Source organism: Nonomuraea sp. LP-02 (genome assembly GCF_036289125.1).
GTDB classification, from domain to species: Bacteria; Actinomycetota; Actinomycetes; order Streptosporangiales; family Streptosporangiaceae; genus Nonomuraea; species Nonomuraea bangladeshensis.
In genome coordinates this window covers 2,703,060-2,758,210 of record NZ_JAXCLK010000001.1, presented here as the reverse complement: position 1 = coordinate 2,758,210, position 55,151 = coordinate 2,703,060, and the positions used below count along the sequence as shown (strand labels likewise).

Sequence of the window (55,151 nt, the reverse complement as noted above, 5' to 3'; positions counted from 1 at the left end):
CGAGGTGAGCGCGCCCCACACCAGCGTGCCCGCCTGGATCCCCAGGACCACGCCCCACGCGCCCCGGCGGCGTCCGAGTGCCGCGGTCCGCAGGATCAGGGCGGTGTCGAGCCCCGGAGTGAGGGTGAGCAACCCGACGACGAGCGCGAATGACCACAAAGAGCTGCTGATCGTCACATGCGCGACTTTACCCGGACGACCAGTACGAGGCATGACATTGCCCGATGACTCCGGGTGCAGTTGAATGATGCGATGCAAGCTGGGCGGATGGTCTCCCCGATACTCGTGGGGCGGGAGAAGGAGCTCGCCCGGCTCGTCGAGCTGATCTCCGTCACCTCTCCGGTCCCCGCCGTGGCCGTGGTCGAGGGCGAGGCCGGGATCGGGAAGTCCAGGCTCGTCGCCGAGCTGCTGGACGGCCCCGCCGTGACCGGCCTGCGGGTGCTGCGCGGCGCCTGCCTGCAGATCAGGGAGCCGTTCCCGCTGGGAGCGCTGGTGGAGGCGCTGCGCGGCCGGGCCGCCGACCTCGGCGAGTCCGCCCTGTCGCCGGTCGCCGGAGCCCTGCGCGAGCTGCTGCCCGAGCTGGCCGCGGCGCTGCCGCCCGCGCCGCCCCCGCTGGACGACCGCGCGGCCGAACGGCACCGGGTCTTCCGCGGGCTCGAAGAGGTCCTGACCGCGCTCGGCCCCGCCGTCCTGGTCGTGGAGGACCTGCACTGGGCGGACGGGCAGACGGTCGAGTTCCTGACCTACCTGATGTCCGTGCTGCCGGGAACGCCGCCCGGCACGCTCCGGGTGGTTCTGACCTACCGGGAGGAGGAGGCGCCGGCCGCGGTCCGGGGGATCACCGCCCGCCTCCCTGACGCGATCCGGCGCGAGCACCTGGTGCTGCCGCCGCTCGACGCCGCCCAGACCCGGGTCATGGCCTCGGCCATCCTCGGGGCGGAGGAGGTGACGGCCGAGTTCGCCGAGCACCTGTGCGCGCGGGCGTCCGGGCTGCCGCTCGCCGTCCAGGAGCTGCTGGCGCTGCTGCGCACCCGCGGCACGCTCATCAGGTGGGAGGGCGGCTGGGCGCGCCGCGCCCTGGAGGAGCTGGACGTGCCGAGCGGCGTACGCGCCTCGGTGCAGGAGCGCGTCGCCCGGCTGTCCGCCGGGGCCAAGGAGGTGGCCGAGCGGGTCGCCGTGCTGCAGACGGCGGTGCCCATCGGCCTGCTGGCCGCCGGCGAGGCCGGGGCGATCGACGAGGTGCTCGGCTCCGGGCTGCTCACGGACGCGGGCGGCCTGGTCGGGTTCCGGCACGTGCTGGCGGCGCAGGCGGTGTACGAGGCGATCCCGGCCGGCCGCCGCCGGGCGCTGCACGCCGAGGCCGCCGACGCCGTACGCGGGCTGCGGCCGGTGCCGCTGGGACGGCTGGCGCACCACCTGCGGCACGCCGGACGTACGGAGCAGTGGGCCGAGACCGCCGTCGAGGCGGCCGAGCAGGCGTCCAGGCTGGGCGACGACGCCGAGGCCGCGCGGCTGCTGGCGGACGTGCTGCGCGAGACCGACCCGCCGGCGGCGCGCCGGGCGGAGCTGACGGTCAGGCTCGGCTGGGCCGCACTGGAGCTGCTGCGCCCCCCGCCCGTCGCCGATCTCATCGCCGCCGCGCTGGAGCAGGACGTGCCCCGTCCGCTCCGCGGCACGCTCCGCCTGCTGCTCGCGCTGCACCTGGAGCGTACGCGGACCGACGAGGCCCGCATCGGAGAGGCGTTCGCCGCCGCCGCCGAGGACCTGACCGGCCGCCCGGGGGAGCCAGGCAGGCCCGGCCTCGCCGCCTGGGCCATGGCCGGCGTGGGCCGCCCGCCGAGCCCCGTGCCGCAGGACGAGGCCATGGCCTGGCTGGAGCGGGCGCTCGCGACGCTGCCCACTGTGGACGACCCCGCCATGCGGATGCTGGTGCTCGGCAAGATCGCGATGATCTTCGTGGTGATCGGCGATCCCCGCTGGGCCGGGCTGGCCGAGGACCTGCTGCGCGAGACCGGCGGGCGCAGGCTGCTGCGCCGCGAGGTGAACGCCTACCGCTCCATCGGCGGGGCCGGCCTGTTCGCCGGCCACCACCGCGCGGGCCGCCGCCTGGTGACGGCCGCGATCGAGGACGGCGCGGAACCCGACCTGCGGGGACGGCTCGAACTGCGGTCCCTGGTGGTCATCGCCGTGGCCGACTACGTCGAGGGCTCGTGGGACGGGCTCGCGGCCCGGCTGGAGGAGCTGCGTGAGCACTTCGGCGACGAGCCGCACGAGCGGATCATCATGGACGGGGTGGGCGCCTGCCTGGCCGCGGTCCAGGGGCGGCCGGAGGCGGCGCCGCCGTTCCTGTTCGACGCGGTCGCCATGGCCCGGACGCGGGGGCAGTTCGACGATCTCGTCCTGCCCCTGGCCGTGCTGCTGCGCCTGGCCGCGCTCCGGGGCGAGCCGGAGGCGGCGCTCGCCGTGGCGGCCGAGGTGGCCGTCCGCTGGGAGGCGGCGCGCCTGTGGCCCGTGGCCGTCCGTACGCTACCCGCGCTCACCCAGGCGCTGCTCGCGGCGGGCCGGGCCGGGGACGCCGCGGACGCGGTCGCCCGGTGGGCCGCCCACCTCGACGGGCTCGACGCCCCGCTGGCCGGGCCGTCACTCGCGTACGCCCGCGGCCTGCTCGCCGCCACCGGCGAGCGGCAGGCGGAGGCCGCCGCCGAGTTCGCCGCGGCGGCGGACGCCTTCGAGGAGGTCCCGGCCAGGTACGAGGCCGCGCAGGCGCACGAGCAGGCCGCCGCCTGCCTGTTCACCCTGGACGACCCCGCCGCCGCCACCCGGCTCGGCCGGGCCGTCACCCTGTACGGGGAGCTCGGCGCCCGCTGGGACCTGGACCGCGCGGCCGGGCTGGGCCGCCGATGGGGGCTCCGCCCGTCGCCGGTCGCGCCCGCGCGCGGCGGGGACGACCACGTGCTGTCGGCCCGTCAGGAGCAGGTGGCCCGGCTGGCGGCGGAGGGGCTGACCAACCAGGAGATCGCCCGAGAGCTGTTCCTGTCGCCGAAGACGGTGGACAAGCATGTGAGCGCGGCGATGCGCAAGGTCGGCGCCCGGTCACGGACGGAGCTCGCCCGCCTCCTCCCCGCCGACTGACGTACCCGGGATCGTCCCTGCCCGGCCCTGACCTGCGAAGTTCCCGGCGTCGTCCCCGGGGGTGGTTTCCCCCGTCGTCCCTCGCGTGGTCTCCCTGATCCCCATGGGGTTCCCCATGTCGTCCCCCGAATGGGGATTTTTCCCCATAGGGCGCTCCATTCCCCATTCCATGCCGCCGCCGTGACACTTTCCCCGTGTCCGAAACCCCACCAGCGCCGCGGCAGGGCCGGCAGGACCCCGGCGGCGAGCCCGCCCCCGACGACCCACCCCCAACGGACCCGGCCTCCGCGGACCTGACGTCCGCGCCCCCGGCCCCCGCGGACCTGCCTCCCACGGACTCGACCTCCGTGGCCCGCGCGGGCCTGACCGTCGCGGACCCCGTGCCGCCATCGGGACTGCCCGAAGGCTTCGAGCCCGTCTGAACCGCCACCCGGCGGGCCCCGCCCGCCGATTGCCCGTCCGCCGATTGCCCGTGCAAAGCCCCCCTCAGAAAGGCCGCCCATGGCGCTGCCCCGCCCCCCGTTAGCGCGCCGCGCAGGCGCGTTGCTGACCGCCGTCACCGTGCTGACGGTCCTGTCGCCCGCGACCCCCGCCCCCGCCGCCGCGACGACCCCGGCCCCCACCCCCACCGCCGCCCAGGGCGAGCGGAACGAGGCGCAAACCGTCCCCCTGACCGGCGTACGCGCCCGTCGCCTGGTCGTCACGCTCATCACCGGTGACAAGGTCCAGCTCACCCAGACCGTCCCCGGCAAGTACCGCGTGGAGCCCGCCCCCGGCACCCGCCAGGGCGGCGGCCGGATCAACCTGTTCACCCAGTTCACCCCGGACGGCGTCTACGTGCTGCCGGACGACGCCGTCCCCGCCATCCAGGCGGGTCTGCTGGACAAGCGGCTGTTCGACGTCAAGTACCTGGCCGAGAACGGCTACGCCGACGACGTGACCGAGCACCTGCCGGTCATCGTCCAGTACCCCGGCGGGCAGCCCGAGGCCGAGGTCAAGCGCTCCGCCGCGGCCATCCCCGCCGGTGAGCCCACCCGTACGCTGGAGAGCATCCACGCGGCCGCCCTCGACGTCACCAAGGGCGAGGCGGGCACGTTCTGGGAGGCCGTACGCGCCCAGCAGAGCACCGCGAAGAGCCTGCGCGGCGGCATCGCCAAGATCTGGCTGGACGCCAAGGTCAAGGCCGACCTCGAGAAGAGCGTCCCGCAGATCGGCGCGCCCCAGGCATGGGAACGCGGCCATGACGGCACCGGCGTGACCATCGCCGTCCTGGACACGGGCGCGGACCCCGCCCACCCCGACCTGGCCGGCAAGATCTCCGACAGCAGGTCGTTCGTCCCCGGTGAGGAAGTGCAGGACGGTCAGGGTCACGGCACCCACGTCGCCTCGACCATCGCCGGCACCGGCGCGGCCTCCGGCGGCAGGAACAAGGGCGTCGCACCCGGCGCGAAGCTGGTCGTCGGCAAGGTGCTCGACAACAGCGGCTCCGGCCTGGAGTCGTGGATCATCGAGGGCATGGAGTGGGCCGCGCGCAGCGGCGCCAAGGCCGTCAGCATGAGCCTCGGCGGCCCGCCCACCGACGGCACCGACCCGCTCAGCCAGGCCGTGAACGACCTGACCGCCGAGACCGGCACCCTGTTCGTGATCGCCGCGGGCAACGCCTACGAGAAGGAGACGGTGGGCACCCCGGGCGCGGCCGACGCGGCGCTGACCGTGGCCGCCGTGGACAAGAGCGACCAGCTCGCCGGCTTCTCCAGCCGCGGGCCGCGGGTCGGCGACGGCGCGCTCAAGCCGGACATCGCCGCGCCGGGCGTGGACATCGTGGCCGCGCGGGCCGCCGGCACCTCCATGGGCAACCCGGTGGACGACCACTACACCGCCGCCTCCGGCACCTCCATGGCCACGCCGCACGTGGCCGGCGCCGTGGCGATCATGGCCCAGCAGCACCCCGGCTGGACGGCCCAGCAGCTCAAGACCGCGCTGATGTCCACCTCGAAGGACGACGGCTTCACCGTCTACGAGCAGGGCGCGGGCCGCGTGGACCTGGAGCGGGCCACCCGCCAGCAGGTCTTCGCGACCGGCGGCGGCGTCGACTTCGGCCTGCTGGTGGGGGAGGGTGAGCCGCGTACCGGCGAAATCACCTACACCAACCTCGGCAAGGAGCCTGTCACGCTCGCGCTGAAGGCGGCGATGAGCGGCGGCGCGAAGGTGAGCCTCGCCGCGTCCACGCTGACCGTCCCGGCGGGCGGCACCGCCGGCACCACCGTCACCTTGGACCCGTCCGGGCTCGACCTCGGCACCTACAGCGGCGCCGTGACCGCCGAGGCCGACGGCGACGTACGGCTCACCACGCCGCTCGGCGCCGTGCGCGACGTCCCCAAGGTGAACCTCACCATCCGCACCCTCGACCGGGACGGCAAGCCGCGCACCCCGACCGCCATGAGCGTCGTCGACGTGGACGGCACGAAGGGCGAGCTCGGCCCGTACGGCATCCACGACACCGGCCTGGTCGTCACCCGGGTGCCCGTCGGCACCGTCAGCGTGGTCCAGGTGCTCGACTGGGTGGACGGCGACGACCGCGCGAACCGGGCCTGGCTGTTCGAGCCGGAGCTCACCGTCACCGGCGACACCGAGATCACCCTCGACGCCCGTAAGGCGACCGAGATCGCGTTCGACGCGCCGAAGACCGCGCAGCCGCTCAACAACAGCTACGACCTGTTCTTCCAGCGGACCCTGCCGAACGGTGACGTCTACGGCGGCGCCCTGCCGGTCAACCGGCCGATCGGCGCGTGGGAGAAGGCCTGGGCGCTGCCGACCAAGCGGGTCACCAAGGGCGGCTTCCGCCTCACCGGCCAGTGGGAGCTCGGCGTGCCCGAGGTCAGCATGACGATGCGCACGCCGAAGCCGGTCGCCCTGCACCCGGTCTCCCGGATCCACATCCTCGACCGGGGGGAGCTCCACGCCGGCTGGATGCCGTTCCCGAGCAAGAGCCTGCGGGTCGTGGACGCGGGCAAGGGCCGTCCCGAGGACCTCGCGGGCAAGGACGTGCGCGGCGCGCTCGTCCTGATCGACGCCGAGCTGGCCGAGGGCGTGTTCGGCCCCGAGTGCGGCCTGCAGGTCGAGCGCACGTCCGCGGTCAGGGACGCGGGCGCGGCCGGCGTCCTGGCCTTCAACGAGGAGGGCGGCAGGTGCCCGATCCCGCTGGGCATCTCCCAGAAGCCGAACACCGGGCCGGGGAAGCCGGTCAACATCCCCGTCGCCTACGTCTCGAACGCCGAGGGCACGAAGATCCGTGAGGCGGTCCGGCGCGGCCAGGTCACGATCGACGTGGTGGGCACGCCGAACACGCCGTACTCGTACGTGTTCAAGCCGTACGCCGACGGCCGCGTCCCCGACTCGATGCGCTACAAGGTCACCGAGCGCCAGATGCACCGCGTCGACCTCGACGTGCACGCCGGGCCGTACCAGAACTACATGAACTGGCGCAGCGCGTGGCGGCCCGACGACGTCTCCTACACCTCGACCGCCTCGAACACGCTGCACTGGTCCTATCCGGCGCCCGACCGCAGGCCGCAGTGGATCTGGCCGCTCGACCCCAAGGTCGTGAACCAGGCGGGCCTGTCCGCGCTCATCACCCCCGACCCGGTCCAGGACATCGAGGAGAGCCGCTTCCGTACCCAGGTCTTCGACAAGGCCGGGAGCACGACCCAGCAGTGGTTCGCCACGCCGAGCGTGCCGGGCGCCGCGACCTCGGGAGAGAACCTGTACCGGCTCGGCGACCGTGACGCCCCGCCGATGACGAGCCTCATCGGGATGCCGTGCGCGATCTGCGTGCACGACGGCAACCTGTGGGTGACGCCGTCCATGGTCAACGGGGTCGGGGAGAGCCGTGACGACGGCGTCGTCTTCGGCGACATCCAGCCGCGCTACGACCTGCACCTCTACCGCGACGGGAAGGAGATCCCGAACACGCCCGTCGACCCGTTCATGAAGCTGCCCCGCTACCCGCTGCCCGAGGGCAAGGGCGCCTACCGGCTGACGGCGAAGAACGACCTCCAGGACATCGAGTGGACGTTCACCGCCCCGCCCGGCAAGGACCAGACGCAGCCGGGGCTCAACTGCTACGCCTGGTGGATCGACGGGGCGGTGGAGCAGTGCCGCACCGTGCCGGCGGTCTACGTCAGCTACGACCTCGGCGGCACCCTGTCGGAGCGGAACACGGTGGCGGCCGGTCGGCGGCACACGTTCGAGCTGGAGGCCTACCACGGGCCGTCGGGCGGCAGGACGCCCGACATCGCGGGCGTGCGCCTGTGGACCAGCACCGACGACGGCGCCACGTGGCGGCCCGCCGACCTCAGGAAGGGACGGGACGGCCGTTACACCGCCTCGGCCACGTACCCGGCGTTCCGGGCGACGAAGGGCGCGGTCAGCCTGAAGGTGGAGGCGTGGGACGCGGCCGGCAACCGCGTCAAGCAGACCGCGCTGCGCGCCTTCAACCTGCGCTGAGCACGTCCCTGTAGAGCTCCCGCCGGCCGCCTGGCCGGCGGGAGCTCGGCCGTTCCGGGGCTCAGGACAGCGCGTCCCGGCCGGTGAACGGGGCCAGGGCGAAGCGGGTGAGGACCTTGCGGGTGGTCAGCCAGCGTACGTGCGCGCCGTTGCGGGCCCGCGCGACCGCCTGCTCGGCCAGCCACGGCGTCACCGTCTCCACCCGGTCGGCGAGCAGCCGGAAGGCCCGGCCCGGCGCCGGCCCGGCGTCGCGCATGAGCAGGTCGGTGACCACCATGCCGGGGCTCAGCAGTCCGGCGGAGACCCCTGGGGGGACCTCCTTGGCCAGCGCCTTGGTGAGGTAGGTCAGCGCCCGCTTGCTCGCGCCGTAGACGGCCAGCCCCGGCACGACCCGGCCGTCGCTGCCGAGGCCCTCCATGTTCCACACGTGGCCGTGCCCCTGGGCGGCCATGCCCCGTACGGCCACCGCGCAGCCGTTGACGACGCCGTTGAGGTTGACGTCGAGCACGTGCCTTGCCTCGCCGGCGGGCAGCTCCCAGAGCGGGAGGCGGGAATGGGTGACGCCGGCGTTGTTGATCCACATGTCGACGCGGCCGTGCCGGTCCACGGCGGTGTCCCAGACGCGGCGCACCTGGTCGCGGTCGGTCACGTCGGCGATCACGTCGCCGCCGGTGGTGCCGCAGGTGACGACCTGGTGGCCGCGGGCGGCGAACTGCTCGGCGAGGCCGCGGCCGATGCCGCGGGTGGCGCCGGTCACGACGATCACCATGCGGCCACGCTACCGGCACCATCCTAATTATGTAATTCCTACCGGCTTATGTGCATATGATGAGGATCATGACCAAGGAGCCAGACGACACCGAGCTGGGCAGGCTGCTGGCGGACCACCGGCGGGACCTCGCGGAGCTGGAGGCGCTGCGTGACCGGCTCGCCGAGGTCAGGGGGCGGGGCGAGGCCGCGGACGGCCGGGTCGTCGCCGAGACGACGCAGGACGGCGCGCTCACCGGGCTCGCCATCGACCCGCGCGCCATGCGCCTCGGCTCCGACCGGCTCGCCGAGGCGATCCTGCGGGCGTCCGCGCGGGCGGCCCGCGCGGCGGGGGAGCGGGCCGCGGACCTGGTGACGCCGTTCCTCGCCGGCACGCCCCTGGAGCACGCGCGGCCCGGGAGCGGTCCACCCGCCCGCGAAGAACGGAGGCGGGCCCGATGATCAGCCCCGGCCGCGCGGGCGTCTACGGCGCCGGCACCCTCGGCATCGCCGCCTTCGTCTTCCAGATGCTGGCGGTCGACTACCCCGAGGGCGACCCGGACAAGGCCCGCCAGGCCGCCGCCGTCTGGGCGCGGCTGGCCGAGCGCGTCGAGCGCAGCCCCGGCCACACGTCCGGCGCGGCCGCCTCGGTGTGGCGCAGGAACGAGGGCGGCGGCGTGCCCGAGTTCCGCAAGGCCGCCACCGCCGGCCTCTACCCGCCCGACCCCGGCGACGGCTACGCCGCCAGGCTCGCCCGCCGCTGCAGGGACAACAGCGAGGCCTGCGCCGAGTACGCCGACGCGATCGAGACGGCCAGGCACGCGTACTGGACGCTGGCATGGGCCAACTTCGCCAGCTTCGTCTTCATCAGCACCTTCCCCTGGCAGGCGGGGGCGGCGTACCAGATCACCCAGTTCCTCATGCGCCGCGCCCAGGCGGGCATGCTGGCGCGGCTGCTGGAGCACTCCGTCGCGCGGATCGTGGCGGCCAAGCTGACCGAGTACACGATCGGCAGCGCCTTCTTCGCCGTCGGCGACGTGGCCGTGGTCGCGGGCGTGAAGGCGGCGCGCGGCGACGACCCCGGCTCGCTGGAGGACAACGCCAAGCAGGCGCTGAAGGAGTTCGCCGCGTCGGTCGCCTTCTACGGCGTGTTCGACGCCGCCGCGCCGCTGGCCAGGAAGGTGAGCTCCAACGCGGACGTGCAGTATTTCCTCAGCCGCCTCGCCGGCGGATCCATCGGCTACGGCCCCTCCTACGACGCCATGAACGGGCAGTCGGGGGAGGAGCTGGTGCCGACCTGGAAGGAGACCCTGGGCCGCATGCTGCTGTACTTCACCATGGCGCACAAACCGGCGGGAGGCTGAGCGCGGCGTGGAGATCCACAAGAAGCACCTCCGCTCCGCCGCCGACGCCTACGACCTGGAACGGGAGTCGCTGGGGGAGTTCGTCCGCGACGCGGCCGGCGAGCTGAACGCCATCGGCGCCTTCTGGGGCGACGACAAGCTCGGCACCACCTTCGCCAAGGGCCAGGGCGGCGCCGGCGGCTACGAGGCGGTCACCGGCCAGGTCATGGCGGGCGTGGTGGTGTGGCTCGACGCCCACCACGAGATCGCCGAGCGGCTGCGGCTCATGGCGGACGTCGTCCAGGTGGCCGACTGGGCGACCATCGCGCAGATCCTGGCCGAGCTGCCGCAGGCCGACCCCGGGCGGCCCATCTGGGGGACCGGCTAGGGAGCGGGCCGCGGGCCCCGGTAGGGCAGGGGCTGGCTGTAGACGACGCTGGTGGTCGTGCTGCCCAGCTCGGCGAGCTCGCCCACCAGCCGCTCCAGGTGCCGCATGGAGGACGCCGCGACCTTCAGCGTGTAGCAGTCGTCGCCGGTGGTGCGCAGGCACTCCAGGATCTCCGTACGTTCGGCGAGCAGCCGGTGCAGCGGCTCGTGCCGGTTGCCCGGATACTTCAGCCGCACCACGGCCAGCACCGCGAACCCGGTCTTCTCCAGGTCCACCTCGGCGCGGTAGCCGGTGATGACGCCCAGCGACTCCAGCCGGCGCACCCGTTCGGTGGTCGCCGAGGAGCTGAGCCTGACCCGCCGGCCCAGCTCGGTGAACGGCATCCGCCCGTCCCGCTGCAGCTCGGCCAGGATCGCCCAGTCGGTCGCGTCGATGTTCTCGGCCACCCAGCCAACTTACCGGGATAATCCCGGCCAACAGCCGTTCATGCCGGGAGAAATCCCTTACTCCGCGCCAGGCCGCCTGGATAGCCTGAACCGGTGCGAATAGGCGTCAACGTCCCCAATTTCGGCCCCGGCACCGACCCGGGTGTCCTGCGCGCGTGGGCGCAGACCGTGGAGGGCCTCGGCTTCGACCTGCTCATGGTCTCCGACCACGTCGTGGTGACGCCGGACGTCGCCGCGCAGTATCCCGCGCCGTTCTACGAGCCGTTCACCACCCTGTCCTGGCTGGCCGGCGTCACCGGCCGGATCAGGCTCGGGACGACCGTGCTCATCGCGCCCTACCGGCACCCGCTGCTGACCGCCCGCATGGCGGCCAACCTCAATCAGCTGAGCGGCGGCCGGCTGGTCCTCGGCGTGGCCTCCGGATGGGCGCGGCAGGAGTTCGCCGCGCTCGGGGTGCCGTTCGAGCGGCGCGGCGAGCTGACCGACGAGGTGCTGCGGGCCCTGCGGGCCGCCAGCGAGGACACCGAGGACCTCCGCGCGGGACCCCTGCCGCTGTGGATCGGCGGCAACAGCGACGCCGGCATCCGCCGGGCCGTCCGGCTCGGCGACGCCTGGCACCCGCTGCGCAACACCCTGCCCTGGCTGCGCGAGGCGGTGGAGCGGATGCGGACGATCGCCGGCGACCAGCCGGTGCCCGCCTTCGCCCCGCGCATCCACCTGCGCATCACCACCACGCCCGTCACCGCGCCGGACCGGCGGGCCGGCGAGGGCACGATCGACCAGGTCGTCGCGGACCTCGCCGAGCTCGAACGGCTCGGCGCCGACACCGTCGTCCTCGACCCGTTCGACGGCGACCCGGCCGAGACCCTCCACCCGGCGGCCAAATGGCGGATGCTCGCCGACGTCGCCGCCCACACCGACCTGCGCCCCGCGAAGGAGCAATCATGACACCGGACGAGGAAACCCTGCTGCGCCGGGCGATCGAGCTGGCCGCCGAGGCCCGCGCGGCGGGCGACCCGCCGTTCGGCTCGCTGCTGGCCGACGCCCAGGGAAAGGTGCTCGCCGAGGAGCGCAACACCACCGTCACCGGCCGCGACATCAGCGCGCACCCGGAGCTGAAGCTGGCCGTCTGGGCGGCCCGCGAGCTCGACGCCGCGACCGCCGCCGCCACCACGATGTACACGAGCTGCCAGCCGTGCGGCATGTGCACGGGGGCGATCCAGCGCAGCGGCCTCGGGCGCGTCGTCTACGCCCTGTCGGAGGGGCAGCTCGGCGAGCTCAAGCCGGGCGGCGCCGGCTGGCCGGACGTGCCGCAGGAGGGCCCGGCGCTCCACGACGAGGCCCGCGTCCCGGTCGAGGGCTACTACCGCTGAGGGCCCAGCCCACTTAGAGCCAGCCCGGTTCGAGCCATTCCGCCCGGCCGGGCAGGCCCGGCCTGATCCGCGCCCGCGGCGCCCCGCCCAGCCGGTTCTCAGAGTCGCGTACGCGGCCCGTCTCACGCAGCCGGCCCAGCGCGTCGGCGTCGAGGTCGTCGCTGGCCAGCGGATGGTTGGTGTGGATGAGGCGGCCCTCGCGCAGCGGCACGGGCACCGCGCCGGCCGCCGAGCACTCCAGGCTCTCGATGCCCGAGGCGTCGCCCACGGCGTAGTGCTGGCCGCTGGCGTGCTCGGCGCCGCGCAGGAAGGCCACCGCGGCGGCCCGGTCGCGGCGGGCCAGCACGCCGCGGATCACCGCGGCCACCGGCAGCCCGTACGGGTCGCCGCTCAGCATGCCGAGCGTGTTGACACAGACCGCGACCCCCGCCGCGTTGACGCCGGTGAGCGCGAGCAGCCCGGCCGAGGTCAGCACGAGCTGCTCGGGCCCGTCCTGCGGGCGCAGCCGCAGCACGAGCTGGGTGCCGTCCATGAACGCCGGCAGGTCCATGTTCTGCGCCAGGTAGGGGCCGCCGGCCGGCTGCCCGCCGACGACGCTGCAGCCGTGCTCGCGCAGGTGCCGGCGGCGCATCCACCAGCCCTCGTCCATCCAGTTGTACGCGGCGACGTCCTCGAACGGCACGTCCGCGCCCTCGGCGATCCCCCGCAGCTCGTCGGCGAGTTCCGGCATGAGCCGCCGGACGGTGCCGAGCAGCGGCGACCCGGTGAGCAGCCCGGCCACGCCCGACGGGGCGGTGACCTCACGCCACGCCTCCAGCGCCCGCCGCACGACGGGCCGCGCCTGCTCGCCGTGCGCCCGTCCCATCTCCAGGGGGCTGCCCGCGTACTCGATCACCGTCAACCCGGCCATCCTGTGATGCTAGGCGGTCCTTGGGGAGATCTTGCCGATCAGCAGGGTCAGCTCGGCGAGCTCGGCGTCGGTCAGGTTCTGCAGCGGCGGCCGGACCGGGCCCGCGGGGCGGCCGACGGCGGCGAGGCCCGCCTTGACGATCGAGACGGCGTACCCCTTCGTCCGGTCCCGGATGTCCAGGTAGGGCACGATGAACTCCCGGATGCGCCGGTAGACCGCCGCGTGGTCCTGCGCCCGGACGTCGGCGTAGAAGGCGAGCGCGAACTCCGGCAGGAAGTTGAAGATCGCCGAGGAGTACGTGCTCACGCCGAGCTGCAGCAGCGGCAGCGCGAAGGTCTCGGCCGTGGGCAGGCCGCCGATGTAGGTCAGGCGCTCGCCGACGGCGGCGTAGACGCGGGTGAGGTTCTCGATGTCGCCGATGCCGTCCTTGAGGCCGACGAACGTCGGGTTGCGCGCGGCCAGCCGCTCGACGGCGCGATCGGTGAGCACCGCGTTGGCCCGGCTGTAGACGATCACGCCGAGCCCCGTGGCGGCGCAGACCGCCGACACGTGCTCGACCAGCCCGTCCTGGCCGGCCTCCGTGAGATAGGGCGGCATCAGCAGCAGCCCGTCCGCGCCCGCCGCCTCGGCGGCGCGCGCCTGGGCGACGGCGGTGGCGGTGCCGCCGGTGGCCGGCGCGATGACCGGCACCCGGCCGCCGACCTCGCCGACCGCCGCCCGGACGACCCGGTCGATCTCCTCACCGGTCAGCGAGAAACCCTCGCCGGTGCCGCCCGCCGCGAACAGCCCGGCCACCGGGTGCTCGCTCAGCCAGGACAGGTGGTCGCGGTATGCCGCCTCGTCGAAGCGCAGGTCAGGGGTGAAGTGCGTGACGGGGAACGACAACAGGCCGCTCCTGAGCCGGGCGGCGAGCTCCTGCGGGGAGTAACGGGACATGGTCATGCGGCCAGGCTAAGGACGAGCGATGATTCCCGTCCAAGTGCATTTCTGCATCCGGTGATACCCGTACGGCATCATGGCTGCCGGGCGCGGAGGGCCGCGCGGGCCTCGGCGAGCGTCGCGCGGGCGTGTGGCAGGCCGGGCAGGCGGGCGGCCAGTGCGCCCAGGGCGGCCGGCAGGGCGGGGGCGGGCACGCCGCGCGCCCCCAGCATCTGCGCCAGCCACCCGGCGAAGGAGGTGAACAGCCCGGGGTCGCCGACGTAGACGGCGGCCTTCAGGTAGCCGACGATCGAGGCGGCGTCCTCGGCCGTGTCGCCGCGCGGCCCCTCCTCGGTGGCGTGCCGGGCCAGCTCCTCCACGACGTCCCTGACCAGGAGGGGCGCGCGGTCGTCGAGCACCACGTACTCGGGGTCGGCATGGTGGGCGTCGCCGGGCGCGCCGCGCCGAGGAAGGCCGCGGTCGAGCAGGTCGGCGGCCCCGCGGGCGTCCGGCGCCCAGGCGTCCGCGCCGAACCGGCGGGCGTAACGGCCGTCCGGGCCGAACGCGGGGCCGCCGGCGAGCACCGGCGTGAACGCCGCCTGGCACGCCGTGATCGAGGCGTGCGCGGCCGGCAGGTGAATGGCGATCGAGCTGGACAGGGCGACCGCGCTCGGCCCGGTCCGGTGCAGGTGCACGACGAGGTGCGCGGTGGGCACGTGCGCGCCGAGGTAGTCGACCCGCCAGCCGCGCAGCCGCAGCACCTCGGCGAGCAGCCGGACGGGGAACGTGTGCCACTCGCCCTCCACGCACGCCACGCAGATCCGCCCCTTGACCGGCGCGGAACCGCGCTGCCGCGTGGCCGCGTGGTGGGCCGCCACGACGAGCACGCTCTCGTTGACCGCGGTCGCCGTGTGCTCCTGGGCGACCGTGATCCGGTTGTCCGCCCACGCCTGGCCGAGCCGCGCCTGCACGGCGGCGACCACGTCCAGGATCAGGGTCTCGGCGGGCACGCCGCCGTCGAGCGCGGACACGGCGGCGTCGATCGCGGCGTACTCGTCGCCGGCCATCGCCGCCTCCCACAGCGCTTCCTCGTACCGCTCGACACCGTCGTTCATGGGACCGGTCCGTTCCGTGGGGTCTCGCGCGGCACGCCGATGGCGACGACCGCGAGGTCGTCGCGCTCGCCGCCGCCCGCCCACTGCGAGGCGAGCATCTGCACCCGCTCCGCCAGGGCGTCGGCCGGCATGCCGGCGCAGCGCCGCAGCTCGGCCTCCAGCCGCTCGTCGCCGAACAGCTCGCCGCCGAGCGGCCCGCCCCTCGCCTCGATGACGCCGTCGCTGTAGAGCAGGCAGGTGTCGCCGGGCTCCAGCAGCACCTCCTCGGTGACGCTGGTGACGTGCTCCAGCAGCCCGATGAGCGTCCCCCTGGTACGGGCCACCTGCACCCGCCCGTCAAGGCGGACGATCATCGGCGGCGGATGGCCCGCGCTGGTCAGCCGGAGCACGACCCGGCCGCCGCGGCGCTCGACCCCGGCCAGCACGAGCGTGACGTAGCGGGAGCCTTCGGCGGCGAGCAGCACGTCGTTGAGCCGGTTCAGCACCCGCTGGTGGTCGTCGGCGAACGGCAGCAGGGCGCGCAGCGTGTTGCGGATCTTGCCGGTGAGCACCGCCGCCTCAAGCCCCTTGCCGGACACGTCGCCGAGCACCACCAGGGACCGGTGGCCGGCGCCCGAGACCGCGTGCACGTCGTAGAAGTCCCCGCCTACCAGCGCGCTGTCGCCCGCCGCCCGGTAGCGGCCGGCCACCTCCACGCCGTCCACGTGCGTAACCACGGGCGGAAGCAGGTCGGCCATCAGGGTCTCGGTGATCGAGGCCTGCTCGGCGTACAGGCGGGCGATCGAGATCGCGGTGCCCGCGCGGGCGGCGAACAGCGAGGCGAACAACTCCTCGGACGGGGTGAAGGCGTGACTCTCCGAGCGGCGCAGGAGGATCAGCGCGCCCGCCGGCAGCCCGTACCCGGGAAGCGCGAGCACGACCACCGAGCCGATCCCGGCGGGCGCGTCCCGCGTCACCCAGCCGGGCGCCTCGGCGGGGTCCAGCCAGCGGGGCGGCACCGGCGGGAAGGCCCGCAGCGCCTCGGCCAGGCCGGGCATGCTCCCCGCGTCGCCGGTCAGATCCCGGTGTACGGCGCCGCCCGCCTCACAGCAGGCGACCATGTGCCGGTGCCCGCGGCGCGGCAGGACGACCCGGGCGGCGTCGGCGAGGTGCCGTACCGCCAGCCGCGCCACCGTCTCCAGGCAGCGGTCCAGGTTGAGCGTGGACAGGAGCCGGCTGGACACCTCGATCACGGCCGCCAGCGAGTCCCGTTCGGCCCGCAGGGCCTCGCCGGCCCGGTGCTGTTCGGTGACGTCCACCAGCCACCACTCGACGCGGCCCGCGCCGTCGTCGTGTACGGGATGCGCCTCGAAGATCCGTTCACCCACCGGCCCGCGGACCGGTCCGCCGGAGTGCTCGCGGTGCGCGCGCAGCAGCCACGCGGGGATGTCCCGCGCGCCGCCGGGCAGCGCGCGGGCGGCCGTATTCGCCGCCTCGACGACGCCTGACGCGCCGAGGACCAGCATCGGGTACGGCGTGTCCTCCCGTGCCATGCCGAACCTGCCCCGTCCGCGGTCACCTGCCTGGTTTTCACCCTAGTGACGGGACATACATGGCTTTCCCGATGCTCGGCCGTCTTTGTGCCATTTTTGTGCCAGCCGCTGGGGCCGGGCCGGCGGTCAGAGCCCGTACGACTTGCCGATGATGTCGCGCTGGATCTCGCTCGTGCCCCCGTACACCGTGGACACCACCGTGGAGCGCAGCAGGCGTTCCATGCCGTACTCCGTGGCGTAGCCGTAGCCGCCCATCATCTGCATGCCGTCCAGGGCCAGCGCCTTGGCCAGCTCCGTCGCCTTCAGCTTGGCCATCGACGCCTCGCGCGGGAGCTGCCGCTCCGGGTCGGCCTCGATCCGCCGCGCCACGTCGTGCACCAGCAGCCGCGTGCACTCCAGCTCGGTGGCGTGGTCGGCGAGCCGGTGCCGCAACGCCTGGAAGCTGCCGACCGGGCGGCCGAACTGCCTGCGCTCACGCACGTACGCCACCGTGTCGTCGAACACCCGGCGCGCGGTGCCGAGCATCAGCCCGGCGAGGATCATGCGCTCCAGGTTGAGCCCGGACATGAGCTGCCGCCAGGCCGAGCCGACCTCGCCCACCACGGCGTTCTCGGGCAGCCGGCAGTCGGTGAAGTAGAGGTCGTTGACCTCGCGGCCGCCCATCGTCTCGATGCCGCGCACGGTCAGGCCCTCGACGCCGGCCGGGACGGAGAACATGGTGAGCCCGTCGTGCCTGCCGCCCTCGGTGGAGGTGCGGGCGACGAGCAGGATGTGCTCGGCGATGTGCGCGTTGGAGCACCACGTCTTCTGGCCGTTGATCACCCAGCCGCCGTCGCGGCGCTCGGCCCGGCAGGTCAGCGCCGCGACGTCCGACCCCGCGCCGGGCTCCGACATCGACACCGCCAGCACCTCGCCGCGCAGGAAGTCGCCGAGCACCCGGTGCTTCTGCTCCTCGCTGCCGAACTTCTCGTAGGAGGCGGCGGTGATCGCCGACGTGGCGAACCCGCCGATCGGCACCTGCCAGTAGGCGGTGGTCTCCAGGAACAGCAGCAGGTCCACCATGCTCTGGCCGGCGCCGCCGTACTCCTCCGGGACCGCGACGCCCAGCCAGCCGAGCTCGCCCATCCTGCGGTAGATGCCGTCGTGGTGCGGCTCGGCGCCCCCGTCGGTCAGCTTGAGCCACTGCTCGCGGGTGCCCGCCTCGCGGCGGCAGAAGTCCTCGATGGCGGCCACGAAGTCGCGCCGCTCGTCGGTCAAGGTCACGCCCCAGATCCTCCCCTGTAGAGCTCTTCGATCACCTCGGCGTAGCGCTGCTCGATGACCCGCCGCCGCAGCTTCAGCGACGGGGTGAGCTCCCCGCTCGCCGGGCTCCACGCGTGGTCGAGCACGCGGTACGCCTTCACCTGCTCGGGCCGCGACAGCGCCGCGTTCGCCCGTTCGACGCCCTCGGCCAGCTCCGCCAGCACCTGCGGGTCGGCGGCGAGCTCCTTCAGCTCGACCGCGGCGATGCCGCGCGCCCTGGCCCAGACGGGCGCGGCCTCCTCGTCCAGCATGAGCAGCGCCGTCAGGTACGGCCGCCGGTCGCCGACCACGACGGCGTACCCGATCAGCGGGTGCGCGCGCAGCAGCGACTCGACCGCGCTCGGCGCGATGTTCTTGCCGTGCGAGGTGATGATCATCTCCTTCTTGCGGTCGATGATCCGCAGCAGCCCGTTGTCGTCGTGGGCGCCGATGTCGCCGGTCGCGAGCCAGCCGTCGGCGTCCACCGCGGGCTTCACCTGCCCGTCGGGCTGGAGGTAGCCGAGGAACACCAGCGGCCCGCGGACCAGGATCTCGCCGTCGTCGGCGAGCTTGATCTCCATGCCCGGCATCGGGCGGCCGACCGTGCCGGCCCGGTAGTCGTCGCGGAAGGTGCTGGTGGCCGAGCCGGTGGTCTCGCTCAGCCCCCAGACCTCCATGATCGGCATGCCGAGGCTGCCGAAGAACTCCAGCACCTCGGCGGGGATGGGCGCCGCGCCGCTGCCCAGCCGGACCGCCTCGGCGAGCCCGATGCGCTCGCGCAGCGGCCGCAGCACCTCCTGGTCCGCGCGCTCCAGCTCGGCGGCCAGCTCGGCGTCCGGCTCGTGGCCGGCGCCGCGGATCCGGTACGCCTCGGCGGCGAGCTCGCGCGCCCGGCGGAGCGCGTCGCTGTCCAGGGCGGCGAGCATCTGCTGCAACCCGGCGGCGAACTTCTCCCACACGCGCGGCACGCCGAAGAACGCCTGCGGCCGTACCGCGATCAGCGTGGGCAGCAGCTTCGTGGAGTCGGCGCAGATCGTCACGTGGCCGGCGGCGTAGATCGGCAGGTAGATGCCGAGCACCCGCTCGGCGATGTGCGCGAGCGGCAGGTACGCGACCGTCCGCGGGTTCGCGGGCGTGGGCTGGACCAGCTCCTGGAGCGCGCACTGGTAGAGCACGTTGAGGTGCGAGAGCACCACGCCCTTCGGGTCGCCGGTCGTCCCCGAGGTGTAGATCATCGTCACCGGGTCGTCCTGGGAGGCGTTCGCGGGCGGCAGCTCGTCGCCCGGCGTGGCCAGCAGGTCGGCGAAGCGCGTGTGGCCGGAGTCTGCTGTGTCGCCGATGTCCTCGACGGTCACGACGCCCTTCAGCCCGGGCATCGCGGCCAGCGCGGGCGCCCACCGCTCCAGCTCGGCCGGGCCCTCCAGCACCACCACGGTGGCCGCGCTGTGCAGCGCGACCTGGCGGATCTGCTCCGGGCTCAACGTCGCGTACGTGGTGCACGGGATCGCGCCCAGCTCGACCGCGGCGAGGTCGGCGATCCAGTGCTCAGGACGGCTCGACATGCCGATGAGCAGCCGCTCGCCGTGCCGCAGGCCCAGCGCGTGGAGCCCGCGCGCCACGGACAGCACCCGCTCGCGCAGCTCGCGCCAGGTCAGCGTGTCGCCGTCGGTCCCGGTCAGGGCGGGCAGGTCGCCGTGCTCCTCGGCGTTGCGCCGCAGCAGCTCAGGAACCGTGTACGCACCCAGCGCGGCGCGCACGTCCGCCTCTGTGATCATCCTTTTTCTCCCTCCGCCGGACCCCGAGCGCCTCCATCGAATCCCGAACATCGTTCTGGTGTCAATACATCCGAATCACGACTTACTTACGGACTCATTGGAGCAGGTGAAACGCGTGCTCTCGAAAGAGGGAGGGGCGATTTCCGGCTCACCAAGCGATCGCTAGACTCGGGTCATGCCGACAAGTCAGCGCGCCCGTCCCAAGGACCGCAAGGAGGCGATCGCCCTCGTCGCCGCCGAGCTGTTCTGCGCCCGCGGCTACCACAACGTCGGCATCGAGGACATCGCCCAGGAGGTCGGCATCACCGGCCCGGCCATCTACCGGCATTTCCCCAACAAGCAGGCCGTGCTGGCCGCGGCCGTCGAGGAGCTGGTCACCCGCTTCGCTGGGTGCGTCGCCGCGGGCGCCGACGCCGCCACGCCCGGCGAGCGCCTGGACGCCGCGCTGCGGGCGCTGGTCCGCTACACCCTCGACCGGCGCGGCGTGGCCCGGCTCTACCAGTGGGAGGCCCGCCATCTCGACCCCGGGCTCCAGGTGGGGCCGGCCGCGTCGTTCGAGCGTTCGGTGCGCGCGCTGCGCGAGCTGCTGCTGGGGGTGCGGCCCGAGCTGGGGCGGCGTGACGCCGCGCTGCTCACCTCCGCCGCGCTGAGCGTCATCGCGAGCCCCGCCACCCACCGGGCGAGCCTGCCCAGGGCCAAGGCCGAGCAGACCGTCCTCGGCTGCGTCGCCACGGTCCTCACCGCCGATCTCCCCGCCCCGGAAGGCCCGCCCGTTCTCGACGAGCCGCCCGTCCCCGAAGGGCGGTTCGCGCTGCTGCCCCGCCGTGAACGGCTGCTCGCCGAGGCCGTCAGGCTCTTCGACGAGCGCGGCTACCACCAGGTCAGCATCGCCGACATCGGCCAGGCCGCCGGCATCAACGCCTCCAGCGTCTACACGCACTTCACCGGCAAGGCCGAGTTGCTCGCCGCCGCCTACTACCGCGCCACCAGCCGCCTGGAACACCTCACGGCCGCCGCGCTGGCCGGTGCGAGCACGCCCGCCGAGGCGCTGTCGAGGCTGATCGACACCTACGTTTCGTACACCTTCGACCAGGCCGACCTCACCGCGGTCTACCTCACCGAGGGCGAGAACCTGCCCCCGGCCGACCTGCGGCGGCTGCGCGCCGCCCAGCGGCGGCACGTCGACACCTGGACCGGCCTGCTCGCCGAGCTGCGCCCGGGGGAGGAGCCGGCCCGCGTCCGCTTCCGCGCGCACGCGGCGCTCAACATCGTGGCCGACCTCGCCCGCGCGGCCGGCCCGTCGGCGTCCGAGTCACGCACCGCCGCGCTGCTCAGACAGCTGCTCGTCACGGACTGAGGCGCCGGGGCACGCGAACGGCGCCCGCCGCGTACGCGCCGGGGCGCCGTTCAAGAAGCCCTGACTCAGGAGGCGTAGGTCGGGTAGCCGTAGCCGACGACCTGCGAGGTCGGCCGGGTCCGCTGCTCGACCTTGCCGTTGCCGGTGTTGCCCTCGATCGTGGAGATCGTGCCGTCGCCGTTGTCCTTGACGACGAAACCGACGTGGTTGATGGCGCTCAGGCTCTTGCTGCCGCTCCAGGAGAAGAACACCACGGCGCCGGGCTTGGCCTCGGTGCCGAAGCGGTGGTTGGCCTCGAACCACTTGGCGTGGGTCACGGTGTAGGCGTCCCAGCCGATCTGCGAGCGGGCGCCGGTGTGCTCGCCGACCCAGGACACGAACATCGAGCACCAGGGGGCGTTCTTGTACGAGGTGATGTTGCCGCCGTCGCGGGCGGCGGTCTCCGCCCCGCGCTGCGAGGTGGCGTACCAGTCCTGGAACTTGGTGCCGCCGCCGTCGGCGTTCTCGGTGGTGCCGATCTGCGCCCTGGCGGTGGCCAGGACCTGCGCGGCGGTCACCTTGACGGCCTGCGTACGCTCGCCGGCCTCGCCGTTGGCCCCGGCCTGGGCCACGTGGGCGGCCTGGGCGGGCGGACGGACGTCGGCGTCGGCGTGGGCGGCGGTGCCGGCGGCGACACCACCGGCGACGGCTCCGGCGGCGAGGGCGGCGCCGAGCGTGGCGCGGAGGGCGGTGCGGGCATGCGTGAGACGGTGCTCGAACATGAAGAAATACGCTCCTGTGCGGTGTGTCGTGCAACGGTCGTCGGCAGCGCCCGATGCGGCGGCTGCCAGGGGGGCGATCGCACGGCTCCTCGCTGAGGGCCATAAGAGAGTCAAGATTGCGATGCCCGGTACGCGGAGTTATGTCATCTCGCGTCCGATGTGTACAACTAACCTCCCACCTGGGTAATTCCCAGGCAACGACATCGACATCAGTCTTTACCTGCGATGACGTTTGTCATGCCCGCGCCGCTGACGCGCCGCACTACCTCCGCGCCGCCCCGCCCCCGCACGCTGGAGCCATGCGAAACGCGCTGGAACTGGACGACGTACGCAAGCGCTACGGACCCGTCACCGCCCTGGACGGAGTGGACCTCACGGTCAGCGAGGGGGAGACGGTGGCGCTGCTCGGACCCAACGGGGCGGGCAAGAGCACCCTGCTCGCCGTCGCGCTCGGCCTGCTGCCGCCCACCTCGGGGAGGGCCACGCTGCTCGGCCGCCCGCCTGCCGACGCCCTGCGCGCCGGCCGCGTCGGCGTGCTGCCGCAGGAGGCGGGGTTGCTCGACGACGTACGGGTGCGCGAGCTGGTCGCCGCCGTCGCCGCCATGTACGACCACCCGCCACCCCTCGCCGCCACCCTGAAGGCCGCGGGCGTCGCGGACCTCGCCGAGCGGCGCGTGGGCCGGCTGTCCGGCGGGCAGCGGCAGCGGGTCAGGTTCGCCCTCGCCCTGGCCGGCGGCCCCGGGCTGCTGGTGCTCGACGAGCCCACCGCCGGCCTCGACGTGGACGGCCGCCGCGCGCTCTGGCACGAGGTGAGACGCAGGGCCGGCACCACCGTCTTCGCCACCCACTACCTGGCCGAGGCCGACGCCTACGCCGACCGCGTCGTGCTGCTGGCCCGCGGCCGGGTCGTCGCCGACGGCTCCGTGGACGCGATCAAGGCCCTGGTCGGCGGGGGAGAGGTGCGCTTCGAGCGGGAGGCCGTCCCCGGGGACGCCGACCTGGCCCGGCTGCGCGCCCTGCCGGGCGTGCGCGGCGTCCACGCCGAGGGCGGCACCGTGGCCCTGCGTACCGTTGACTCCGACGCGACGCTGCGGGCGCTGTTCGCCGCGTTCGACGACGTCAGGGGCGTGCGCGTCGAGGGTGTGGACCTGGAGAGCGCCTTCGTCAGCCTGACGGCCGGGACGGAGCAGGCGGAAGGAGCACGGCTATGAGCGCGTACGTACGGCTGGAGCTGGCGCGGGCCCTCCGCAACCCGGTCGGGATGACCATGCTGACCGTCTTCCCGCTCCTGCTCTTCCTGCTGTGGGCCAAGGTGCTGACCGTGGCGCCGCCCGCCGAGGCGATGGTGTCCATGGCCACGTACGGGGCGATGGGCGGCGCGATGTTCGTCGGCGGCGCCATCGCGATGGAGCGGGCCGGCGGCTGGCTGCGGCAGCTCGCCGTCACCCCGCTGCCCGCGCACGGCTACGTGACGGCCAAGCTGCTCGGCGCGGCGGCCGGGGTGCTGCCCAGCGTCCTCGTCGTGCTGGCGGCGGGCGCGCTGCTGGCCGGCGTACGGCTGCCCGCGGGCACGTGGGCGGCGCTGGTGGTGCTCATCTGGGCGGGCGTGCTGCCGTTCGCCGCGCTCGGCGTGGCCTTCGGCTACACCTTCAGAGGCCAGCTCGCCAGCCTCGCCATGATGATCGTCTACTTCGGGCTGTCCGTGCTCGGCGGGCTGTGGGTGCCGGTGACGAGCATGCCGGCCGGCATGCGGGCGCTGGCCGAGTACAGCCCCACCTACCAGGTCGGCTCGCTCGGCTGGCGGGCGCTGGCGGGCGAGCCGCCGACGGGTCTCTCGCTCGCCGTGCTCGCCGGGTGGACGCTGGTCTTCGTCGCGCTGGCCCTCTGGCGTTACCGTCGGGCCCTGTGAACGTGGACGACGTGGACTTCAGCCGGGGGCGTACGGCGGCCAGGGCAGGGTCGGCCACCTGGCTGGCCCTGCTGGCCTGGCCGCTGGGGACGTTCGCCTGGACGTCCGCCGGGTCCCGGCCGGAGCCGTGGCGGGTGCTGTGGGTGGCCGTCGTGGCCGCGGTCTTCGTGGTGTGCTGGCTCCGTACGACGTGGGCGGTGTTCGGGCCCGGTCGTCCGGCGCCGTGGTGGCCCGCGGGGGTGGTCGCCGCGGCGCTGGCGGGCATGCCGGTCCTGGGGCCGCCGTGGGCGTACGTGAGCTTCGTCTTCGTGGTCAGCGCGCTGGCCCTCGTGGTGCGCGGCGTGGCGTTCGCGGCGGCGCTCATGGCGACGGCGGCCGTCACGACCGGCGTGCTGGCGGCGTACGGGCTGCCGGTCGGGCAGATCTGGTGGGTGCCGCTGGTGATCCTCGCCGAGGCGGGGGCGGTCTCGGCGCTGCTGGGCATGGGCGAGCTGCTGGCCAGGCTCGCCGCCGCCCGCGCCGAGGCGGCGCAGCTCGCCGTGGACAACGAGCGGCTGCGCTTCGCCCGCGACCTGCACGACACCCTCGGCCACACGCTGACCTCGATCACGATCACCAGCCAGCTCGCCTCCCGGCTGGCCCACGCCGACCCCGAGGGGGCCGCGAGCCGGATGGCCGACGTCGAGCGCGCCGCCCGCCGGGCGCTCGACGAGGTGCGTCACGCCGTCACCGGCTACCGCGCCCCCGCCCTGTCCGACGAGCTGCGGCGGGCGAGCGGCGGCCTCGCGCTGGCCGGCATCCACCTGGAGGTCTCGCCCGCCGGCGGCCCCATCCCGGCCGCCGCCGAGACGCTGCTCGCCTGGACCGTACGCGAGGCCGCCACCAACGTCGTACGCCACAGCCGCGCCCGCCGCTGCCGGATCGCCCTCGCCGTGGACGACGACGCCGCCACCGTCGAAGTACGCGACGACGGCACCGGCCCGCCCCCCGGCACCACTCCGGGGAACGGCCTGACCGGGCTGGCCGAACGCCTCGCCGCGGCCGGCGGACGCCTGGAGACCGGCCCGCCACCGGACGGCGCCGGCTACCTGCTGCGCGCCCGCGTACCGGTGAGGCCGTCATGATCCGCGTCCTCGTCGCCGACGACCAGGAGCTCGTCAGGGGCGGCCTCGCCGCGCTGCTGTCGCTGGAGGACGACATCGAGGTGGTGGCCGAGGTCGGGCGCGGCGACCAGGTCGAGGCCGCGGTGGCCGAGCACCGGCCCGACGTGATCCTGCTCGACATCGAGATGCCCGGCATGTCCGGCCTGGCGGTCGCCGAACGCCTGCGCGGGCAGCGCGTGGTCATCGTCACGACGTTCGGCCGGCCCGGCTATCTCGGCCGGGCGCTGGCGGCCGGCGTGGCCGGGTTCGTGGTCAAGGACGCCCCGGTCGCCGAGCTGACCGCGGCGGTGCGGCGGGTCATGGCCGGGGAGACGGTGATCGACCCGAAGCTGGCGGTCTCCGCCCTGACCGTCGGGCCGAGCCCGCTCACCCAGCGCGAGGCCGAGGTGCTGCGGACCGCGTCCGGCGGCGCGACCGTCGCCGACATCGCCCGCCACCTGTTCCTGACCGAGGGCACCGTGCGCAACTACCTGTCCTCCGCGATCGGCAAGACCGGCGCCCGCAACCGGGCCGAGGCCGTACGGGTCGCCGAGTCCCGCGGCTGGCTCTGACCGGGGCCGCCGGAGAAGGGCCTGTTAGGCTCGCCGCCATGGGTGGCGTGAAGATCCGCTGCGGCGGGCCGGACGACGTGAAGGACGTGCTCACCTTCTGGCTGCTGGCCGCCGAGGGCACCGACCGGCACGACTCGGCCGCCAAGGTGGTCGCGCTCGTCGAGCGCGACCCCGAGGCCCTGCTCATCGCCGAACTGCCGGACGGCGGCGAACTGGTGGGCACGCTGATCGCCGGCTGGGACGGCTGGCGCGCCCACCTCTACCGGCTGGCCGTCCACCCCGGCCACCGCCGCCAGGGCATCGCCACGGCGCTGCTCGCCGCGGCCGAGGCGCGCTTCACCGCGTTCGGCGCGTTCCGGGCCGACGCCATGGTGCTCGACGACAACATCCTCGCCCATCCGGCCTGGTCCGCGGCCGGCTACGGACCGCAGCCCGAGTGGTCCCGCTGGGTCAAGCCGCTGGCGTAAGGGCCGGTCTCACGGGGCGTCGGGCCAGCCGAGCGGATAGCGGGGCCCTGGCGGGCTCTCGCCGCCGGCCTCCGTGAAGGCGTTCATGGCGGAGATGAGCGCGCGCGACTGCTCAGGGGTCATGCGGGAGACGATGGCCGCGATCTCCTCGCGGCGGCGCGCCGTCACCTCCTCGACGAGCTGACGGCCGGCGGCGGTGAGCCGCATGAGGCTTTCGCGGCGGTTGTGCGGGTTGACCTCGCGGGTGACGAGACCCGCGGCGGCGAGACGGTCGGCCATCCGCATGGCGGTGGAGCTGTTGACGGCGAGCAACTCGGCCATGGTGACGAGCTTGGTCTCGCCGTGCACCGACAGCACGACCAGCATGCGGAACTGGGGGAGCGTGACCCGGTCCTGGGCCGCGGCCAGGGAACGGGCCGCGATGGCCACCAGCAGCCGCGAGCCGGTGAGCACGGCCGAGATGACGGCGTCGAGGTCGTCGGCACCGGCCTGGCCGCCCGCGAAGGGCTGTTTCATGGGCTCAGTTGTACACGTTCGTGCGTTCAGGAGGGTGGGGTGGGGAAGCTCTCCGGGGTGGTCAGGCCGGTGCTCTCCAGGAGGCGCTGGTGGTTGAGCACGGCCGCGTTGGCCTGCTCGGAGAAGCGGCGGATCAGGGTGTTCTGGGTGGTGCCGCGCACGGTGCCGATCAGCCCGAAGATCTGGCCGTGCGCCAGGCGCAGCCACTTGACGTACGTGGCGTCGTAGGCCGGGCCGGACCGGCCGGAGATGTCGGTCATCCACGCCTGCTGCTGGTCGGTCGGCTTGACCGGCAGGGTGATCCGCAGCTTGCCTGCCACGTCGCGGACCTGGCGGTCGAGGGTGTGGTGCTGGGCGGCGATCTCCTCGCTGATCTGCCGGACGCGGGCGGCGTCGGCGCGCTGGACGGCGTCCTGCGCCATGGGCATCTCCCACAGGCTGGCCAGGCGTACCTTGCGGACGAGGTCGCGGTCGAGCTCCGACAGCGGGCCCCATTTGGTCTGGACGGTGCCGGTGTCGCTTTCTGGCGGAGCAGGGGTGCCGGTCGGCTGGGCGGCCCCAGTGGCGGTCACGGCGGCGTCGAGTGCGGCGGTGTCGGGGAGGGGCGTGGGGGTGTAGCCGGCGCAGGCGGTGAGCAGGCAGAGGGCGGCGAGGCCCCCGGCGGTGGTCAAGGCGGTGGTCGAGCTGGGGTGATCCATGACAGTCATCCCGTTCCGGATCCGGGTGGCGCGGCGCCGGGTCGGAAGGCGCCGCTCGTCATGAGATACGCGCGACGGGCGCGGGTCTGTTCATGGCAGTGTGCAACGGTTGCGCAGTGCAAGAGGGCCCCCGGCATCAGACCGGCGACCGGGGCCCCGATAACGTCCGCGGCATGATGCGCGCGTGGACGATGGCCGGGCTGATGACGCTGTTCGGCCTGGCGGCGGCGATCACCAGGTTCGCCTCGGGGCAGACCGTGGCCGCGGCCGTGATCCTCGTGGTGTTCGCCGCGGCCGCCTGGTGGCTGTCGCCGCTGGCGTTCCCCCGGCCGGTCGGCGCGGCCCGCGCGCGCGAGCTGAGCGCCGCCGACGGCCGCGCGATCGTCTACTGGCGGGCAGGCTGCCGCTACTGCCTGCGGCTGCGCTTCCGGCTGGGGCGCGACGCCCGCCGGGCGTACTGGGTGGACATCTGGCGCGATCCGGAAGGCGCGGCGGTGGTGCGCGCCGTCAACGGCGGCTCGGAGACGGTCCCGACGGTGGTGCTGCGGGGCGAGGCGTACGTCAATCCTGACCCCGCCTGGGTGCGCGAGCGCCTGCGGTGACTTCCGTCAAACGGGCGTCGTTGGCGACGATCGGGTTGCGTACGCGGCCGAGCCGCTCGACCTCGACCTCCACCTCGTCGCCAGGACGCAGGAGCCACGGCGGCGTACGGGCGTAGCCGACCCCGGAGGGGGTGCCGGTGGCGAGCAGGTCGCCGGGCCGCAGCGTGAACGTACGGGAGATGAGGGCGAGCGTGTCGCCGACGGTGTAGACCATCTCGTCGGTGGAGCCGTCCTGGACGACCTCGCCGTTGACCCGGGTCCGCACCCGCAGCCCGTCGCGCAGGTCGCCGACCTCGCCGGCCGGCACCAGCGGGCCGAGGGGGCCGGAGTTGTCGCCGTTCTTGCCGAGGATCCACTGGCTGGTCAGCTTCTGGGCGCGGCGCGAGGTGATGTCGTTGAAGGCCGAGTAGCCGGCCACGGCGGCCAGCGCCTCGTCCGGGTCGGCGTCGGCCAGCGGCGCCCCCACGTACGCCACGACCTCGCCCTCCCAGTCCAGGCCGTCCTCGCCCGACGGCACCGGCACCGGGACGCCGCCGACGGTCAGCGACCGCGTCCAGCGGGCGAACAGCGTCGGGTGCGGCGGGACGCCCTCGCCCGCGTACGAGCCCTCGGCCACGTGCCTGAGGTAGTTGAGCCCGACGCAGATGACCCGCGCCTCCGGCAGCACCGGTGGCACGAGGACGACCGCCGAGGCCGGGACGGTCTCGCCGGCCGGCTCCCGCGACAGCCAGGCGGACGCGCCGGCCCAGAACTCCTCCAGCCCGGTCAGCACGGTGACCGCCGTGCCGTCGGGCGACAGCGCCGCCACCTCGACCGGGCCGCCGTCCCTGCGGATGCCCACGATCCTCATCGGCCGTCTCCTCGCGCCGTCGCGCAAACCCTTCTAAAGGTTCGCAGGTTTGTGCTTGGATGGCGACTATGCCGCACACCTCCTCCACCGGACAACCCCTGGCCGGCGTCGGGCAGGGCGCGCGTACCCGCGCCGAGCGGCTGGCCGCCGTGCTCGACGAGCGCATCCGCGGGCTCGCCCCCGGCGAGCCGGTCGGGACGCTGGAGTCGCTGCGCGCCGAGACCGGCCTCGCCTACGCGACGGTCAGCGAGGCCGTCCGGCTGCTGCGCGACCGGGGCGTGCTGGAGATCCGGCCTGGGCGCGGGGGCGGGCTGTTCGCCGCCGACCGCGGGCCGGTGGTGCGGCTGCGGCACACGCTGCTGAGCGTCGCCGACGAGCCCGGCACGGTCGCCGACGCCATCGAGCTGCGCGAGCACCTCGAAGAGCTCATCGACCTCGGCGCGGCCCGGCACCGCACCGGCCGGGACGTCGCCGACCTGCGCCGCCTGCTGCGCGAGCTGCGCGCCGCGCCCGGCTGGGACGGCTTCATGCGCGCCAACTGGGCGCTGCACGAACGGATCGCCGCCATCAGCCCGAACGCCATGGCCCGGGCCGTCTACGTCGGCACCCTGGGCCACCTGGGCACCACATCCGCCCGCCTCGCCGACGACCGGCCCGCCGACGACCGGCCCGCCGACGACCGGCCCGCCGACGACCGGCCCGCCGACGACCGGCCCGCCGACGACCGGCCCGGCGACGACCCGCCCGCCGACGACCGGCGGGCGGCGTACCGGGCCGTCCGCTACCAGGTCCACGCCGACCTGGTCGAGGCCATCGCCGACGGCGACGAGGCCGCGGTCCGCGCCGCCGTCGCGGCACACCGCACCCCCGCCGCCCCCTGACCCCTCACCCCCCGAACGCCGGAGGAGCCCGTCATGCCCGGTGAGTACCGACGGCACCTGTTCCCGCACGACCACCCGCGCCTGGCCGAGATCCGCGGCCTCGACCCGTACGCCTACGGCGAGCTCGCCAGGAGACCGGGCACGTTCACCGGCGGCCTGGTGGCGAACTGGACCCCGCTCTACAGGAACGAGTTCCGCGGCGTCACCGAGAACGGCGTCCTCCGCGAGGGCCTTCACCCGCTGAGGCCCGCCGAGCCGGGCGAGGAGGCGCCCGTCGAGGCCATGACGGCCGCCGCCCGCGACCTGCTCGCCGCCCTGGACGACGAGGGCCGCGCGCGCCTCAGCCACCCGGTGGACGCCGCGGAGTGGCAGACCTGGGCCAACCCGGAGTTCCTGCAGTTCGACACCGGCCTACGCCTGGAGCTCCAGCCGGAGCCGGTCCGCGAGAAGGCCCTGGCGCTGGTACGGGCCTCGCTCTCGCCCGAGGGGTACGAACTGACGCGCGCGATGATGCTCATCAACGGCTTCCTCGGCGAGGTCGTCGGCCTGGAGACCATACTCAACGAGTTCAGCTACAACCTCGCGCTCTACGGCACCCCCGACCTCCGCGCCCCGTGGGGCTGGCAGCTCTACGGCCACCACTGCGCGCTCAACTGCCTGGTCGTCGAGGGCCGCATGGCGCTGTCGCCGGTGTTCCTCGGCGCCGAGCCCGACGAGATCGACGCGGGCCCGCACGCCGGGCTGCGCGGCGTGTTCGCCGACCGGGTGGAGCTGGGGCTCCGGCTGATGGCCGCGCTGCCCGCCGAGCAGCGCCGGCAGGCCGTCGTCTACGAGCGGATGGTCGATCCGGCCATGCCGGAGGGCCGGGTGGATCCGGGCGACGAACGCCACCTGGCCGGGGCGTTCCAGGACAACCGGGTGATCCCGGTCGAGGGCCTCCGGGTCGCCGACATGCCCGCCGAGGCACGGGAGCACGCGCTGGCGATCGCGGCCACGTTCGCCAGGCTCCTGCCGGAGGGGCCGCGCGCCGCCCGGCTCAGGGAGGTCGCCGCTCACCTGGAGGAGACCTGGTTCTGCTGGATCGGCGGGCACCGGCCCGGCGACGTCTTCTACTACCGGCTCCAGTCGCCGGTGATCGTCGCCGAGCTCGACCACCACTGCGGCGTCTTCCTCGACTACGACACTCCCAAGCCGTTCCACGTCCACACCGTGCTGCGCACCCCGCACGGCAACGACTACGGCCGCGCCTGGGTACGGCAGTGGCAGGCCCGACAGCAGGGAGGCGGGGTCAGTAGCCGGACGGGCGGACCAGGCCCGTCTCGTACGCGAACACCGCCGCCTGCGTCCGGTCGCGCAGCCCGAGCTTGACCAGGATCCGGCTCACGTGCGTCTTGACCGTCTGTTCGGCGACCACCAGGCCGGCCGCGATCTCCGCGTTCGACAGGCCCTGCGCGACCAGCGCCAGCACCTCCGTCTCCCGCTCGGTCAGGTCGCCGAGGCGCTCCTTCAGCGGCGGGCGCGGCCCGGCGCTCAGCCGCGCGAACTCGGCGATGAGCCGCCTGGTGACGGCCGGCGCGAGCAGCGCGTCCCCGGCGGCGACCACCCGCACCGCCTGCGCCAGCTCGGCCGCCGAGGCGTCCTTGAGCAGGAAGCCGGACGCGCCGGCGCGCAGCGCCTCGTACACGTAGTCGTCCAGGTCGAACGTGGTCAGCATGAGGACCTTCACCGTCGTGCCCGCCTGCGCGGCGATGCGGCGGGTGGCCTCGATGCCGCCGAGCTCGGGCATCCGCACGTCCATGAGCACGACGTCGGGGTTCAGCTCGGCGGCCATGGCGACGGCCTCGAGGCCGTTCGCGGCCTGGCCGGCGACCTCGATGCCCGGCTCGGCGTCGAGCAGCACGGTGAAGCCCTGGCGTACCATCGCCTGGTCGTCGGCTATGAGCACGCGGATGCTCGTCATGGGGCGCTCTCGTCACCTTTCCCGGAAGGGCCGGCGGGCAGGAACGCGCTGACCTCGTAGCCGCCGTCGGGCGTCGGCCCGGCGACCAGGTCGCCGCCGAGCATGGCGGCGCGCTCGCGCATGCCCGGCAGCCCGTGCCCGCCGCCGGGTGACGTCACGGGCTTCGCCGGGGCGGCGTTGACGACCCGGATCGTGAGGGCGTCCGGCCGGTAACGCAGCCGGAGCGTCACGGCCGCGCCCGGCGCGTGCCGCATCGCGTTGCTGAGCGCCTCCTGCACGATGCGGAACGCCGACAGCTCCACGCCGGGCGCGAGCGGACGCGGCTCGCCCACGATCTCCTCGGTGAGCGCGACGCCCGCGCCCCGCACGTTCGCCAGCAGCTCGCCGAGCCGGTCCAGCGTCGGCTGCGGCGCCTGCCCGTCCTTCGCGGAGTCCTCCGTACGCAGCACGCCGAGGATCCTGCGCAGCTCGGTCAGCGCCTCGACGGCGTTCTCGCGGATGCCGGCGAGGTTGTCGCGCAGCTCGTCCGGCGGGTCGCGGACGAGGTGCGGCGCCACCTGCGCCTGGATGGAGATCACCGACATGTGGTGCGCCACCACGTCGTGCAGCTCGCGGGCGATCCTGCTGCGCTCCTGGAGCAGCGTGCGGTGGGCGCGCTCCTCCGCCGTCAGCTCCTCCTGGGCCTCCAGCCGGGTCCTGGTCGTCCTCAGCATCCGGACCATCGTGCCCGAGGCGACGGCGAACGCGTACACGGGGACGGCGAGCACCGGCATGCCGCCCGTCTGCTCGGGCAGGAACACCACGCAAGCCGCCGCGGCGAGCACACTGACCGCCAGCGCCTCCGCGGCGGCGCGTGGCCGTACCCGCAGGGCCAGCAGGAACAGCACCCCGGCGTGCAGGAAGATCCCCGACCCCGTCCAGGGGAACGCCACCGGTTCACCCTCCGGGAACCTCGGCAGGGGCGCCCCCGGCTCGACCATCCAGGGGAAGGTGAGCGTCTGCGGCAGGTACGTCATCCCGGTACGGGCCCCGGCCAGCACGACGGCGAGCGACGCCCAGAAGGCCGGCAGCGGGCGGAACATCGCGGCCACCAGCGCCGCCGCCTGCGCCGTCGCGAGCAGCGGGACCGTCGGGTCGATGCCCGGGCCGTCCGGGAACAGGCCGAGGACCAGCGCGTACAGCACGACCAGGACGTGCGGCAGCCGGGCCAACGGGCGCGGCCCGCGCATCCGGGGGAGCGGGTCGGCGGCCGTGGACCACAGGTCGGCGCGCAGGGCGGCGAGGGGACCACGCCGCGCGGCCGCCTGCTTCCGCCTCACGTCGCCTCCACCCTGGCCGTCCCCGCGTCCGGCCGCTCCAGCGTAGCGACGCGGCCGGGCCCGTGGCAGCACCGCCGGGGACGGTCATCCATCGCCGTCACCCGCCCCCGCCACGATCCGCGCGACGCTCGCCAGCGCCGGGGAACCGGCCGCCAGGTAGTCGCCGTGCCCGCCGCCGCCCGCGTCGAGCACCCGGGCGCCGAACCCGGGCGACACCGGGTCGGCGGCCAGCCCCACCGTGGCGAACGGCAGCTCGACGGACACGTGCGGCAGCAGGGCGACCCAGTCGCCGGCTGCCCGGCCGGCCCACACCTCGGCGTACGGGCCCAGCGCGGCGGCGGTGGCGACGCCCGCGCCGGGGCCGCCGAGCAGCACGACGCCCGTCACGTCCAGCCCGCCGGCGGCGCGGCCGCACACGACGGAGCCGTAGGAGTGGCACACGAGCCAGATCCGCGCCGCCGGCCTGGCCGCGCGCAGCTCCCGTACGAAGGCGCGCAGGGCGGGCACCGCCGCGTCGGCGCGGGCCGGGGTCAGCGCCTGGAGGCTCACGCTGCTCGGGGTCGCGTATCCGAGCCAGGCGACCACGGCGGAACCGTCGCCGAGCGCGTCCCGCAGCCGCGTCGCGCCGCCGCGCAGCGGGCCGTACCGGTCGAGGTCGACGCCCGCGCCGGGGACCAGCACCGCGATCCCGCGGGCGGTGGGCAGGTCGCCGAAGACCTCCGCGGCCCGGCCGCCGTCCCGCCCGTCGAAGGCCAGGAAGCGGCGGGCGGGGGCGGCCAGCTCGCGGAGGGCGGCGGCCCGCCGGTGGTGCCCGTGGCGGTCCGCGGTCCGTACGGCCGCCAGGATCTCGGCGCGGGCGGCCGCGTACCGTGTGGCGAGCCCGTCGCCGAGCGAGACGGCCAGCGGCGGGACAGGCGCGGGCACGGGCGCGGGCACCGCCCCCGGCCGCGCCGCCCCGATCACCGGCCACACGACCGCCCCCATGATCAGCGCTGCCAGCCCGGCCCGGAGCGCCCCCGGGCGCGGTGGGCGGGGCTTCGGGAAGAAGAGCATGGCGGGTCCCTCGGTGGTCGATGATCGTCCACGCCGACCGTACGGATCACCGGGGCCCGCCCGACTCCCGCTGTGGAGCGAACCTCGCCCGTAGCTCTCAGGTACTACGGGTCAACCGGGCCGCCGGGCCGGTCGAGTCCCGCGGCCAGCTCGGCCATCACCTCGTCCAGGCTCTTCCGCAGGCTCGCCCGGGACGCGGCGGCGTCGTCCAGCCACTCGTCGAGGACGAGGCGCATCGCCGTCAGCGCCGTGGCCGCGCACAGCGCCGGGTAGAGGGTGCCGGCCGCGGCCGGCACCCGCTCGGCGATGGCCGCCGCGAGTGCCCGCTCCTGCGCGGCGAACACCGCCAGCCGCTGCGGCTCCAGCGAGGGGGCTCGTACGATCAGCCGCAGCGCCTGGACCTGCTCCTCTCCGGCGAGGTCGCCGGCCCGCAGCACGCGCAGCGCCGCCTCCCGCAGGGCCGTCAGCACCGACTCGGCGGGCGGCCGGGCGCGGAACTCGGCGATCAGCGCCTCCGCCCCGGCGGCCAGCGTGGCGACCAGCGCCTCCTCCCTGCTGGAGAAGTAGTTGAAGAAGGTCCGCACCGCGATGTCGGCCTCGGCGGCGAGCTGCTCGACGGTGACGCGCTCCACGCCGTGGCGCGCGGCCAGCCGCAGCGCCGCCTCCCGGAGTGCGGCGCGGGTGGCCAGCTTCTTGCGCTCGCGCCGTCCGGTCCCCGCCGGCGGGCCGGCTTCGCTCATGTCACGGGCTCCAGGTCACCGGCAGGGAGTGCACCCCGAAGATCAGCATCTCGTTGCGCAGCGGCACTTGGTCGGCGGGCACGGCGAGGCGCAGGCCCGGCAGCCGGGCCAGCAGCTCGCCCAGGCCGACCTTGAGCTCGACGCGGGCGAGCTGCTGGCCGAGGCACTGGTGCACGCCGTGCCCGAAGGCCAGGTGGGAGACCCGGCGGCGGCGTACGTCGAGCCGGTCGGGGTCGTCCCAGAGGCGCGGGTCGCGGTTGGCCTCGGGCGTGGCGATGATCACCGTGGCGCCCGCGGGGATGTCCACGCCGGCGATCGTGGCGTCCTCGGTCGCCACCCGGCTGACGCCCATCTGGATGATCGACAGGAACCGCAGCAGCTCCTCGACCGCGTTGTCCAGCAGGCCGGGGTCGTCGCGCAGTGCGGCGAGCTGCCCGGGGTTCTCCAGCAGCGCGAACGTGCCGAGGGCCAGCATGTTGGCGGTCGTCTCGTGGCCGGCGCCGAGCAGCACCAGGGCCATGTCGACGAGCTGGGCGTCGGTCAGCGGCGGGTCGGCGTCGTGGATGAGCCCGGACAGCATGTCGTCGCCCGGCTCGCTCTTCTTGGCGTCGACCAGCTTCTGGATGAACCCGTACAGCTCCAGCCCGGCGCGGGCCCGCTCGTCGTCGGGGGTGTCGGAGTTGAGGGCGATGGCGGTGTTGCTCTGGAACCGGTCGCGGTCGGCGTAGTCGACGCCGAGCATCTCGCAGATCACCAGGGAGGGGATCGGCAGCGCGTACGCGGGCACGAGGTCGGCCTCGGTGCCGGCGGCCCGCATGGCCTCCAGGTGCTCGACGGCGATCTCGCGGATGCGCGACTCCAGGGCCCGCATCCGCCGCACGGTGAACTGGCCGGTCAGCAGCCGCCGCAGCCGGGTGTGCTCCGGCGGGTCCATGAAGACGAACATGCCGTCGGTGCGGCTCTCGACCGGGGGCGCGGCGGGCCCGGGACTCGTGGCGTCGGGGTGGCGGACCCGGTCGGAGCTGAAGCGGGTGTCGCCGAGCACGGCCCGCGCCTCCTCCAGGCCGGTGACCAGCCAGACCGGCGCGCCGTTGGCCAGCGTCAGCGGCTGGACGGCCGTCTTCCCGCGCAGCTCCCGCAGCCCGGCCGGCGGGTCGAACGGGCAGGCGCCCCGCTCCACCATGTCCGCGGGCAGCAGGCGCCGCATCGCGGTGGGGGACTCGGTCGTCATGAGCACATCCTCTCCTGGGCGGCAAGGTCTCGCCCGCCACCCTAGCGACAAACGTGCACGACGTGCATCCATGCACGTCGTGCACGTTCAGAGAGTCAGGCCAGCGTGAGACGTACCGGCCCGCCCGCCGGGTCGGCCCCCGCCACCAGGGAGAACGGGACGCGGAAGACCCGCCCCGGCGCGGCCGGCCACGGCAGGCGGGTACGGCCGAGCACCCGCCCGTCCTGCGTCGCGGTGACGCGGGGGAGCGTGCGGAAGGCGTCCGACCACAGCAGCAGCTTGCCGCGCGAGGGCGGCGGGCCGCCGGGCCGGACGAGCTGCGGCGCGACCCACCGCAGCGGCGCGTCGGCGACCAGCGGCACCCCGCCGCCCGGCGCGGGCTCGCCGGCCAGGTGGCCGAGCACGGCCGCGGCGACGTGCCGGCCGTCGAGCGCGGCGACGTCGGCGGTGTCCACCGGGTGCAGCAGGTTCCCGGCCGCGAACACCCCCGGCACGCTCGTGGCCAGCGACGTGTCCACGCGCGGCCCCCGCGTGCCCTCGTCCAGGTCGAGTCCGGCGGCGCGGGCCAGCTCGTGGTCCGGGATCCAGTCGCCGGTGGTGATCACCGTGTCGCAGGGGACGCGGTGGCGCTGCCCGGTGTCCAGGTTCTCGATGTCGACCGAGGTCACCCGGCCCTTGCCGTGGATGGCGACCACGCGGGTGCGGGCCCGCACCAGCACGCCGAAGGCCAGCCGGCCCGGCACGCGGAACGCGGTGTAGGCCTCCGGCTTGTCGTACTCGCTGGTCATGAGCACCGTACGGCAGCCCGCCTCGTGCAGGGTCAGCACCGCCGACCAGCTCACCAGCTCCGCGCCGACGATCACGGCCCGCCGCCCGACCTCACGGTGGTGCAGGTGCACCAGGTTCTGCAGCTGGCCGGTGGTGTAGACGCCGTCCGGGCGGTCACCGGCGATGAACCGGGCCGGCCGGGGCCGCTCCCGTGCCCCGGTCGCGAGGACCACCGCGTCCGCCTCGACCAGCCGCCGGCCGCGCGGCGAGGTCACCTCCAGGGTGCGCGGCCCGGCCCAGCCGGTCACCATCGCCTCGGTCTCCAGCCGTGCCCCGGACTCGCGGGCCGAGCGGGTCAGCCGGCGCGCGTACTCCGGGCCGGACATGAACCTGCGCAGGTCCCGCATGCCGTAACCGGGATGGTCGCTGTGCCGGGGGATGCCGCCGGTCTCCGCCTCCCGCTCCAGCACCAGGACGTCGCCGGCCACGGACGGGGCGAGGGCGGCCGCCGCGGTCAGCCCGGCCGGGCCGCCGCCGATCACGGCCACCCGCACGCGCTCGGTCATTGCGTCTCCCCCTCGAAGATCTCGCGTACCCGGGCGCCGCAGTAGAACCCCTGGCAGCGCCCGTTCATGGCCCTCGTACGACGCCGCAGCCCCTCCAGGTCGGCGGGCGGCACCGGCGAGGCGAGGGCGTCACGCAGCTCGCCTCGGGTGACCCGCTCGCAGAAGCACACCACCCGGCCGTACTCGGGGTCGGCCGCGATCGCGGCGGCGTCCTGGTACGGGCGGGTGAACGCCTCGCCCAGGTTGGGCATGCGCGGCGGCGCGGGCAGCCCGGCCCGCTCGGCGAGGTCCAGATGCTCGCCCAGCAGCCCCGCGACGTGCTCGGCGATCGCCATCCCGGCGGTCAGCCCGGTGGAGCGGATCCCGCCGACCAGGAGGTAGCGCTGCCCGGCGTCGAGGTCGATCAGGTAGTCGTCCTGGCCGATCGAGGCCCGCAGGCCCGCGTACGTGGCCGTGACCTCCTCCTTCGTCAGCGCCGGCATGAGCGCGGCCGCCTTCTCCCGCAGGAACGCGAGGCCCGGCTCCGAGGTGCCGGTGGCGGTGCGGTCGGTCAGGTCCTCGGCGGTCGGGCCGACCATGACGTTGCCGTAGATCGTTGGGCTGACCAGCACGCCCTTGCCCGCCGACGACGGGACGGGCAGCACGATGCAGGGCGCGAGCGGCCGGGCGAGCTTGTCGAAGACCAGCAGCTCGCCGCGGCGCGGCGTCACGGTGAAACGGTCGTGGCCGAAGAGCGCGTCGAGCCGGTCGGCGCCGAGCCCGGCGGCGTTGACCACCCACCGGGCGGTGACCTCGCCCGCGGTGGTGGTCAGCCGGGTGACGTCCGTGTCCTGGTGGACCGTGGTGACGCGGTGGCCGCGCAGCAGCCGTACGCCGCGGTTGACGGCGTCGGTGGCGAGGGCCAGGTTCGTGGTCCAGGTGCAGATGACGGACTCGCCCGGCACGGTCAGGCCGCCGAGCGCGCCCGGCCCGAGCGCGGGGACCCGGCGGTAGACCTCGGCCGCGTCCACGATCTCGCAGGCGGTGTAGCCGTTGCGCGCGGCCTTGTCACGCAGCCCCGGCAGGGCGTCGAGCTGTTCCTGGCTCCAGGCGACCAGCAGCGCGCCGGTGCGCTCGACCGGGATGCCGGTGGCGGCGGCGTACTCGCCGAGCAGGTCGTAGCCGCGGGCGACCAGACGCGACTCCAGGGTGCCGGGCTTGGCGTCGAAGCCGGTGTGCAGGATCGCGGTGTTGGCCTTGCTGGTGCCGTCGCCCACGTCCCCGCGTGCCTCCAGCAGCGCCACCGACAGGTCGGCGCCGCCCAGCAGGCGGGCGATGGCCGAGCCGACGATGCCGCCGCCGATCACGGCGACGTCGTACGTGATCATCACTGCTCCTCTGAGTTCGCGGACAGGGTGGCGCGGGCGGCGGCCTGCCATCGCTCCAGGTAGCCGGCCGCCCGCTCGGCGGGCCAGGCGGGCTCGTAGACGGCCGACGGCCGCCAGCCGCCCGTGGCGGTGGCCGGGTCCAGGGCGGGATCCAGGGCCATCGCGGCGCAGGCGGCGGCGCCGAGCGGGGTCGCGTGCGGCGACGGGTAGACCTCGACGGGGATCTGCGCGAGGTCGGCCTGCGCCTGCATGAGGACGCGGGAGCGGGTCAGGCCGCCGTCGGCGCGCAGCCGGGTCAGCGGCGCGCCGAGGTCCGACCCGGCCAGCTCGGCCAGCGCGGCGACCTGCGCGGCGACGCCCTCCAGCAGGGCCCGTACGAGGTGGCCGCGGCCGGTGCTGAGCGTCATGCCGGTGAAGGAGGCGGTGGCGGCCGCGTCCCACCAGGGCGCGGCCAGCCCGGCGAGCGCGGGCACGCACAGCACCCCGTCGCCGGACGGCGCCGCGACGGCGTCGAGCTCGCCCGCGCCGCTGATGAGCCCGAGGTCGGCGAGCCAGCGCACGGCCGAGGCCGCGGTGTAGACCTGGCCGTCCACGCAGTAGCGGGTCTCGCCGCGCAGCCGCCAGGCGATCGAGGTGGCCAGCCCGGACGCCGAGCGCGCGGGCGTGGTGCCGAGCTGGGCGAGCAGGAACGCGCCGGTGCCGTACGTGCACTTGGCGGTGCCCGCCTCCAGGCACGCCTCGGCCAGCAGCGCCGCCTGCTGGTCCACGATCAGCCCGGTCACCGGCAGCTCGGGGCCGAACGCGCGGGTCGTGCCCACCACGGCGTCGCTGGCGACGATCTCCGGCAGCCGCTCGCCGCCGAGCCCGAACAGCTCGACCAGCTCGTCGTTCCAGCGGGCGTCGTCCAGGCCGAGCAGCAGCGAGCGGGAGGCGGTGGAGGCGTCCGTGACGAACGCCCCGCACAGCCGGTGCACCAGCCACGTGTCCGTGGTCGTCACGACGCCCTCGGTGGTGAGCTCGTCGCGGACCCAGCGCATCTTCGGCGCGGAGAAGTACGGGTCGAGCACGAGGCCGGTCAGCTCGGCGACCCGCCCGGCGTGCGCGGCCCGCGCCGCGCACAGCGGCTCGGCCCGCCGGTCCTGCCAGACGATGGCGGGGGTGAGCGGCTCGCCGGTGCGCGGGTCCCAGGCGAGCACGGTCTCGCCCTGGTTGGCCAGGGCGACCGCGTCCAGCGGCACCCCGGCCTCGGCCGCGGCCCGCCGCCCGGCGGTCAGGACGGAGTCGAGCAGGGCCACGGGGTCCTGCTCGACGCCGCCGCCGTCGAGGTAGCGGGGCCGCAGGCCCTCCTCGGCGATCGCCAGGACCGTTCCAGTCGCGTCCACGACGATGGCCTTGGTCCCGGACGTGCCCTGGTCGATGGCGAGGATGTGCATCGTCAGCTCTGCTCCTTCTGCGCGAACGCGGCGTCGATCGAGTGCATGTCGGGCATGTCCAGCGCCCGGCGGCCCCGGGTGGCCAGCAGCGTCACCAGGTAGGCGGCGCCGATCACGACCATCACCAGGACGTAGAGCCAGGCGTCGCGGAAGGAGGCGTCGCGGAAGAGCGACAGCTCGAACACCAGCCACACCACGGACACGGCCAGCACGGGCTTCTCCCACGTGCCGAGGTCGAACTTGCCGCCCTCGGGCAGCGCCCGCCGCTTGGCGAGGTAGAGCGCGACGGTCGCGGCGTAGATGACGGCCGGCAGCAGCGTGGCCGCGCCGAACAGGGTGAACAGCGCGTCCTCGGAGAAGGCCGAGAACAGGCCCAGGATCACCTCGGCGAGCACCACGTAGAACACCGTCGCACGCAGCGGGGTGCCGAAGCGCGGCGAGACCTGCTTCCACTGCCGCCAGCCGGGGAAGCGCTCGTCCCGGGACATCGCCCAGGTCAGGCGGGTGCCGGTCATCATGATGACCAGGCCGCAGGCGAAGATCGCCAGCACGACGAGCAGCAGCAGGAGCGTGGCCACGACCGGGCCGAGGGTGTTCTTGATGACGTCGGCGATCGGCGTGCCCGACGCGGCCAGCGCCACCGGGTCACCGGCCGCGAGCGTCACCGCGATCAGGAACAGGAAGCCCAGCACGCCCGAGGCGAGGACCGCCTGCCACATGGCCCGGGGGACCACCCGTTCGGGGTCGTTGGTCTCCTCGGCGAGGTTGGCCGCCGACTCGAAGCCGACGATGGTGAACGCGCCCAGCAGGAAGCCCAGCATCCACGGACCCGCCGAGGTCGCGCCGCCGAAGCTCCAGTAGCCCTCGGTCGGGACGGCGCCGTGGCTCCACAGGTTGCTGAAGTCCATGTCGTTGCGGATCGCGGCCACCACGAGCAGCAGCACGGTGAGCAGCACCATGCCGACGAGCTCGGCCGAGACGGCCGCGTTGTTGACCTTCTCCGCCCGCCGGGTGGAGCTGCCGATGAGCGCGGCCTGCCCGAGCAGGATCGCCGCGGTGACCGCCCAGGTGACGAAGCCGTTCGCCGTGTAGTCCAGCAGGACGGGCAGCACCGTCGAGGCCACCGTGTAGTCCACGGCCACGACCACGACCGCGAGGAACATGAACGAGATCCAGCCGATGATCCAGCCGAGCACGGGGTTGGCCAGGCGGGAGGTCCACTGGTAGGCGTAGCCGGTCACCGGGATGCGGGAGGCCAGCGAGCCGATCACGAGGGCCACCGCGAGCTGGCCGATCACCGCGATCGGCCAGGTCCAGATGCCGAGCGGGCCCGAGGAGTTCAGGACCGACCCGTAGGTGGTGAAGATGCCGGTCGCGATCGAGACGAACGCGAAGGCCACGGCGAAGGACGCGAACTTACCGGTCCGCCGTTCGAAAGACTGCTCGTAGCCGAAGCGGGCCAGCTCGTCGCTGTCGGTTTTTGGTTCACTCATCGCAACCTCCTCCTTGGTATATACCATGTGGTGTAGACCGCAAGGTACCGTCCAGGCGGGCTAAGGTGTCAACCATGGGGACGAGAGTTCACAAGACCGCAACATCTCCGCGTTACGTGACGATCGCCGCGGAGCTCCGTGACCGGATCACCGGTGAGAAGCTCGGCCCGCACACCCTCATGCCGTCGGAGCGGGAGCTCAGCGAGACCTACGGCGTCAGCAGGATGACCGCCAGGCAGGCCCTCGCGCTCCTGGAGAAGGAAGGGTACGTCTACCGCAGACCACCGCGCGGCACGTTCGTCGCCGAGCCCCGCGTGCCCTTCCACATCGGCAGCTTCTCCGACGAGATCATCCTGGCCGGGCGGCGGCCGTCCGCCCAGCTCATCTGGGCCGAGGAACGCCCGCCCACCCCGTCTGCGCGGGCGGCGCTCGACCTGGCCGGCGAGGAGACCGTGCACGCCCTGCACCGGCTGCGCTTCGCCGACGACGAGCCGATCGCCCTGGAGACCACCTACTTCCCCAGCGCCCTCACGCCGGGCCTGCTGGGGCAGCCGCTCACCGGCTCGCTCTGGCACGTCCTGCGCAGCGAGTACGGGATCGTCCCCACGGACGCCTCCGCCGTCATCGAGTCGATCGTCATCGACGACGCCTCCTGCGCCCGGCTCAAGGTGCGCAGCGCCTCCAACGGCGTCCTGCTGACCCGCCGCACCTACACCGCCGAGGGCCGCTGCATCGAGTTCGCCCGCGACGTCTACCGCGCCGACCGGGCCTCGTTCAGGGTCGAGGCGCGCATCCCCGTGCCCGTGAGCGACTGAGCCTCAGTCGCTGTCCGCCCGCGTGGGGAGCGGCTTGCCGAACGGGACGGCGCGCAGCACGCGCAGGCGCGCGGTGGCGGCCGGATGGCCCTGCCCGGCGGCGAGCCGGTAGTAGAACCGGGCGATGTCGAGCTTGGCCGGGCCCGCCTGCTCGCACGCCTCCCCGTAGGCGAAGGACAGGCCGGCCGCGAGCTCGACCGGCCGCGCATGGGTGGCGAGGGCGCGGGCGTCCGGATGGCCGCGCCGGGCCGCCGCGTGGATCCAGTAACGCGCCTCCGCGAGCTTGCCGGTCAGCAGGTCGATGATGGCCAGGCGGCACGCCGCGTCGGGGTCGCCGTCGCCCGCCAGGCGGACCAGGCGCGCGACGGTCCTGGTGGTGCGCCGCTCCGCCTCGTCGGGGGTCGTGGTGTAGGGGTCGTACGAGCCGGAGACGCGCGGGCTGCCCGGCTCGTTGCGGGCGGAGCGCCAGCGGGCCTGCCACTGCTCCAGGGTGCCGAGAGAGCCGGGCGGCAGGCCGGTGCTCTCGGCGTGGCGCCGGCAGACCGCGACGAAGGAGGCGACCACGTCCCAGTCCGGCAGGCGCTCCCGTTTGCCGTTGAGTATGTCGTGGAGCGTGCTCGCGGGGAGCGGCTTGGGCGTTTTCAGCAGGCGGGACAATCGGCACATATGGGCATAACTCGGCTGCCCGGCCGCTTCCCGCAACTCTATGAGCGCGGCGATGAAGGCGGAATGGGATCCCGCCCGGAAGGTGTCAGTCATCGTCCCTGGTGAAGTCGGAGTCGGTGAGTGCCGCCATAGTTCCAGAAAAATCCTCGTAACCCGCGAAGATTGACGAATTCCGTCTCGTTCGGCACCGGAGTCACGCCGGTCAACCGCCGCCTCAAAGGTCTCAGAAGCGGTTCCGAACTTCGCTCTGTTATTCCGTCCGGATGATTCCGGATAAATCCGGATGAGTGCCAAGAATTACGGATATCCGGTGGCTTTGTAGCCCATTTCCGGGCTCGTACGGCCCCGTCCGGGCACGTTTGGACCGGTGGCCGGTCGCTTTCCCGCACCGGCAGGGTGGGACGCGATCCACCGCCGCCCGCCGGGAGGCCCCTGCCCGTGTCGACGCCCATGCCCCTGCCCGTGTCGCTGCCCGTGTCGCTGCCCGTGCCGCTGCTCACGGCGCGTCCGCCGAGCATCGCGTACCGTGCCGACGCTCCCTGCCTCGCGGACGAGTGCCTGCTGGTCACGCTGCTGACGACCTGGGTGCTGGCGACGGGCCGTACCCCTCCCGCCGGCCGCCCCGGGGACCTCACCCCCGAGGAGCTCATCGACTTCTGGGCCGACGACCGCCCCTGACCGCTTCAGAGAGAAGGACCCATGTTCACCACGCGCCAGTTGCTCACGCTCACCGTGACCGTCGTGATCGCCGCGATCACCTGCGCGCTCGTCCTGGCCACCGGCGCGCAGTGGCCGGGCGCCCTGCTCGGCGCGGGCGGGGCGGGCGGCGCGACCCTGGCGGCCCTGCCGAAGCTGCTGAGCAGGCGCGATCCCTAAGCGGGGCCGTCAGCGGGGCCGTCGCCGCCGGGCGTCAGGACGTGATCGACCGCGCTCAGCGCCAGCGTCTTGTAACCGACCGAGTCGAACAGCACGGTGATCCGGTCGGGCTCGCGGCCCATCACCGCCCCCTGGCCCCACGTCTTGTGCGTCACCTTCGCCCCCACCGGGAAGGGCCCCTCGTCCGCGGGCGGCGCCGGCTCCGGAGCCCCGCCGTCCCGGCAGGTGTCGCACGAGCCGCACGCCCCGGCCGCGTACGGCTCCCCGAAGTACGCCAGCAGGAAGCGGCGGCGGCACCCCAGGGTCTCCGCGTAACCGCGCATCATGTCCACCCGCGACCGGTCCAGGTGGTGCCGGGCCTCGTCGAGCGCCGCCGCCCGCTCGGCGGCCTCCTCGGGCGGCAGCTCCGGATCGGCGTACCGGAGGTCGCCGGCGTCGGTCACGGCGAGCGCCTCCGCCCGCTCCAGCAGGTTGACCAGCCGGGTGAGCTGGGACGCGCTCAGCTCCAGCAGCCCGGCCAGCTCCCGCGCGGGCACCGCTCCCGCGTGCTCGCGTACGAGGGTCGCGACCCGCAGCAGCGTCTCCTCGTCGGCCCGGCCGCCGGTGAAGAAGCGGCGCAGGCCGAGGTCCTCCGGCCGGTAGAACAGCACCGCCGAGGCGGGCGCGCCGTCCCGCCCCGCGCGGCCGATCTCCTGGTAGTAGGCGTCAGGGGACTCGGGCGGCGCGGCGTGCAGCACGTACCGGACGTCCGGCCGGTCGATGCCCATCCCGAACGCCGACGTCGCGACCACCACGTCCAGGTCCCCGGCGGTGAACAGCTCCTGGACGCGGGTCCGCTCCGCGGCCTTCATCCCGCCGTGGTACGCCTCCGCCCGCCGCCCCCGCTCGGCCAGCGCGGCGGCGTACCGCTCGGTGTCCTTGCGGGTGGCGACGTAGACCAGGCCGAGGCCGTCCTGCCCGGCGGCGTGCTCGACCAGCGCCTTGCTCTTGTCCTCCTCGCGGACGAACCGGCGGACCTCCAGCGCGATGTTCGGCCGGTCGAAGCCCCGGACGATCTCCACCGGGTCGGTCAGGCCGAGCGCGCGGACGATCTCCTCGCGGACGTTCGGCGCGGCGGTGGCCGTCATCGCCACCACCGGCGGGTGCCCCAGCCGGGCGATGACCCTGCCGAGCCGCTGGTAGTCGGGCCGGAAGTCGTGGCCCCAGGCCGCGACGCAGTGCGCCTCGTCGATCGCGATCAGCGACGGCCTGGCCCGCGCCAGCCGCTCCACCACCTCGGCCTTGGCGAGCTGCTCCGGCGACAGGAACACGAACTCCGCCGCGCCCGCCGTCACCTGCTCCAGCCCGCTGTCCACGGAGGTGGTCGAGTTGACCGCCACCGCGCCGCCCGCGTCCGCCTTCAGCAGGCCCGCCACCTGGTCGCGCTGGAGCGCGATGAGCGGCGAGACGACGACCGTCGGCCCGTCGAGAAGCTGCGCCGGGATCTGGTAGACGGCCGACTTGCCGGCCCCCGTCGGCATGACGAGCAGCACGTCCCGCCCGGCGAGCAGGTGCTCCATCGCCTCCTGCTGGCCCGGCCGCAGCCGCTCCCACCCGAACCGCCGCCGCGCCGCGGCCCGCAGCCGCCGGCCGCGCCGCCCGAACCGATGCCTCAACGCCACCGTCAGGCTCACTGCCACCCGCCCTTCGCCCGGTCCCGCCGCCATGGTGGCGGGGCCAGTACCCAGCCTGGCCCCGCCCATGCCCCTCGGGGGTCGATCAGAAAGGCGGGAACGAGCTACGGGCCCGCCGGGTCAGCACTGCGGCGCCACGGCGTCGATCTTGGCGCCGAAGTCGTTGTCGTAGACGGTGCGGTAGTCGCCGTTACGGACGACGCGGGTCTCTTTCCTGGTGGGGACCGTGATCCAGTTGATGAAGCAGCCGTCCGCCCCCGCGCGAAAGGAGCCGACGTTGTCGTGCAGGGCGGACGGCACGTCCACGTAGCCGTTGCCCGGGTTCCAGCACCAGCTCGCGCCGCTGAAGTTGCGGCCGGTGTACAGGCAGATGTCGCCCGCGCGGGCCGCGGCGGCCGGGGCGGCCAGAACCGCCAGCGTGGCGAGTGTGGCGGCGGAGGCGGCGGCGATGCGGGTGACGTGGTTCGACCTCATGGTGTCTCCTCGTGTCGGGCGCCCGGACGGCGGTCGCCGCCCGGCTCCGTCACATCCTGTAACAGTGTCGTCACTCTTCGAATCCGCCCGTGTGGTACATGAGGGGGCACTTCAGGTGCCGGAGAAGTGGCCGGAGGGTCATGGCACAAGCCGCCGCCCTCGGCTATGGAGCGAGGGCTTGGCGCGGCCCGGCGCCCTCGGCTACGCTCCGCTCGATCGACCGGCCCCGTACGCCGGGACACCCCCATGCCGACCTGCGAGGCGCACGATGAGCGACCGTCCCGGCCGCGTCCACGTCGTCTGCGCCGAGGTGCCGCCCGACATCGTCGGCGGGCTCGGCCGCTACGCCGAGCGGCTGATCGCGGCGCTGCGCGGGCGCGGCACGCCGGTCGTCGTCCACGGCGCCGCCGGGCGCGGGCGCGCGCCGCGCGTGGAACGCCTGGACGAGGTCCTGCTCCGCCGGGTGACGGTCATGGGCTGGGGCCCCGCCGGGAGCTCCCGGCTGCCCGCGCCGCTGCGCAAGGCGGCCAGGTTCGCCGGGATCCTCGGCTACAACCTGCGCGTCGCCGCCCGCGTCCTGCGCGCCGAGCCGCCCTGGTCGCGGCGCGGCCCGGACGGGCCCGTGGTCGCCGTGCACGACTGGATGGGCTGCCCGGCGGGCATCCTGTGCGCGCTGCTCGGCCGCCTGCCCGTGGTGTTCCACGTCCACACCCGCGAGCTGAACGACGCTCCCGGCGCCCGCCGCTCCCCGCTCGCCGCCGTCCTGGACGCCCTGGAGACCGCGACGGCCAGGCTGGCCCGCCTGGTGGTGGTGCCGAGCGCCGGCGTACGCGCCGAGCTGCTGGCCCGGGGCTGGCCCGCGGCGCGGCTGCGGGTGGTGCCGCACGGCTTCGAGGAGCCCGGCCTGCTGCGGCTCGCCGCGCTGCCCGCACGGGAGCGCGAGCGGCTGCGGGCCGAGGTGCGGGCGCGGCACCTGCCCGGCGGGAAGGGGCGGCTGATCGTGTTCGCCGGGCGGCTGTCGCCGCACAAGGGCGTCGGCACGCTCGTCCGGGCCGTGCCGCGCGTCGCCGAGACCTACGACGACGTGCGTGTCCTGCTCGTCGGCGCGTCACTGCCGCACAGCGGCGACGACGCCGTCGTGGCCCGGCTCATCGAGCGGACCGGCGTCGCCGGGCGGGTCACGGCGAGCCACCGCTTCCTGCCGCAGGAGGAGGTGTTCGGCTGCTTCCTCGCCGCCGACGTGTGCGTGTTCCCCTCGACGTACGAGCCGTTCGGGCTGGTCGCGGTCGAGGCGATGGCGCTCGGCCGTCCCGTCGTGGTCGGGCCGGGGTTCTCGCCGGACGTCGTCGGCGACGGGGCGCTCCGCTGCGTCCGCGACTCGCCGGACGACCTGGCGGGCGCCCTCCTGTCGTGCCTCGGCGACCCGGAGGCCGCCGGGCGGCTGGGGGAGCGGGGGGCGGCGCACGTACGGGCCCGGTTCAGCTGGGACCGCACGGCCGAGGCCACCCTGGCCGTCTACGCCGAGGCGGCGGGGGACGGCCGCGGCGCGTGAGCCGCTTTGCCTCCCCTCGGCGTCTCCCCGTACGGTCCGATCGATCGCGCAATCTGATCAGAAAGAGGACGACGTGCCGCACTACAGCAAGCTCTGCCGCATCGTGATCGATGTCGAGGAGCGCCACCACGCCGACGAGCTCGCCTTCTGGCAGGCCGCGACCGGGGCCACGCTGGAGGGCTTCCCCTCCTTCCCCGAGTTCCACGGCGCGATGCTGGGCAGCGGCGACTTCGGGCTGCTGCTCCAGCGCCTGGACGAGGGGCCGGCCCGGGTGCACCTCGACTTCCACACCGACGACGTCGAGGCCGAGACGGCCCGGCTGGAGCGTCTCGGCGCCAAGCGCGTCAGGCACCTGGACGGCCGCTGGTGGATCATGGAGGATCCGGCCGGCCTTCGGTTCTGCGTCGTCCCCGAGCCGCCCGGCGCCCTCCACGACGGCAACGCCCAGCGCTGGGAGGACTGACGGCCCTCCGCGTGGCCGCTGAGCCGGGCGGGCGTTTGCCCGCCCGGCTTTCCCATGCCCGCGCCCGCCTGTCGAAAAGGCCACCGATTGCAGGATTCTTGCAATCGGTTGTTGCAGAAATCTTCGCGCAGCCAGCCAGAACGCCCAGCGTCGTTTGCAGTTTTACCTGGATGTATTGACGTTTCCGCCATGTAACGTCACTGTGACTGCAACCGGTTGGCACTCCCCCCTTAAGAGCTCTGCAGCGCCATGCCTCGAACCGACCGAACGGAGCCGGACGTGCGCAACAACCATTTCTCCGGACGAAGGGCGGCCGTCGTGCTGGCCGCCGGCGTCCTCGCCGCGGGCGGCCTGGTGGCCGTGCTCGGCACCCCCGCCTCGGCCGCACCCGCCGACGGCGCGTACACCCTCGTCAACGCGGGCAGCGGCCTGTGCGCCACCGTCCCGGGCGCCGCCACGGGAGACGGCGTCCAGCTCAGCCAGACCTCCTGCACCGGCGCCGCGGGACAGGTCTTCACCCTCACCGCCAGCGGCTCGGCCTACCGGCTCACCGCCCGGCACAGCGGCAAGTGCGTCGGCGTCCGCGACGCCTCCACCAGCGCGGGCAAGCCCGTCCAGCAGGAGAGCTGCACCGGCGCCACCTCCCAGACCTGGCAGCTCACCGCCTCCGGCGCCAACTACCGCGTCGTCAACGCCAACGGCGGCAAGTGCCTCAACGTCCAGGACAACGCCACCTCCTCCGGCGCCCTGCTCCAGCAGAACTCCTGCGACTCCGTCTCCACCAAGCAGTGGACGCTGACCCCCGCGGGCGGCGGCCCGACCCCGACGTCCACCCCGACGTCCACCCCCACGTCCACTCCCACCACCACCCCGACCACCACGCCCCCGCCGGCGAGCGGCACCCTGTACGTCTCACCGAGCGGCCGCGACAGCGCCACCGGCACGCAGTCCGACCCGACGACGCTCACCTCGGCGATCGGCCGCATCGCCGCCGGCGGCACCATCTACCTGCGGGGCGGCACCTACTCCTACGCGCAGACCGTCACCATCGCCGCGGGCAACAACGGCACCTCCAGCGCCCGCAAGAAGCTGTCGGCCTACCCGGGCGAGACCCCGGTGCTGAACTTCTCGGCCCAGAGCGAGGACCCGGCCAACCGCGGGCTCGCGGTGAACGGGTCGTACTGGCACGTCTACGGCATCGTCGTCGAGCGGGCCGGCGACAACGGCATCTTCGTCGGCGGCAGCAACAACATCATCGAGCGCACCACGACGCGCTACAACCGTGACACCGGCCTGCAGCTCTCGCGGATCGCCTCCGACACCCCGCAGAGCCAGTGGCCGGCCAACAACCTCATGCTCAGCGTCCTGTCGCACGACAACGCCGACTCCGACGGCGAGGACGCCGACGGCTTCGCCGCCAAGCTGACGGTCGGCTCCGGCAACGTCTTCCGCTACGCGGTGTCCCGCAACAACATCGACGACGGCTGGGACCTCTACACCAAGACCGACACCGGCCCCATCGGCGTCGTGACCATCGAGGACTCCCTGGCCTACAACAACGGCACCCTGAGCAACGGCGGCCAGGCCGGCAACGGCGACCGCAACGGCTACAAGCTCGGCGGCGAGGACATCTCCGTCAACCACGTCATCCGCCGCAACATCGCCTACCGCAACGGCAAGCACGGCTTCACCTACAACCGCAACCTCGGCACCATGACGATCTCCGACAACGTGAGCATCGACAACACCGAGCGCAACTTCTCCTTCGACGGCGGCACCTCGGTCTTCCGCGGCAACACCTCCTGCCGCAGCGGCAGCGGGAGCAACGACAAGATCGTCGGTAACTCCGACAGCTCCAACCAGTTCTGGAGCGGCTCCAACGGCTCGCGCTGCTCGTCCTACAGCGGCACGCTGAGCTGGTCCTTCGCCTCGGACGGCCGGCTCGTCGTGACCTTCGGCGGCGTCCCGGTCACCTTCTGACGCGGCCCTTCTCCCCGCCACCCGTCCGGCAGCTCCGGGCGGGTGGCGCTCGCGTTCACGGGCCCGGCGCGCCCGCCGTCACGGCCCTCAGCTCGGCGAACGCCTCCCGCATCACCTGCCGCAGGTCAGCCTCCTCGCCGGGCTCGCCCGCCCAGCGTTCGAAGGCGATCTTGAAGACCGCGATGCCGGCCTCGGCGGCGAGGCTCGCGGCCGGCTCGCCGACCCCGCGCTCGCGCAGCGCGCCGGCGAGGGCGCTGGCGAGCGTGGCCAGCTTGATCAGCTCGCGCTCCCGCAGCTCGGCGTGCGCGAGGATGATCGCCTGACGCCTGCGGGAGCGCTCGTGGCGCTGCTGGAACAGCGGCCCGACGGCGTCGAGGGCCGCCGCGACGGCCTCCAGCGGCCCGGCCGAGGCGGGCGCGGCGGCGACGGCCGCCGTCAGGCGCTCCTCCAGCAGCGTCCCGCCGCCGAACAGCACCTCGCGCTTGTCGGCGAAGTGCCGGAAGAACGTGCGCTCGGTGAGCCCGGCGCGTCTGGCGATCTCCGCGACCGTCGTCTGCTCGTATCCGCGCTCGCCGTACAGCTCCAGCGCGGCCTCCTCAAGCCTGCCGCGTGCGTTCGGCTCCCATCGCCCCATGCCCCCGATCATAGTTGATGACAGTTACTGACATCGAGGGCTATGCTTGTGATGACAGCAACTGACATCAGTCGGCGGCGGCGTCAGCCTGCCCGCCGGCTCTCCCGGAGGTCTTTCTCATGCGTGTCTTCGTCACCGGCGCGTCCGGCTGGATCGGATCCGCCCTCGTCCCCGAGCTCATCGGCGCGAAACACCAGGTCATCGGGCTCGCCCGGTCCGACGCCGCGGCGGACGCGCTCGCCCCGGCCGGCGCCGAGGTCCGCCGGGGGGCCCTCGACGACCTCGACGTCCTGCGGGACGCCTCCGCCGCCGCCGACGGCGTGATCCACCTCGCCTTCAAGCACGACCTCGCCTTCAGCGGCGACTTCGAGGCCGCCGCAGTCGCCGACCGGCGCGCCGTCGAGGTCATGGGGGAGGCGCTGGCGGGCTCCGGCCGGCCGTTCGTCCTCGCCTCCGGCCTGATGGGGCTGCTGCCCGGCCGGCTGGCCACCGAGCGGGACGACCCGCCTGCGGACCACCTGCCCGCCGGCCCCGCCGTCCGGCGGGAGACCGCGCGGCTGACCGTCGCGCTCGCGGAGCGGGGCGTGCGGTCGAGCGTCCTGCGGCTGCCCCCGACCGTGCACGGCGAAGGGGACTACGGCTTCATGGCGTCGCTGGTCGGTGTCGCCCGCGACAAGGGCGTGGCCGGCTATGTGGGCGACGGGTCCAACCGGTGGCCGGCCGCGCACCGCCTCGACGCGGCGACGCTCTTCGTGGCGGCGCTGGAGCGGGCCCCCGCGGGGTCGGTGCTGCACGCGGCCGCCGAGGAAGGGGTGCCGTTCCGCGCGATCGCCGAGGTGCTCGGCCGCCACCTGGGGCTGCCGGTGGCCTCGATCCCGGCGGAGGAGGCGGGGGCGCACTTCGGCTGGCTGGCCGACTTCGCCGCCACGGACGGCCCGGCCTCCAGCGAGCTGACCCGCGAGCTGCTCGGCTGGCGGCCCGTACGGCAGGGGCTGCTCGCCGACCTCGACGAGGGGCACTACTTCCGGTGATTTCGCGGGTGGCGGCCTTGGCAGCCGCCGCGCCTGGCTTTAATGTTCAGTGCAATGCCACACATTACTTACATCATGCCGGGCGTCCTCGTACGCGAGCACGTGACCGCCGTGCCGCTCGACTGGTCCGACCCGTCGCGGGGCGAGATCGAGATCTTCTTCCGCGAGCTGGTGGACCCCGACCGGGCGCGCGAGGACCTGCCGTGCCTGGTCTACCTGCAGGGCGGCCCCGGGGGTAAGGGGCCGCGCCCGCTCACCGCGGACGGCTGGCTCGGCCAGGCGCTGCGCACCCACCGGGTGATCCTCATGGACCAGCGCGGCACCGGCCGCAGCACCCGCGTCGACGGCCGCCGGATGAGCGCCTTCGCCACCGCCGAGGAAGGAGCCCGTCACCTCGCCTGCTTCCGCGCCGACGCCATCGTGGCCGACCACGAGCACGTACGCCGGACGTTCTTCGGCGGCCGGCGCTGGAGCACGCTCGGCCAGTCGTACGGCGGGTTCCTCACGCTGACGTACCTGTCGAACGCGCCTGAAGGGCTGAGCGCCTGCTACGTCACCGGCGGCCTGCCCGGCCTGGACCCGTCCGCGGCCGAGGTCTACCGCCGCACCTACCCCCGTGTCCAGGCCAAGAACGAGGAGTTCTACCGCCGTTACCCCCAACACGTCGCAACGGCCGCCCGCGTCGCCGACCGGCTCGCCGCCGGCGACGTACGGCTGCCCGACGGCGACCCGCTGACCGTGCGGCGGCTGCAGTCGCTCGGCCTCGACTTCGGCATGAAGCCCGGCTACGAGCGCATGCACTACCTGCTCGACGAGGCGTTCAGCGGGGACGAGCTGTCGGCCACGTTCCTGCACCAGGTGCTGGCCCGCACCTCCTTCAGCGACAACCCGCTGTTCGCCGCGCTCCAGGAGAGCATCTACGGCCACGGCCCCGGCCCCACGGGGTGGGCCGCCGAGGCCGAGCGGGCCAGGCATCCGCGCTTCGCCGAGGAGGCCAGGCCGCTGCTGTTCACCGGCGAGATGATCTACCCCTGGATGTTCGAGGAGATCGCCGGGCTGCGGCCCTTCCGCGGCGCGGTCGAACTGCTCGCCGCCCGCCCCGAGTGGCCGCCGCTCTACGACCACGACCGGCTGGCCGCCAACGAGGTCCCGCTCGCGGCCGCCGTCTACTACGACGACATGTACGTCGACGCCCACCTCCAGCTCGACACCGCCGCCCGGATCGGCAACGCCCGGTGCTGGGTCACCAACGAGTACGAGCACGACGGCGTCGGCGACCCCCGGGTCCTCGGCAGGCTCAGGGAACTGGTCCGCGACATGGGAGGAGAGATCGCCGATGCGTGAGGGCAGGCCGCCGAGGCTCAGCGAGATCCCGGCGTTCACCGCGTACATGAACACCGGCTGGGACGTCCCCGACCGCACCCCGCCCGTCGTCCCCGGCGCCGCCGAGGCCGCCGCCGCGCACCGGGTGAGGCTCGCCGAGGCGCTGCCCGGCCGTACCGTCGTGCTCGCCGCCGGGCGGGCCCCCGTCCGCAGCAACGACACCACCTACGGCTTCCGCGCCGACAGCGACTTCGTCTGGACGACGGGCTGCGCGATCGAGGACGCCGTCGTCGTGCTGCGCGACGGCGAGGCCACCCTCTACGCGCCGCCTCCCGCCTACCCCGGCGACCCGCGCTTCTGGAGCGACGCCCGCCACGGCGAGCTGTGGGTCGGCGCCGCCCCCGGCCTGGACGACTGGTCGCGGGCGCTCGGCGTGCCGGTCCGGCCGCTCGCCGAGCTGGACCTGGAGGCGGGCGAGGACGCCGAGGCCCGGCGCATGCTCGCCGAGCTGCGCATGCACAAGGACGACTGGGAGGCCGAACAGCTCCGCCAGGCCGTGGACCGCACCGTCGAGGGCTTCGCCGCCGTCGTCCGCGAGATCCCCGCCGTCGTCGCCGGCCCCGGCGAGCGGTGGCTCCAGGGCACCTTCGACCGGTACGCCCGCGCCTACGGCAACGGCCCCGGCTACGCCTCCATCGTCGGCAGCGGCCCGCACGCGGCCACCCTGCACTGGGAACGCTGCGACGGCCCCGTCCTGCCGGACGAACTGCTCCTGCTCGACCTGGGCGTCGAGGTGACCAGCCACTACACCGCCGACGTCACCCGCACCTTCCCCGCCTCCGGCCGCTTCAGCCCCGCCCAGCGGCAGGTCCACGACCTGGTCGAACGGGCACACCGGGCCGGGCTCGCCGCCGTCGCGCCCGGCCGCCCCTTCACCGGCTTCCACCACGCCGCCATGGAGGTCATCGCGCACGGCCTGGCCGACTGGGGGCTGCTGCCGGTCTCCGTCGATGAGGCGCTGTCCGACGGCGGCCAGCACCACCGCCGCTACCTGGTGTGCGGCATCGGCCACCACCTCGGCCTGGACGTGCACGACTGCGCCCGCGCCCGCGAGGAGACCTACCACGGGGCCGAGCTCGCGCCCGGCATGGTGCTCACCGTGGAGCCCGGACTGTACTTCCACGCCCACGACCTCACCGTGCCGCCCGAGCTGCGCGGCATCGGCGTCCGCCTGGAGGACGACCTGCTGGTCACCCCCGGCGGCGCGCGGGTGCTGTCGGAGGCGCTGCCCCTGGACGCGGCCGGCATCGAGAAGTGGATGGCGCAGGCGTGACCGATCTCGTGGTGGTCGGCGCGGGCGTGGTCGGCGCCGCCGCCGCCTACTTCGCGTCGCTGGCCGGGCTGCGCGTGGTCGTCGCCGAGCGCGGCGCCATCGCCGGCGGCACCTCCAGCGCCGGCGAGGGCAACCTGCTCGTCTCCGACAAGGAGGCCGGGCCCGAGCTCGACCTCGCCCTGTACGCCCAGCGCGTGTGGCGCGAGGACCTGGCCGAGCACGCCGGGCTGTGGGAGTTCGAGTCCAAGGGCGGCCTGGTCGTCGCCGGGTCGGAGGCGAGCGTCGCGGCGCTGCGCGAGCTCGCCGTCCACCAGCGCCGCCACGGCGTCGAGGTGCGCGACGTCCCCGGGGACGAGCTGCGCGGGTACGAGCCGCACCTGTCGCCCGAGCTGCGCGGCGGTGCGTTCTACCCGCAGGACGCCCAGGTACAGCCGATGCTCGTGGTCGCCCACCTGCTGCGCCTGGCCTGCGGGCTCGGCGCGCGGGTGCGCACCGGGGCCGAGGTGACCGGGTTCCTGCGCGACGGCGACCGCGTGACGGGCGTGCGCACCACCGCCAGCGACCTCCCGGCGGGCGCGGTGCTCAACGCCACCGGCACCTGGGCGGGCGACGTGGCCGCGCTGGCAGGGGTGCACGTGCCGGTGCTGCCGCGGCGCGGGTTCGTGCTGGTCACGCAGCCCATGCCGGCGCGTACGATCCGGCACAAGGTGTACGCCGCGGAGTACGTCGGCGACGTCGCCAGCTCCGACGCCGCGCTCCAGACCTCGCCCGTCGTCGAGGGCACCGGCAGCGGCACGATCCTCATCGGCGCCTCGCGCGAGCGGGTCGGCTTCGACCGTACGGTGTCCACGGCGGCGATCGGCGCGCTGGCGAGCAAGGCGATCGCGCTGTTCCCCATGTTGCGCGACGTCCGCGTCATGCGGACGTACCTCGGGTTCCGCCCCTACTGTCCCGACCACCTGCCGGTCATCGGGCCTGACCCGCGGGCGCCCGGCCTCTGGCACGCCTGCGGCCACGAGGGGGCGGGCATCGGGCTGTCGGCGGGCACCGGCAAGCTGATCGCGCAGGCCCTCACCGGTGAGCGGCCCGACCTGGAACTCAAGCCGTTCGCGCCCGAACGGTTCCCAAAGCCCGAGGAGGTGCTCTCATGACGTACCACATGACCTTCCGCGGCGCGGTC

The 55,151-nt window shown here is 74.3% G+C and carries 54 protein-coding genes (2 of these 54 cut by a window edge); 28 read left to right on the top strand and 26 right to left on the bottom strand.

Going from position 1 to position 55,151, the window contains the following annotated elements; genetic code table 11:
• Positions 1-177: the 5' end (the start) of a LysE family translocator gene (locus tag SMD20_RS12805; protein WP_329579615.1), read on the bottom strand. It extends 453 nt beyond the left edge of the window; 177 of the gene's 630 nt are visible here — the first part of the coding sequence; it begins with the start codon at positions 175-177; the stop codon falls past the left edge of the window.
• A 90-nt stretch (positions 178-267) separates the two neighbouring features.
• Here SMD20_RS12805 and SMD20_RS12800 point away from each other — a divergent pair, with 90 nt between their 5' ends.
• From SMD20_RS12800 to SMD20_RS12790, 3 genes are all read left to right on the top strand, one after another.
• Positions 268-3,132, top strand: a complete 2,865-nt coding sequence (locus tag SMD20_RS12800; RefSeq protein ID WP_329579613.1) for a helix-turn-helix transcriptional regulator — start codon at positions 268-270, stop codon at positions 3,130-3,132.
• 194 nt (positions 3,133-3,326) lie between these two features.
• Positions 3,327-3,554 (top strand): hypothetical protein, encoded by a 228-nt coding sequence (locus tag SMD20_RS12795; protein ID WP_329579611.1) that lies wholly within the window; start codon positions 3,327-3,329, stop codon positions 3,552-3,554.
• A gap of 79 nt (positions 3,555-3,633) precedes the next feature.
• The gene (locus SMD20_RS12790; protein ID WP_329579608.1) at positions 3,634-7,638 is read left to right on the top strand and encodes a S8 family serine peptidase; all 4,005 of its coding nucleotides are present in this window, start codon (positions 3,634-3,636) and stop codon (positions 7,636-7,638) included.
• A gap of 61 nt (positions 7,639-7,699) precedes the next feature.
• Here SMD20_RS12790 and SMD20_RS12785 read toward each other — a convergent pair whose 3' ends face one another.
• Positions 7,700-8,407 carry an SDR family oxidoreductase gene (locus SMD20_RS12785; protein WP_329579606.1) on the bottom strand — a complete coding sequence of 236 codons (708 nt, stop codon included), beginning with the start codon at positions 8,405-8,407 and terminating at the stop codon, positions 7,700-7,702.
• A 68-nt stretch (positions 8,408-8,475) separates the two neighbouring features.
• On the opposite strand from SMD20_RS12785, the gene SMD20_RS12780 reads away from it, so the two are divergent.
• From SMD20_RS12780 to SMD20_RS12770, 3 genes are read left to right on the top strand one after another with little or no spacing between them, the layout of a single operon-like run.
• Positions 8,476-8,847, top strand: coding sequence for a YbaB/EbfC family nucleoid-associated protein (locus SMD20_RS12780; RefSeq protein ID WP_329579603.1), 372 nt, complete (start codon positions 8,476-8,478; stop codon positions 8,845-8,847).
• Entirely contained in the window at positions 8,844-9,749 is a 906-nt protein-coding gene (locus SMD20_RS12775) for a WXG100-like domain-containing protein (protein WP_329579600.1), read from the top strand. The genes SMD20_RS12780 and SMD20_RS12775 overlap by 4 nt, the downstream gene beginning before the upstream one ends.
• 7 nt (positions 9,750-9,756) lie before the next feature.
• The gene (locus tag SMD20_RS12770; protein WP_329579597.1) at positions 9,757-10,116 is read left to right on the top strand and encodes a hypothetical protein; all 360 of its coding nucleotides are present in this window, start codon (positions 9,757-9,759) and stop codon (positions 10,114-10,116) included.
• On the opposite strand, the gene SMD20_RS12765 is transcribed toward SMD20_RS12770, so the two are convergent.
• Complete coding sequence (locus tag SMD20_RS12765) at positions 10,113-10,562, bottom strand: Lrp/AsnC family transcriptional regulator (RefSeq protein ID WP_329579594.1); 450 nt, start codon at positions 10,560-10,562, stop codon at positions 10,113-10,115. The two genes, SMD20_RS12770 and SMD20_RS12765, sit on opposite strands and share 4 nt — an antisense overlap.
• A 93-nt stretch (positions 10,563-10,655) precedes the next feature.
• Between SMD20_RS12765 and SMD20_RS12760 the strand changes: the two genes are divergently transcribed.
• Both SMD20_RS12760 and SMD20_RS12755 read left to right on the top strand, forming a co-directional pair.
• Entirely contained in the window at positions 10,656-11,510 is an 855-nt protein-coding gene (locus tag SMD20_RS12760) for an LLM class flavin-dependent oxidoreductase (protein WP_329579592.1), read from the top strand.
• Positions 11,507-11,935: a nucleoside deaminase gene (locus SMD20_RS12755; protein ID WP_329579589.1), complete on the top strand. Its 429-nt coding sequence runs from the start codon at positions 11,507-11,509 to the stop codon at positions 11,933-11,935. The genes SMD20_RS12760 and SMD20_RS12755 overlap by 4 nt, the downstream gene beginning before the upstream one ends.
• A gap of 13 nt (positions 11,936-11,948) precedes the next feature.
• On the opposite strand, the gene SMD20_RS12750 is transcribed toward SMD20_RS12755, so the two are convergent.
• The 6 genes from SMD20_RS12750 to SMD20_RS12725 form a co-directional block, all read right to left on the bottom strand.
• Positions 11,949-12,845 (bottom strand): C45 family peptidase, encoded by an 897-nt coding sequence (locus tag SMD20_RS12750; RefSeq protein ID WP_329579587.1) that lies wholly within the window; start codon positions 12,843-12,845, stop codon positions 11,949-11,951.
• 9 nt (positions 12,846-12,854) lie between these two features.
• Entirely contained in the window at positions 12,855-13,787 is a 933-nt protein-coding gene (kdgD, locus tag SMD20_RS12745; protein ID WP_329579585.1) for a 5-dehydro-4-deoxyglucarate dehydratase, read from the bottom strand.
• 71 nt (positions 13,788-13,858) lie between these two features.
• Positions 13,859-14,878, bottom strand: coding sequence for a cobalamin B12-binding domain-containing protein (locus SMD20_RS12740; RefSeq protein WP_329579582.1), 1,020 nt, complete (start codon positions 14,876-14,878; stop codon positions 13,859-13,861).
• The gene (locus SMD20_RS12735) at positions 14,875-16,410 is read right to left on the bottom strand and encodes a PP2C family protein-serine/threonine phosphatase (RefSeq protein ID WP_329579580.1); all 1,536 of its coding nucleotides are present in this window, start codon (positions 16,408-16,410) and stop codon (positions 14,875-14,877) included. The genes SMD20_RS12740 and SMD20_RS12735 overlap by 4 nt, the downstream gene beginning before the upstream one ends.
• 126 nt (positions 16,411-16,536) lie before the next feature.
• On the bottom strand, positions 16,537-17,673 hold the full coding sequence (locus SMD20_RS12730) for an acyl-CoA dehydrogenase family protein (protein WP_329579578.1): 1,137 nt from the start codon (positions 17,671-17,673) through the stop codon (positions 16,537-16,539).
• Positions 17,670-19,466, bottom strand: a complete 1,797-nt coding sequence (locus tag SMD20_RS12725) for an AMP-dependent synthetase/ligase (protein ID WP_329579575.1) — start codon at positions 19,464-19,466, stop codon at positions 17,670-17,672. The genes SMD20_RS12730 and SMD20_RS12725 overlap by 4 nt, the downstream gene beginning before the upstream one ends.
• A 175-nt stretch (positions 19,467-19,641) precedes the next feature.
• On the opposite strand from SMD20_RS12725, the gene SMD20_RS12720 reads away from it, so the two are divergent.
• On the top strand, positions 19,642-20,823 hold the full coding sequence (locus tag SMD20_RS12720) for a TetR/AcrR family transcriptional regulator (protein ID WP_329579573.1): 1,182 nt from the start codon (positions 19,642-19,644) through the stop codon (positions 20,821-20,823).
• A 65-nt stretch (positions 20,824-20,888) separates the two neighbouring features.
• On the opposite strand, the gene SMD20_RS12715 is transcribed toward SMD20_RS12720, so the two are convergent.
• A complete protein-coding gene (locus SMD20_RS12715) occupies positions 20,889-21,584 on the bottom strand; it encodes a CHAP domain-containing protein (RefSeq protein ID WP_329579570.1) in 696 nt (231 codons plus the stop codon).
• 299 nt (positions 21,585-21,883) lie between these two features.
• Here SMD20_RS12715 and SMD20_RS12710 point away from each other — a divergent pair, with 299 nt between their 5' ends.
• From SMD20_RS12710 to SMD20_RS12690, 5 genes are read left to right on the top strand one after another with little or no spacing between them, the layout of a single operon-like run.
• Positions 21,884-22,795 carry an ABC transporter ATP-binding protein gene (locus SMD20_RS12710; protein WP_329579567.1) on the top strand — a complete coding sequence of 304 codons (912 nt, stop codon included), beginning with the start codon at positions 21,884-21,886 and terminating at the stop codon, positions 22,793-22,795.
• Complete coding sequence (locus SMD20_RS12705) at positions 22,792-23,493, top strand: ABC transporter permease (protein ID WP_329579565.1); 702 nt, start codon at positions 22,792-22,794, stop codon at positions 23,491-23,493. The genes SMD20_RS12710 and SMD20_RS12705 overlap by 4 nt, the downstream gene beginning before the upstream one ends.
• The gene (locus SMD20_RS12700; RefSeq protein WP_329579562.1) at positions 23,490-24,617 is read left to right on the top strand and encodes a sensor histidine kinase; all 1,128 of its coding nucleotides are present in this window, start codon (positions 23,490-23,492) and stop codon (positions 24,615-24,617) included. The genes SMD20_RS12705 and SMD20_RS12700 overlap by 4 nt, the downstream gene beginning before the upstream one ends.
• Positions 24,614-25,207, top strand: a complete 594-nt coding sequence (locus SMD20_RS12695) for a response regulator transcription factor (RefSeq protein WP_329579559.1) — start codon at positions 24,614-24,616, stop codon at positions 25,205-25,207. The genes SMD20_RS12700 and SMD20_RS12695 overlap by 4 nt, the downstream gene beginning before the upstream one ends.
• A gap of 38 nt (positions 25,208-25,245) precedes the next feature.
• Entirely contained in the window at positions 25,246-25,674 is a 429-nt protein-coding gene (locus SMD20_RS12690; protein ID WP_329579556.1) for a GNAT family N-acetyltransferase, read from the top strand.
• Between the two features lie 9 nt (positions 25,675-25,683).
• Here the strand turns inward: SMD20_RS12690 and SMD20_RS12685 are convergent, their stop codons facing one another.
• Complete coding sequence (locus SMD20_RS12685) at positions 25,684-26,190, bottom strand: MarR family winged helix-turn-helix transcriptional regulator (protein ID WP_329579552.1); 507 nt, start codon at positions 26,188-26,190, stop codon at positions 25,684-25,686.
• A 26-nt stretch (positions 26,191-26,216) separates the two neighbouring features.
• A complete protein-coding gene (locus tag SMD20_RS12680; protein ID WP_329579549.1) occupies positions 26,217-26,888 on the bottom strand; it encodes a DUF4142 domain-containing protein in 672 nt (223 codons plus the stop codon).
• Positions 26,889-27,061: 173 nt separating this feature from the next.
• Between SMD20_RS12680 and SMD20_RS12675 the strand changes: the two genes are divergently transcribed.
• A complete protein-coding gene (locus SMD20_RS12675; protein ID WP_329579545.1) occupies positions 27,062-27,490 on the top strand; it encodes a glutaredoxin domain-containing protein in 429 nt (142 codons plus the stop codon).
• Here the strand turns inward: SMD20_RS12675 and SMD20_RS12670 are convergent.
• Complete coding sequence (locus tag SMD20_RS12670) at positions 27,450-28,340, bottom strand: fumarylacetoacetate hydrolase family protein (RefSeq protein ID WP_329579541.1); 891 nt, start codon at positions 28,338-28,340, stop codon at positions 27,450-27,452. The two genes, SMD20_RS12675 and SMD20_RS12670, sit on opposite strands and share 41 nt — an antisense overlap.
• Positions 28,341-28,408: 68 nt before the next feature.
• On the opposite strand from SMD20_RS12670, the gene SMD20_RS12665 reads away from it, so the two are divergent.
• Together SMD20_RS12665 and SMD20_RS12660 are read left to right on the top strand one after the other, a co-directional pair.
• Positions 28,409-29,221 carry a FadR/GntR family transcriptional regulator gene (locus SMD20_RS12665; protein ID WP_329579539.1) on the top strand — a complete coding sequence of 271 codons (813 nt, stop codon included), beginning with the start codon at positions 28,409-28,411 and terminating at the stop codon, positions 29,219-29,221.
• A 33-nt stretch (positions 29,222-29,254) separates the two neighbouring features.
• Complete coding sequence (locus SMD20_RS12660; RefSeq protein WP_329579536.1) at positions 29,255-30,589, top strand: DUF3500 domain-containing protein; 1,335 nt, start codon at positions 29,255-29,257, stop codon at positions 30,587-30,589.
• On the opposite strand, the gene SMD20_RS12655 is transcribed toward SMD20_RS12660, so the two are convergent.
• From SMD20_RS12655 to SMD20_RS12615, 9 genes are all read right to left on the bottom strand, one after another.
• Positions 30,510-31,181 (bottom strand): response regulator transcription factor, encoded by a 672-nt coding sequence (locus SMD20_RS12655; protein ID WP_329579533.1) that lies wholly within the window; start codon positions 31,179-31,181, stop codon positions 30,510-30,512. The genes SMD20_RS12660 and SMD20_RS12655 overlap by 80 nt on opposite strands.
• The gene (locus SMD20_RS12650) at positions 31,178-32,500 is read right to left on the bottom strand and encodes a sensor histidine kinase (protein ID WP_329579529.1); all 1,323 of its coding nucleotides are present in this window, start codon (positions 32,498-32,500) and stop codon (positions 31,178-31,180) included. The genes SMD20_RS12655 and SMD20_RS12650 overlap by 4 nt, the downstream gene beginning before the upstream one ends.
• Positions 32,501-32,584: 84 nt before the next feature.
• Positions 32,585-33,553, bottom strand: a complete 969-nt coding sequence (locus SMD20_RS12645) for an alpha/beta hydrolase (RefSeq protein WP_329579527.1) — start codon at positions 33,551-33,553, stop codon at positions 32,585-32,587.
• A 104-nt stretch (positions 33,554-33,657) separates the two neighbouring features.
• Complete coding sequence (locus SMD20_RS12640) at positions 33,658-34,293, bottom strand: TetR/AcrR family transcriptional regulator (RefSeq protein WP_329579524.1); 636 nt, start codon at positions 34,291-34,293, stop codon at positions 33,658-33,660.
• A gap of 1 nt (position 34,294) precedes the next feature.
• On the bottom strand, positions 34,295-35,524 hold the full coding sequence (locus SMD20_RS12635) for a cytochrome P450 (protein WP_329579522.1): 1,230 nt from the start codon (positions 35,522-35,524) through the stop codon (positions 34,295-34,297).
• Between the two features lie 95 nt (positions 35,525-35,619).
• On the bottom strand, positions 35,620-36,858 hold the full coding sequence (locus SMD20_RS12630) for an NAD(P)/FAD-dependent oxidoreductase (protein WP_329579520.1): 1,239 nt from the start codon (positions 36,856-36,858) through the stop codon (positions 35,620-35,622).
• Positions 36,855-38,225 (bottom strand): NAD(P)/FAD-dependent oxidoreductase, encoded by a 1,371-nt coding sequence (locus tag SMD20_RS12625; RefSeq protein ID WP_329579517.1) that lies wholly within the window; start codon positions 38,223-38,225, stop codon positions 36,855-36,857. Before SMD20_RS12625 ends, SMD20_RS12630 begins: the two co-directional genes overlap by 4 nt.
• Complete coding sequence (locus SMD20_RS12620; RefSeq protein WP_329579514.1) at positions 38,225-39,658, bottom strand: FGGY family carbohydrate kinase; 1,434 nt, start codon at positions 39,656-39,658, stop codon at positions 38,225-38,227. The genes SMD20_RS12625 and SMD20_RS12620 overlap by 1 nt, the downstream gene beginning before the upstream one ends.
• 2 nt (positions 39,659-39,660) lie before the next feature.
• Complete coding sequence (locus tag SMD20_RS12615) at positions 39,661-41,151, bottom strand: amino acid permease (RefSeq protein ID WP_329579510.1); 1,491 nt, start codon at positions 41,149-41,151, stop codon at positions 39,661-39,663.
• A gap of 74 nt (positions 41,152-41,225) precedes the next feature.
• On the opposite strand from SMD20_RS12615, the gene SMD20_RS12610 reads away from it, so the two are divergent.
• The gene (locus SMD20_RS12610) at positions 41,226-41,966 is read left to right on the top strand and encodes a GntR family transcriptional regulator (protein WP_329579507.1); all 741 of its coding nucleotides are present in this window, start codon (positions 41,226-41,228) and stop codon (positions 41,964-41,966) included.
• A gap of 3 nt (positions 41,967-41,969) precedes the next feature.
• On the opposite strand, the gene SMD20_RS12605 is transcribed toward SMD20_RS12610, so the two are convergent.
• A complete protein-coding gene (locus tag SMD20_RS12605) occupies positions 41,970-42,725 on the bottom strand; it encodes a hypothetical protein (RefSeq protein ID WP_329579504.1) in 756 nt (251 codons plus the stop codon).
• Between the two features lie 345 nt (positions 42,726-43,070).
• Between SMD20_RS12605 and SMD20_RS12600 the strand changes: the two genes are divergently transcribed.
• Both SMD20_RS12600 and SMD20_RS12595 read left to right on the top strand, forming a co-directional pair.
• Positions 43,071-43,310: a hypothetical protein gene (locus tag SMD20_RS12600; RefSeq protein WP_329579501.1), complete on the top strand. Its 240-nt coding sequence runs from the start codon at positions 43,071-43,073 to the stop codon at positions 43,308-43,310.
• Between the two features lie 21 nt (positions 43,311-43,331).
• The gene (locus SMD20_RS12595) at positions 43,332-43,508 is read left to right on the top strand and encodes a hypothetical protein (RefSeq protein WP_177240435.1); all 177 of its coding nucleotides are present in this window, start codon (positions 43,332-43,334) and stop codon (positions 43,506-43,508) included.
• Here the strand turns inward: SMD20_RS12595 and SMD20_RS12590 are convergent.
• Both SMD20_RS12590 and SMD20_RS12585 read right to left on the bottom strand, forming a co-directional pair.
• Positions 43,505-45,169 (bottom strand): RecQ family ATP-dependent DNA helicase, encoded by a 1,665-nt coding sequence (locus SMD20_RS12590; protein ID WP_329579491.1) that lies wholly within the window; start codon positions 45,167-45,169, stop codon positions 43,505-43,507. The genes SMD20_RS12595 and SMD20_RS12590 overlap by 4 nt on opposite strands.
• Before the next feature lie 132 nt (positions 45,170-45,301).
• The gene (locus SMD20_RS12585; protein ID WP_329579488.1) at positions 45,302-45,655 is read right to left on the bottom strand and encodes a peptidase inhibitor family I36 protein; all 354 of its coding nucleotides are present in this window, start codon (positions 45,653-45,655) and stop codon (positions 45,302-45,304) included.
• 268 nt (positions 45,656-45,923) lie between these two features.
• Here SMD20_RS12585 and SMD20_RS12580 point away from each other — a divergent pair, with 268 nt between their 5' ends.
• The 3 genes from SMD20_RS12580 to SMD20_RS12570 all read left to right on the top strand — a co-directional run bounded on the left by SMD20_RS12580 (position 45,924) and on the right by SMD20_RS12570 (position 49,650).
• A complete protein-coding gene (locus SMD20_RS12580; protein ID WP_329579485.1) occupies positions 45,924-47,207 on the top strand; it encodes a glycosyltransferase family 4 protein in 1,284 nt (427 codons plus the stop codon).
• A 73-nt stretch (positions 47,208-47,280) separates the two neighbouring features.
• Positions 47,281-47,670 (top strand): VOC family protein, encoded by a 390-nt coding sequence (locus SMD20_RS12575; RefSeq protein ID WP_329579483.1) that lies wholly within the window; start codon positions 47,281-47,283, stop codon positions 47,668-47,670.
• Between the two features lie 279 nt (positions 47,671-47,949).
• Positions 47,950-49,650 (top strand): RICIN domain-containing protein, encoded by a 1,701-nt coding sequence (locus SMD20_RS12570; RefSeq protein WP_329579479.1) that lies wholly within the window; start codon positions 47,950-47,952, stop codon positions 49,648-49,650.
• 55 nt (positions 49,651-49,705) lie between these two features.
• Here the strand turns inward: SMD20_RS12570 and SMD20_RS12565 are convergent, their stop codons facing one another.
• A complete protein-coding gene (locus tag SMD20_RS12565; RefSeq protein WP_329579476.1) occupies positions 49,706-50,284 on the bottom strand; it encodes a TetR/AcrR family transcriptional regulator in 579 nt (192 codons plus the stop codon).
• A 119-nt stretch (positions 50,285-50,403) separates the two neighbouring features.
• Here SMD20_RS12565 and SMD20_RS12560 point away from each other — a divergent pair, with 119 nt between their 5' ends.
• The 5 genes in view from SMD20_RS12560 to SMD20_RS12540 are tightly spaced (at most 54 nt apart) and all read left to right on the top strand, a layout consistent with a single transcriptional unit that may run on beyond the window.
• Positions 50,404-51,315, top strand: a complete 912-nt coding sequence (locus tag SMD20_RS12560; RefSeq protein WP_329579473.1) for an SDR family oxidoreductase — start codon at positions 50,404-50,406, stop codon at positions 51,313-51,315.
• A 54-nt stretch (positions 51,316-51,369) separates the two neighbouring features.
• Positions 51,370-52,659 (top strand): alpha/beta fold hydrolase, encoded by a 1,290-nt coding sequence (locus tag SMD20_RS12555; protein WP_329579470.1) that lies wholly within the window; start codon positions 51,370-51,372, stop codon positions 52,657-52,659.
• A complete protein-coding gene (locus tag SMD20_RS12550) occupies positions 52,652-53,971 on the top strand; it encodes an aminopeptidase P family protein (RefSeq protein WP_329579467.1) in 1,320 nt (439 codons plus the stop codon). The genes SMD20_RS12555 and SMD20_RS12550 overlap by 8 nt, the downstream gene beginning before the upstream one ends.
• Positions 53,968-55,122, top strand: coding sequence for an NAD(P)/FAD-dependent oxidoreductase (locus SMD20_RS12545; protein WP_329579464.1), 1,155 nt, complete (start codon positions 53,968-53,970; stop codon positions 55,120-55,122). Before SMD20_RS12550 ends, SMD20_RS12545 begins: the two co-directional genes overlap by 4 nt.
• Positions 55,119-55,151, top strand: partial view of a (2Fe-2S)-binding protein gene (locus SMD20_RS12540; RefSeq protein ID WP_329579462.1) — the 5' end (the start) only. 336 nt of this gene lie beyond the right edge of the window; only the first 33 of its 369 coding nucleotides appear in the window; its start codon is at positions 55,119-55,121; its stop codon lies beyond the right edge, outside the window. The genes SMD20_RS12545 and SMD20_RS12540 overlap by 4 nt, the downstream gene beginning before the upstream one ends.

Coding starts and splice junctions, on each gene's coding strand:
- SMD20_RS12675 (WP_329579545.1), top strand. CDS start 27,062: ATGATGCGCGCGTGGACGATGGCCGGGCTGATGACGCTGTTCGGCCTG.
- SMD20_RS12620 (WP_329579514.1), bottom strand. CDS start 39,658: ATGCACATCCTCGCCATCGACCAGGGCACGTCCGGGACCAAGGCCATC.
- SMD20_RS12645 (WP_329579527.1), bottom strand. CDS start 33,553: ATGCTCTTCTTCCCGAAGCCCCGCCCACCGCGCCCGGGGGCGCTCCGG.
- SMD20_RS12790 (WP_329579608.1), top strand. CDS start 3,634: ATGGCGCTGCCCCGCCCCCCGTTAGCGCGCCGCGCAGGCGCGTTGCTG.
- SMD20_RS12605 (WP_329579504.1), bottom strand. CDS start 42,725: ATGACTGACACCTTCCGGGCGGGATCCCATTCCGCCTTCATCGCCGCG.
- SMD20_RS12655 (WP_329579533.1), bottom strand. CDS start 31,181: ATGACGAGCATCCGCGTGCTCATAGCCGACGACCAGGCGATGGTACGC.
- SMD20_RS12640 (WP_329579524.1), bottom strand. CDS start 34,293: ATGAGCGAAGCCGGCCCGCCGGCGGGGACCGGACGGCGCGAGCGCAAG.
- kdgD (WP_329579585.1), bottom strand. CDS start 13,787: ATGACCATGTCCCGTTACTCCCCGCAGGAGCTCGCCGCCCGGCTCAGG.
- SMD20_RS12610 (WP_329579507.1), top strand. CDS start 41,226: ATGGGGACGAGAGTTCACAAGACCGCAACATCTCCGCGTTACGTGACG.
- SMD20_RS12715 (WP_329579570.1), bottom strand. CDS start 21,584: ATGTTCGAGCACCGTCTCACGCATGCCCGCACCGCCCTCCGCGCCACG.
- SMD20_RS12800 (WP_329579613.1), top strand. CDS start 268: ATGGTCTCCCCGATACTCGTGGGGCGGGAGAAGGAGCTCGCCCGGCTC.
- SMD20_RS12665 (WP_329579539.1), top strand. CDS start 28,409: ATGCCGCACACCTCCTCCACCGGACAACCCCTGGCCGGCGTCGGGCAG.
- SMD20_RS12565 (WP_329579476.1), bottom strand. CDS start 50,284: ATGGGGCGATGGGAGCCGAACGCACGCGGCAGGCTTGAGGAGGCCGCG.
- SMD20_RS12750 (WP_329579587.1), bottom strand. CDS start 12,845: ATGGCCGGGTTGACGGTGATCGAGTACGCGGGCAGCCCCCTGGAGATG.
- SMD20_RS12705 (WP_329579565.1), top strand. CDS start 22,792: ATGAGCGCGTACGTACGGCTGGAGCTGGCGCGGGCCCTCCGCAACCCG.
- SMD20_RS12725 (WP_329579575.1), bottom strand. CDS start 19,466: ATGATCACAGAGGCGGACGTGCGCGCCGCGCTGGGTGCGTACACGGTT.
- SMD20_RS12720 (WP_329579573.1), top strand. CDS start 19,642: ATGCCGACAAGTCAGCGCGCCCGTCCCAAGGACCGCAAGGAGGCGATC.
- SMD20_RS12630 (WP_329579520.1), bottom strand. CDS start 36,858: ATGACCGAGCGCGTGCGGGTGGCCGTGATCGGCGGCGGCCCGGCCGGG.
- SMD20_RS12775 (WP_329579600.1), top strand. CDS start 8,844: ATGATCAGCCCCGGCCGCGCGGGCGTCTACGGCGCCGGCACCCTCGGC.
- SMD20_RS12670 (WP_329579541.1), bottom strand. CDS start 28,340: ATGAGGATCGTGGGCATCCGCAGGGACGGCGGCCCGGTCGAGGTGGCG.
- SMD20_RS12710 (WP_329579567.1), top strand. CDS start 21,884: ATGCGAAACGCGCTGGAACTGGACGACGTACGCAAGCGCTACGGACCC.
- SMD20_RS12550 (WP_329579467.1), top strand. CDS start 52,652: ATGCGTGAGGGCAGGCCGCCGAGGCTCAGCGAGATCCCGGCGTTCACC.
- SMD20_RS12635 (WP_329579522.1), bottom strand. CDS start 35,524: ATGACGACCGAGTCCCCCACCGCGATGCGGCGCCTGCTGCCCGCGGAC.
- SMD20_RS12740 (WP_329579582.1), bottom strand. CDS start 14,878: ATGAACGACGGTGTCGAGCGGTACGAGGAAGCGCTGTGGGAGGCGGCG.
- SMD20_RS12580 (WP_329579485.1), top strand. CDS start 45,924: ATGAGCGACCGTCCCGGCCGCGTCCACGTCGTCTGCGCCGAGGTGCCG.
- SMD20_RS12595 (WP_177240435.1), top strand. CDS start 43,332: ATGTTCACCACGCGCCAGTTGCTCACGCTCACCGTGACCGTCGTGATC.
- SMD20_RS12680 (WP_329579549.1), bottom strand. CDS start 26,888: ATGGATCACCCCAGCTCGACCACCGCCTTGACCACCGCCGGGGGCCTC.
- SMD20_RS12685 (WP_329579552.1), bottom strand. CDS start 26,190: ATGAAACAGCCCTTCGCGGGCGGCCAGGCCGGTGCCGACGACCTCGAC.
- SMD20_RS12615 (WP_329579510.1), bottom strand. CDS start 41,151: ATGAGTGAACCAAAAACCGACAGCGACGAGCTGGCCCGCTTCGGCTAC.
- SMD20_RS12625 (WP_329579517.1), bottom strand. CDS start 38,225: ATGATCACGTACGACGTCGCCGTGATCGGCGGCGGCATCGTCGGCTCG.
- SMD20_RS12690 (WP_329579556.1), top strand. CDS start 25,246: ATGGGTGGCGTGAAGATCCGCTGCGGCGGGCCGGACGACGTGAAGGAC.
- SMD20_RS12780 (WP_329579603.1), top strand. CDS start 8,476: ATGACCAAGGAGCCAGACGACACCGAGCTGGGCAGGCTGCTGGCGGAC.
- SMD20_RS12785 (WP_329579606.1), bottom strand. CDS start 8,407: ATGGTGATCGTCGTGACCGGCGCCACCCGCGGCATCGGCCGCGGCCTC.
- SMD20_RS12660 (WP_329579536.1), top strand. CDS start 29,255: ATGCCCGGTGAGTACCGACGGCACCTGTTCCCGCACGACCACCCGCGC.
- SMD20_RS12755 (WP_329579589.1), top strand. CDS start 11,507: ATGACACCGGACGAGGAAACCCTGCTGCGCCGGGCGATCGAGCTGGCC.
- SMD20_RS12555 (WP_329579470.1), top strand. CDS start 51,370: ATGCCACACATTACTTACATCATGCCGGGCGTCCTCGTACGCGAGCAC.
- SMD20_RS12585 (WP_329579488.1), bottom strand. CDS start 45,655: ATGAGGTCGAACCACGTCACCCGCATCGCCGCCGCCTCCGCCGCCACA.
- SMD20_RS12695 (WP_329579559.1), top strand. CDS start 24,614: ATGATCCGCGTCCTCGTCGCCGACGACCAGGAGCTCGTCAGGGGCGGC.
- SMD20_RS12560 (WP_329579473.1), top strand. CDS start 50,404: ATGCGTGTCTTCGTCACCGGCGCGTCCGGCTGGATCGGATCCGCCCTC.
- SMD20_RS12735 (WP_329579580.1), bottom strand. CDS start 16,410: ATGGCACGGGAGGACACGCCGTACCCGATGCTGGTCCTCGGCGCGTCA.